This window comes from Tenacibaculum aquaeponti (genome assembly GCF_057221555.1).
In genome coordinates this window covers 1113185-1170855 of record NZ_CM170147.1, presented here as the reverse complement: position 1 = coordinate 1170855, position 57671 = coordinate 1113185, and the positions used below count along the sequence as shown (strand labels likewise).

Below are 57671 nucleotides of genomic sequence, written 5' to 3'. Positions count from 1 at the left end.
TAGAGAAAGTAATACGAAAAAAAGAGCCAGATTTTCCGTTCTATTTATACATGCTAATTTTGCTAATTATTGTTGTTTATATGTTGAATCTAATTTTAGGTTTCCCAAAACGACAATATGTAGTAAGAGACAAAGATCTTACTTATAAAAGTGGTTTTTTAACTAGAAAAATGGTTACAGTTCCTTTTTCAAGAATTCAACATGTAGAGATAGATGAAGGAATGTTTTCTCGTTTATTTAAGTTAGCTACACTAAGTGTTTATACTGCAGGTGATAGTAGTGATGATCTTGAAATAAAAGGTTTAACAAAAGAAAAAGCAATTCAAATCAAAGAGTTTATTAGTAGTAAGATTAATGAGTAATGAAATAAACTTTTCGGAATTCAGCAGACAATCTCTTAAAGGAGTTTTAATAATCTCAGGAAAATTTCTTTTTCAATTACTAAAAGGAACTTGGGTTGTTTTTCTTGTTTTTATAACAAAAGCCTCAAAAATATCATCTATCGACGCTATTTATTTTTATGCAATGATAGTTCTTCTGTTACTTTTTGTTGTAATAAGGTCTTATTTAGTTTACAGAAATTTTAAATTTAAAATCGATGGAGATTATTTTGTTTTAAAAAACGGAATAATTGCAAAAAAGAATACAGCTATTGCTTTTGATAGAATTCAGAATGTAAATTTTTCTCAAAACTTAATTCATCAGTTAATTAATGTTTATCAAGTTGATTTAGAAACAGCAGGATCAGATAAAACTGAAATTTCAATTAAAGCGTTATCATTGTCTGATGCGAAAGCATTACGACAAAAGATTACTTCAGGAAGAAGTATAGGAAACGAAGAAATTGTTGTAGAAGAAACAGAGAAAGAAAAACCATTATTAACTATTGATGTTAAAAGTTTATTGAAAGTTAGTATCTCTGAAAATCATTTTCAAAGTTTATTATTACTCATTGCTTTTTTGTTTGGTTTTTATCAGCAAGTCGAAGATGTTTTCAAGAACTTTATAGGTGAAGAAATTTTAAAAAACTATTTAAGTAAAGGAAAAGATATTTTATTAGGTAGTTTCTTATTATTAATTATAGTCTTAATTCTTTTATCTATAGTTGCTGTAATTACTTCTTTTATTCGTGTGTTTTTACGTCATTTTAACTTGAGTTTTTCTATAAAAAATCAGGCTTTTGAAATTAAACAAGGATTGGTTAATAAAAAAGCGATCATTCTAAAAAGAGATAAAGTTCAACACATAAAAATTACAACAAACCCATTAAAAAGAATGATGGGTATTTCTTATGTGGTTTTTAAACAAGCGATTAGTGGTAAAGTAAAAAAAACAGATAAGCAAATTAAGATTGTTGGCTGTAAAGAGGAACATTTAGACAAAATAAAAACGACTCTTTTTTCATCTTTTGATTTTAATGATGTTCTTAAAGAGAAACCACATTGGTATTTTACATATCGAATTATATTAAGAAACTTTCTTTTTTTAGCGTTTTTTAATACGTTTCATTACTTTATTTTCGACGGTATAAATCAAATATATTTGAATCTGTTATTAATCCCAATTTTAGGATTAATGATATTTAAAAGAGTAAAAAAGACATTTTTCAAGGCAACAGACAAATTAATTTTAGTAGGAGGAGGAATAATAGAAACTAGCGAAACATATTTAGAATTATTTAAGGTTCAAAATGTGAAAATGAAACAAACAATTTTTCAAAGAAGAAGAAAAATAACCGATATAATTTTACAAACTGCTTCTGGAAAAATAAAGATTCCAAGCATTACTATGGAAAGAGCAAATGAATTGTATAATCATATTTTATATAAAGTAGAAACGAGTACAAAAGAATGGATGTAAAAAGTTATATAAAAGCAGCAAGATTACGAACATTACCACTTTCAATCTCAGGAATTATAGTTGGAAGTTTTTTAGGAATTTGGCAACCTTTGCATACTAAAGTTAGTCTGTTGAGTAGCTCAGATGAGACTACATTTGTAGTGCGTCATATCGATATTTATTCTTCTTTAAGTATTTTTCTTTTAGCTATTCTAACCACAATAGGTTTTCAAGTATTATCCAATTTTGCAAACGATTATGGAGATGGAATAAAAGGAACTGATAAAAATAGAGAAGGAGAAGCACGTATGGTTGCATCTGGAGCAATAACACCAGAACAAATGAAAAGAGCTATGATCGTAACTGCTATTATTACTTTAATTGTTGCTGTTACCTTAATTTATGTAGCATTTGGAAAAGATAATTTTATGTATTCTTTGCTGTTTTTCGGTTTAGGAATTACATCAATTGTAGCGGCTATTAAATACACAGTAGGTAAATCTGCGTATGGTTACAGTGGGTTTGGTGATATATTCGTTTTTCTTTTCTTTGGTTTGCTAGCGGTTGTTGGAACCTATTTTTTATATACCAAAGAAATCAATTTTACCATTTTTCTCCCAGCGTTTTCTGTTGGGTTATTAAGTACAGCTGTACTTAATTTAAATAATATGAGAGATCGTATTAATGATGAAAAATCAGGGAAAAATACTATTGTAGTAAAAATAGGAGCAGAGTTCGCTAAATATTATCATTACTACCTTATAGTTTCATCGTTTTTATTCTCTTTCTTATATATAGGAATTCACTATAGAACACCATGGCAGTTCTTATTTTTAGTAGCTTACATTCCTTTAACTAAGCATTTACTATTTGTGTATAAGAACGAGAATGAACCTTTATTAGACGGAGAGTTAAAGAAAGTAGCATTAAGTACTTTTTTATTTGCGATTCTTTTTGGTCTAGGTAACGTTTTGTAATTTTACTTACGCTACAAAAACAAACAACAATTTAAAAAATATGAAGATTACATTTTACGGTCATGCTTGTTTCGGAATAGAAATTAACGGGACTAACATTATAGTTGACCCGTTTATTACCGGAAATCCTTTAGCAAAAGACATCGATATAAATTCAATTAAAGCAGATTATATTTTAGTAACACATGCTCATCAAGATCATGTTTTAGATGTAGAGGTTTTAGCAGAGAGAACTGGAGCTACTATTGTTTCTAATTACGAAATCGTAATGTATTATGGAGCAAAAGAGTTAAAAGGACATCCAGTAAATCATGGAGGAACTTTTAAAACAGAGCATTTTTCAGCTAAATATGTAAATGCTATTCATACATCTTCATTTGCAGATGGTTCTTACGGTGGTCAGCCAGGTGGTTTTGTAATTACTGCAGGAGATAAATCGTTATATATTGCTGGTGATACAGCGGTAACAATGGACATGAAATTAATTCCGATGACGACTAAATTAACAGCTTCAGTTTTTCCAATCGGAGATAATTTTACAATGGGAATTACAGATGCGATTATAGCAAGTGATTTAGTTGAGTGTAATTCAGTAATTGGATGTCATTTCAATACTTTTCCACCAATTGAAATTGATGTAGATAATGCTAAACAACAATTTTCAGATGCAGGAAAAGAATTAAGTATTATAGAAATCGGAGCTTCAATAACAATCTAATATGAAAAGAATTAAAATAATTTTAGGAGTAATTGTAGCTTTAACCATTGTATTTTTTGCAACAGGACTTTTCTTTAAAGAAACAACTTACACAACTCAGATCACAGTAAATAAACCAATAGATGAAGTTTTTTCATTGTTTAATGATACTTCTAAAATAAAAAACTGGATTCCAGATGTACAATCAATAGAAGCTATTGATGAAAAACCTGAGAAAACAGGAAGTACTTATAAAATGGTTGTAAAGAATAATAATGGTGAAGAAATTGCTTTAGAAGAAAAAGTAATTGCTTTTGTACCTAACGAGAAAGTGACTTTACGATTTAAATCGCCAACAATGTTAAAAACGGATGATTACGTTTTTAGTTTTACTGATGGAAATACTACAATTCAAAATAGTTCGAGATGTATCGGTGGTTCTTATATTTTAAGTTGTCTGTTTCCTTATTTTAAAGGAAAATTACAAAGTATCGATCAAGAATACTTAAATAATTTTAAAGCTTTCATAGAAAAAAACTAAGAGATTGATTCAAGCTAAATTTCAAAAATATACTTTAGAGTTTAAACGTCCGAGTGGTACTTCAAGAGGTGTTTTAAGAGTAAAAGAAACGTATTTACTTCTTTTAAATGAAGGTGAGAAGCAAGGAATTGGAGAATGTGGAGTGTTTAAAGGTTTAAGTGCTGATGATAGACCAGATTATGAAGACAAGTTAATTTGGACTTGTAATAATATTAATTTAGGTTTAGAGAAATTATTAGAAGAACTTATCGAATTTCCTTCCATTCAAATTGGTGTTGAACAAGCTTTTTTATCACTAAATTCTCAAGATAAGTTTGAATTATTTCCTTCTGATTTCACACAAAAGAAAGATCCAATTTCAATTAATGGATTAATTTGGATGGGTGATGCAGATTTTATGAAATCTCAAATTCAAGACAAATTAAATGAAGGCTTTTCTTGTATAAAAATGAAAATTGGTGCAATTAATTTTGAAGAAGAATTAGCATTATTAAAAAGTATTAGAAAAGAATTTTCTTCGAAAGAAATTGAATTGCGCGTAGATGCGAATGGAGCTTTTGCACCAAATGAAGCATTAGGGAAATTAAGGCGTTTGTCTGAGTTAGAATTACATTCTATAGAACAACCGATAAAACAAGGTCAATATGAAGAAATGGCAAAACTGTGTGAGAAAACTCCTTTACCAATTGCCTTAGATGAAGAATTGATTGGTGTTTTTTCTACTGAAGAAAAGAAAAAGCTTATTCAAAATATTAATCCGCAATACATTATTTTAAAACCTACTTTAGTTGGTGGATTTAAAGGAAGTCAAGAATGGATTGATATTGCAGAACATAATAATATCGACTGGTGGATTACTTCTGCTTTAGAAAGTAATATTGGTTTAAATGCCATTGCACAGTGGACATATACTTTAAAAAATAAAATGCCTCAAGGCTTAGGAACTGGAAGCTTATTTACAAATAATTTCGATAGTCCATTAGAGGTGAAAAATGGGAAATTACAATACAATACAACTTTGGATTGGAATTTTAATTTAAAATAAAATACAATGAATTACATTCAGCAAGCATTTAAAGGAAGAAACGAATGGTATTTATACCTAATTAGTATTTTCTTAGTTTTATTCGGTTGGCAAATTATAGGTGGAATTCCATTATTAATTTCAGCCGCAATTTTCTCTGATGATATGGGAGATTTTGCTAAAGCTGCTGAAAATAATTTTTTAGGAATAGGTATCGATAGTAATTTATACCTCTTCCTAATGATTTTAATGTTTATTTTTGGATTACTCGCATTAATTGTTTGTATAAAATATATACACAAAAGAAAGTTCACAACCTTAGTTACTTCAAGAAAAAAAATAGATTGGAAACGCTTTTGGTTCGCATTTGTAATTTGGGCAGTTGTAGCAATTGTTATTACCGCTGTAGGAATTTTAATCTCTCCAGAAAATTATACATGGAATTTTAAACCAGTACCTTTTTTTACATTAGTATTAGTTTCTTTTCTGTTTTTACCTTTTCAAACTAGTTTCGAAGAGTTACTGTTTAGAGGATATTTATTACAAGGATTTGGAGTTCTTTTTAAAAATAGATGGGTGCCGCTTATCATAACATCTGTGGTTTTTGGATTATTACATGGAGCTAACCCAGAAGTTGAAAAACTAGGATACATCAGTATGGTTTTTTATATCGGAACAGGTTTGTTTTTTGGAATGTTAACACTTTTAGATGAAGGAACAGAGCTTGCTCTAGGATTTCATGCAGCGAATAATATTATAGCTGCAGTATTTGTAACAGCGAATTGGACTGTTTTTCAAACAGAAGCCTTGTATGTAGATCATTCAGAACCTTCTGTTGGTATAGAAATGTTTTTACCAGTATTTGTAATATATCCAGCTGTAATTTTCTTTTTGTCGAAAAAATATGGTTGGACAAATATGAAAGATAAACTATTCGGAAATATTACTGTTCCTGTTGCACAAGAAAATATTATTGACATAAAAGGTGTAGAGGAAAATGCATCTTAATTTTAAATTGAATGGAATTTCTTTTCAGTCTGAAGAGGAATTAATAGCATATTCAAAAACAATTTCAAAGAGTATATATTCTTTCTTTGTAGATTGGTTCAATCAAGAAGATTATTTAGTAGTAACAACTTCTGGTTCTACAGGAAAACCTAAACCAATTTCTTTGAAGAAAGAGTTTATGAAAAACTCTGCAATAGCTACTGGAAACTTTTTCAATGTAAAAGAAGGTACAAAAGCATTATTATGTCTTTCTGCAGATTATATTGCTGGCAAAATGATGTTGGTTAGAGCATTAACATTAGGTTGGTCGCTTGATGTTGTAAGTGTAGATTCTAATCCACTTTCAAAGACAAAAGAAGATTATGATTTTTCAGCAATGGTTCCAATGCAATTGCAAAATTCTTTACAGCATTTACATCGTATAAAAAAAATAATTGTTGGTGGTGGAGTAGTTTCTAATGCATTAATAAATAAAATTCAGGATAATCAAACTCAGATTTTTGCAACTTATGGAATGACAGAAACCATTACACATATTGCTGTAAAAAAATTGAATGATTTTAATGAAAAACCAGTTTTTTACCAAAGTTTACCTAATGTAGAAATCGGTATAGATCATCGAAATTGTTTGGTTATTAAGGCTCCAAAAGTATCAGATGAATTGGTGGTGACAAATGATGTGGTTCGGTTAATTTCAGATAATCAATTTGAATGGTTGGGTAGGTTTGATAATATTATTAATTCTGGAGGAGTAAAGCTAAGCCCAGAAAAAATAGAAGAAAAATTATCACAAATAATTCATGGTAGATTCTTTGTAATTGGTCTTCCAGATGAAACTTTAGGAGAAAAGTTAATTCTTATTGTAGAAGGAGAAAAATATGATCTTTCGCTATCTAGTGTAAAAGGTTTATCAAAATATGAAATTCCAAAAGAAGTACATTTTTTACCTAATTTTATAGAAACAGAAACTCAAAAAATTCAGCGTAAAAAAACGCTCGAAAAACTCAAATTATAATTCAAATTAATCTTTTCGAGAGCTTAAAATAGGAAATTACCGCTAACTTTCTAAAAATACATTTTCACTAACCAAAAATAGGTTGTAACTCATTCATCACTTTTTTATAGTGTAAATTCTCATACATTTATCGAAAATCAAATTGTATGAAATTAAAATTTACCCTTTTTATACTTGCACTTACTTTCATGAGTCAGCTTAATGCTCAGGAAGTTCCTGTGATAAAAATAGATGAAAAAGAAATCTCTGTAAAGAAATTGAAAATAGAAACTTCAATTATTGGAGATATAGCGTTTACTACTTATGATATGTCTTTTTATAACCCGAATGATAGAGTTTTAGAAGGAGAGTTATTGTTCCCTTTAGGAGAAAATCAGTCTGTAATTCGATATGCTTTAGATATTAATGGGAGTTTAAGAGAAGCAGTTATTGTAGAAAAAGAAAAAGCAAGAGTTGCTTTTGAAAGTACGATACGACAAAAAATAGATCCAGCCTTATTAGAGAAAACAAAAGGAAATAACTACAAAAGTAGAATTTATCCAATTCCGGCTAAAGGTTATAAAAGAATTGTAATAGGCGTTCAGCAACAATTGATTTTAAACAATAAGAATTATTACTATGAACTTCCTTTTCAGTTTAAAAATAAAATGGAGGAATATACTTTAGATATCAAGGTTTTAAATCAAAAAGGAAACCCTAAAGTTAAAAAAGGATTATTATCAAGTTTTAAATATAATACTGAAAAAGACGAGTTTCAAAGTAAATATCATGGAAAAAGTATTAAAGTGAAAGAACCAGTATTGGTTAAAATTCCTTTGAATACTTCAAAAGAAAAAGTAATTGTAACAAATGAATATTTTTACTGCGCTAAGGTTTTAGAAAATGTATCAACAAATAATAAGTTAGAAAACAGCATTACTATTTTTTGGGATACATCTTTATCTCAAGAAAGCAAAAAGCTAGATGCTGAATTAGAATTATTAGAAACGTATTTTCAAAAAGTAAAAAATGTATCAGTAAAATTAGTCAAGTTTAATCTGAAGAAACATACCGAATTAACATATTCAGTTTCGAATGGAGTTTGGAAATCATTAAAAGAAGAATTAAAAGCAACTGCTTTTGATGGAGGAACGTCTTTTGATTTTTTAAAGTCATACCAAGACAGTAATAACTTACATATCTTTTTTACCAACGGATTAAATACGTTAGATGAAAGTAAAATAAATTTTAATAAAAAGACATTTGTAGTCAATAGTCTACGAAGTGCAGATCATAATGTATTAAAGTATTCAGCTGTAAAATCAGGTGGAGATTATATCAATTTAAAGAATGAATCTATAAAAAAAGCATTTCAAAAGTTTCAACAGAATAAATTACAATTTTTAGGAACTGATTTAAATGAAAATATAGAGACTTACCCAGAGATAGGTAGTAGAATAGGAACAAACTTCGCCTTATTAGGAAAAGGATTTAGAAAAAAAGATATTATAAATGTCTATTTAGGAAAAGGAAAAGACACTTTAAAAATATTACGTTTTAAGCTAAAGAAAAGCAAGAGAAAAAATAATTACATCTCTAAAATTTGGGCACAAAAAAAACTTGATTATTTAAGTGTGCAAAAAGAAGAAAATAGAAGAGCTATAGTAAAACTAAGTAAAGAGTATCAAATTATAAGTCCATTTACCTCTCTGCTAGTTTTAGACAGAATAGAGGATTATGTAACTCATGAAATTACACCACCCAATGAATTACTTGAAGAATACAATAAGTTATTAAGCATAAAAGTAAATGATAAAAAAGAAAGAATTGCGCGTTTACAAAATGATTTATTCGATGATTATGATGAAATTTTAGAATGGTATAGCAAAGACTATAAAGAAATACCAAGAAATGATGTAGCTCTAAAATTTGTAGCACAAACAGATATGACTGTGAATGCTACGGTAGAAAGAGTTGAAACAAACAACACAACTGTTGAAAGTGATCGAAATAATACTTCAAACGAAGAGAATTCTCAAACAAATCAAGCTAATGTAAGAACAGGAGAAGGTGAGACATTTTTAGTAAAAGGAACAGTAAGTGATGAAACAGCGCCTTTACCAGGAGTACAAGTTTATATAAAAGGAACTAGAACAGGAACAGAAACAGATTTTGATGGGAATTTTTCTATTTCAGTTCAAACAGGAGATGTGTTAGTATATAGTTTTGTAGGAATGAAAACAGAAGAAAGAGTAATAGCAAATAGTTCTGTTCATAATATAAGGTTAGAAGAAGACAACGTATTAGAGGAAGTAGTGGTTATTGCATATGGGATAGAAAGACAAAACACGCATTCAGCAAGTGTTTCTGCTGTTTTGAAAGGAGAAGTCTCAGGAATAAATGTACAAGAAAATGAAAATTCAAATATATCAATCAGAGGTGTAAGTTCAATTTCATCAAGTACAAAACCATTGTATGTTGTTAATGGAAAATTAGTAGCTGGAAACCCGAAATTAAGTCCAAGTGAAATTGCTTCGATGTATGTGATTAAAGATGAAGATGGACAAAAAATTTATGGAAATAGAGCGGCTAATGGAGTGATTGTTATTACAACACATGAGGCTAAAAGTGAAGATGAAAAAAATATAGAAGCTTTTGAAGCTATGGTAGAAGGTAAAATAGAATTAAAAGGTTGGAATCCTGATACACCATATTTAAAAGAGCTTAAAAAAATCCAGAATAATGATGAAGCTTATAGTAAGTATTTAGAGTTACAAATTAATTATAGTAATGCTCCATCTTTTTATATAGATGTAGCAGACTTCTTCAAAGAAAGAAATCAAGAAGAAAAAGCGATTCAAGTATTGTCTAATGTAGCAGAAATAGAATTAGATAATTATGAGTTACTACGATCATTAGCTTATAAATTTGAAGAGTATAAAATGTATAGTTCAGCTATTCATATGTATAAACAGATTGTAGAGTTAAGGCCAGAAGATATTCAGTCATATCGTGATTTAGCTTTAGTTTACGAAGATATAGGAGAATATCAAAAAGCTATAGATCTATTATATCAAATTGTAAATGGTGAGTTTGTTGATAAAGATGAAGATAGAAGATATGAAGGGATTGAAACTGTAGCGTTATTTGAATTGAATAAAATTAGAAGAAAGTATAAAGAGAAACTTAAAACCAATCATTTCGATAAAAGATTCGTAAAAGATGTAGCCTTAGATTTAGTTGTTACTATAGATTGGAATCATAATGATACAGATATCGATTTATGGGTTACAGATCCAAATGGTGAAAAATGTTCGTATAAACATAGGAAAACTAAAATAGGAGGTTACATAACCAATGATATGTTAGAAGGTTTCGGTCCTGAAGCTTTTATGCTTAAAAAAGTGATAAAAGGAAAGTATACTTTTGAAGTTGATTATTATTCAAGTTCTGAACAAAAAATATCAGGTCCCACTACTTTAAAAGTAACAATATATAAGAACTACGGAAAAGTAAATGAGGTAAAAGAAGTGAAAGTTATTCGTTTAAGTAATAAAGATGATGAAATTGAAATTGGAAACATAACTTTCTAATTTTAGTGTTTAGTTAGTTGAAGAAAAGGTCAGTATTACATAGCTACTGGCCTTTTTATTTTTTATAAAATCTAAAAAATAAAAATCTGTTTACTCATTCAAATAAGCATTTCGCTAATTCTATGTTTTAAAAACTCATAACTATAAATAGCTTTGATGCTATAAATTTTGTAGTTATGAAAAAAATAATTCAATTACTTGTTTTAATACTATACATTCCTTGTTCATTCGCGCAAGAGAAAACAATCACAGGTGTAGTATCCGATGAACAGAATAATGTACTGCCTTTTGTAAATGTTTTAATAAAAAACACGAAGAAAGGAACTACGACAGACATTAATGGAAAGTATGTTATAAAAGCATCTAAAGGAGATATTTTGGTTTTTTCACTAATAGGATTTAAAAAAGAAGAAAGAAAGGTGAAAACTTCTTCCGTAATTTCTGTTTCTATGAAAGCTGAAAAAGTTGAATTAGAAGAAATTGTTATAATAAACGAAGTAATTGAAGCTGTAGAAGATGATGCAGAAGAGTCAGTTCAATATAATAAAGTGATTCCAGCGCCTAAAAAAGAAAAAACTAAAAGAGGAAGAGTAAGGCGAAATAACATGTCTGCAAATTTATATTACAGAGGTTTTATTTCTTCACCAACTAAAGAGTTAAAAATTAGAGGGACTTCTAGTTTAGAAGGTACAAAAGATCCTCTTTTCATAATTGATGGAATTCCTGTTAAAAAGAATTTAAATAAGACACTTCAGAATATTGATCCAGAAAAAATAAAAAGTGTTAATGTTATAAAACCTAAAAATGCAACAGCTATATATGGAACTTCAGGTAGAAATGGTTGTGTAATTATAACAACCAAAAAAGGAGATTATCAAATAGAAAATGAAGAAAGTTATAAAGAGATAAACGAGAATCATTTTGAAAGGGTAACATTATCTCCTTTATCTACATTTTCAATTGATGTAGATAAAGCATCGTATAGTAATATTAGAAGAATGATTAATAAAGGAAATTCAATTCCTGCAGATGCTGTTAAAATAGAAGAAATGATTAATTATTTCGAATATCAATATCCGCAACCAAAAGATAAACATCCATTTTCAATTACTACAGAGGTTACTAATACACCATGGAATGATGTTACAAAATTAGTTCGTATAGGTTTGCAAGGGAAAAAATATGAGCAAGATGAATTACCAGCTTCTAATCTTACTTTTTTAATAGATGTTTCTGGCTCTATGCGAGGATTTAATAAATTGCCATTATTAAAAAAAGCATTTAAATTATTAGTAAATCAATTACGAGCGAAAGATAAAGTTTCCATAGTTGTTTATGCAGGAGCGGCTGGAGTTGTGTTAGAGCCTACATCAGGAAATAATAAAGAAAAGATTTTAAAAGCATTAAATAACCTTAGAGCTGGAGGTTCAACAGCAGGAGGAGAGGGAATTAATTTAGCATACAAACTTGCAGAGAAAAACTTTAAGAGAAATGGAAATAATAGAGTGATTCTAGCAACTGATGGAGATTTTAATGTTGGTGCATCATCAGATAAAGCAATGAAAACATTAATAGAAGAGAAAAGAAAATCAGGAGTATTTTTATCGGTTTTAGGTTTTGGTTATGGAAATTATAAAGACAGTAAGTTGGAAACTTTAGCAGATAAAGGAAATGGAAATCATGCTTATATAGATACGATGCAAGAAGCTCAAAAAGTGTTTGGAAAAGAATTTGGAGGTACTTTGTATACAATTGCTAAAGATGTAAAGATTCAGGTTGAATTTAATCCTAAAAAAGTTCAAGCATATCGTTTAATAGGTTATGAAAATAGATTGTTAAATGACGAAGACTTCGTAGATGATACTAAAGATGCAGGTGAATTAGGAAGTAATCATAGTGTAACAGCTTTGTATGAAGTTATTCCTGTTGATGTAAATAGCGAATATTTAAAAACAATTCCAGATTTAAAGTATACAAAAGCTATAGTGAATGATTATAATGATGAGTTGTTAACGGTAAAGTTTAGATATAAAAAACCAAAAGGAGAAAAAAGTATAGAGTTAATAAAAACGGTAAAAGATAAAACTACTGTAGCTACAGATGATATGAACTTTACATCAGCAGTTGCTTTATTCGGAATGCATTTAAGAGGTTCTAAATATAAAGGAGATTCGAAAATAGAAGATGTTATTCAACTTGCTAAGAAAGGAAAAGGTAAGGATGAAGAAGGTTTTAGGGGTGAATTTGTTCGATTGGTTAAAGCTCATATAAGTGCCAATTAACAAAGAAAAACACCGCATTAAGCGGTGTTTTTTTAATATTGATAATTTACTTCTTTTCTACTGTTGTTGTTGTTTAAAAAGGTAATGTTAACGGGTTGGTTAAAATCATTTTTTTCAACATGAACCAGTGTTTCATCATCTCTATATCTTATGAATTGAGGAGAATTCTGTATTCTTTTATATGCAATAGCTGTGTGGTTGTAAAAAGGATTTTTAATGTCTGAATATAAGTATTTCATTGTTCTCGACAATCTAACTGTTCCATCAGGATAATGTATGGTGAAAGTTCGCTCAATTAATTGATCTTGATCATCATACTCAAATCTGTAAGTGACGTTGTTTCTTTTAGATTCAACAACTAAATCTCTTGTATTATATGTATAAAACTGATCTACTTGTTCATTATTATCATAAGTTGAAGTTGTTGAGGTAACTAGATTACCTTCATAGTTATAATCTATTTGTTCAATATTATTAATATTTTCTCTTTTTAAAACATAATTGTAAGTATCATAATCACTATTATTATCTTTTAAATTGATACGAATTGTGTATTCTGAACTTCTTTCAGGATTTTGAAAATCATCTACTTTAATGTTTATTTTACTAACCATATTATTAGAGTTGTAAAAATAATCAGAAACTTTTCTAGAGATTAATACATCATTGCTGTCATAACTTGTAGATATAACTCTATTTACTAGAGGGGTTCTGTCGATATTTCCATTTTCAGATGGCCCGCAAGCAGATAGAATTATAAGGCAAATGGCTAAGTATAAAAACTTTTTCATAGTGTGTAATATATAATTATTGAATTTCCATGCTGTGATACACTTGGTTTACATCATCATCTTCTTCCAAGCGTTCTAATAATTTTTCTACATCTTCTTGTTGTTCTGTGGTAAGTTGAGTAGTTGTAGTTGGGATTCTTTCAAACTCAGAAGAAACAATTTCAATGTTATTTTCTTCTAAATATCCTTGAATAGCACCAAATTGTCCAAATGGAGCATATAGCATTACGCTATTATCTTCTTCGTCAGTAAAAACTTCTTCAACTTCAAAATCGATCATTTCCATTTCAAATTCTTCAAGATCCATACCTAAAGATTCTTCTTTTACTTTAAAGTTTACTACATGATCAAACATAAAAACAACTGATCCTGAAGTTCCTAAGTTACCATTATACTTATTAAAAGCAGCTCTTACATTGGCAACAGTTCTGTTATTGTTGTTTGTAGCTGTTTCAACTATAATAGCAATACCGTGAGGTGCATACCCTTCAAATAAAACCTCCTTATAGTTTGCAGTATCTTTGTCTGAGGCTTTTTTTATAGCACGTGCTACATTGTCTTTAGGCATATTAGCTGCCTTTGCATTTTGAATAACAACACGTAAACGAGAATTGGTTTCTGGATTAGGTCCACCTTCTTTAACAGCCATTACGATATCTTTACCAATTCTAGTAAAAGTTTTCGCCATTGCTGACCAACGTTTCATTTTTCGTGCTTTTCTAAATTCAAATGCTCTTCCCATTTTTTACTATGATTAATTTAATGTTAGCAAATGTAAAAAAATCAAAGTATTTATAAAAAATAAACACCATTAACAATTAATGGTGTTTAATTAAATTTTTATGTCTTGGTGATTATAATTTAAGTAAACTTACACCTGAATTACACCTAAGTTAAAAGGTTTTTCAATTGGAGCATGATTAGCTGCTTCTATTCCCATTGAAACCCATTTTCTTGTGTCTAATGGGTTAATAACTCCATCTGTCCAAATTCTTGCTGCTGCATAATATGGAGAGATTTGCTCGTCGTATCTAGATTTTATTTTATTGAATAATTCTGCTTCTTTTTCTTTTGTGATTTCTTCACCTTTTTTCTTTAAAGCAGCTGTTTCTATTTGTAATAAAACTTTTGCAGCTGAAGCTCCACTCATCACAGCTAACTCAGCACTTGGCCAAGCTGCAATTAATCTTGGATCGTAAGCTTTTCCACACATGGCATAGTTTCCAGCACCATAAGAGTTTCCTATTACAATAGTAAATTTAGGAACTACCGAATTACTTACAGCATTTACCATTTTTGCTCCGTCTTTAATAATTCCTCCATGTTCAGATTTACTTCCTACCATAAATCCAGTTACATCTTGTAAGAAAACTAAAGGAATTTTCTTTTGATTACAGTTGGCTATAAAACGAGTAGCTTTATCCGCAGAATCAGAGTAAATAACTCCTCCAAATTGCATTTCACTAGGTTTAGTTTTAGCGCCTTTTGACTTTACAATCTTTCGTTGATTCGCTACAATTCCAACAGCCCAACCATCAATTCTTGCGTAACCCGTAATTATCGTTTGTCCGTAACCAGCTTTATATTCATCAAATTCAGAATCATCAACTAAACGTTCAATAATTTCCATCATATCATATTGTTCATGACGAGCTTTTGGTAAAATTCCGAAGATTTCATTTTCATCTTTTGCAGGTGCTTTGCTTTCAATTCTATTGTATCCAGCTTTGTCAAAGTCACCGATTTTGTCCATCACATTTTTGATCCTATCTAAAGCATCTTTATCATCTTTAGCTTTATAATCAGTAACTCCAGAAATCTCACAATGCGTAGTTGCTCCACCTAAAGTTTCGTTATCAATAGCTTCACCAATAGCGGCTTTCACTAAATAACTTCCTGCTAAGAAAATACTTCCTGTTTTATCTACGATTAAAGCTTCATCACTCATAATTGGTAAATAAGCGCCACCAGCAACACAGCTTCCCATAACTGCAGCAATTTGAGTAATTCCCATGCTACTCATTACGGCATTATTTCTAAAAATTCTTCCGAAATGTTCTTTGTCTGGAAAAATCTCATCTTGCATTGGTAAATACACACCAGCAGAATCCACTAAGTAAATAATTGGTAATCTATTTTCTATTGCAATTTCTTGAGCTCTTAAATTTTTCTTCCCTGTAATAGGGAACCAAGCTCCTGCCTTTACAGTCGCATCGTTTGCTACAACGATACATTGTTTACCTTTTACATAACCAATTTTGATAACTACACCTCCAGAAGGACATCCACCGTGTTCGGTATACATACCTTCTCCAGCAAAAGCACCGATTTCTATGCTGTCTGTATCGTTGTCTAATAAATATTCAATTCGTTCACGGGCAGTTAACTTTCCTTTTTCGTGGTGTTTTTGAATTCTTTTTTCACCACCACCTAATTTAACTTTAGCTAATCGTTGTCTTAAATCCGATGCTAATAGTTTATTATGATCTTCGTTTTTATTGAAGTTAATATCCATAAAGTAGTTTGTTTGTTTTGTGATTGCTAAAATAACAAAATCAATGCAGATTTTTTTAGCTCTTAAGTATAGGATTTTATAATATTATTAACTGTATTCTCTATTTCTTTGTATCGTGCTCTTTTCTCTAAAATCCATGGTTCAGATACGCGTTCTTCACAGTTTTTTACAGAACAAGATTCACAGGTGACACCTACCAATTGTTTCTCAAAAGTGTCTTCTTTTAAAAAGTTTACTTTTCTTTTTAAATGTGGAGATAGAAGCATGCCTATACTGATACTTCTATATATATCTTTTTTGAAAGGGTCTTTATTTGCTGATGATAGCACTAAGTATTCGTTGTTTGAATTTTGATATGAAGAAATTTGAATTCCTGATGCTGATTTTTTTTGATCAGAAGCAATAAAATTTTGTATTGTTTTTAATGAAACCCATCTTCTACAATAGTGCTCTTGATTTCTATTTGCGTGTGGCGATTGTTGTTGTGTGATATGTAACTCTTTGCTTAATCGATATTTTGGTGCATCTTTTTTATAAGTGAATCGTAAAAAGAACAGGTTTTTAATGTTAAAAGCTTTTGGTAAAATATTAGTTAAACGCTGATAAAAAGTCTCGTCTGAACAATTATAACTTTTAATGATTTTATGTAGTCGTAGCGGATTCCAATCTTCTTTATCGAATAGTTCTTTCAACTGCTGGATTAATTTTTTCTTTGGAATAATTAATGCTCCAGCGAAATAAGAAGCAATAAAATTATTTAAAACCTGATCGAAACTTTCAAACTTTATCCAAGGAAAAGTATACAAACGATCTTCTATTTTTAAAAAGTTGTAGGCAATTTCTTTGGCAAGAATAAAAGTTTTTTGAGCTTCAGAAATTTCATTAGTTAATAAAAGTGTATTCTTTTTTGGGATATATATATTTCGTAAATCTGTTAAGTTTTTATGTTTAGATAATTCTTCGGTATCTATTTTATAATTGAATTCTTCTTTTAAAACTTCTTCTAAATCTGCAGAAGTAATTTCTTTAGTTAAATCTATATGATACGACTTTGCAAACTTTTCAACATTATCTTCAATGTCTTCAAAATAATTGTTGTGTGCTTCCTGGTAAGAACGTAAAGATGCTAAGAAGAAACTTTCTCGAGTTAAATTATAATTCTGTGATATTTTAATTATTGTACTAATAAAAGCATTCACTTTAGCAGGAGCATTAGCAACAATATCTATCAAGTTATTTTCTTGAATACCGAATAAGTCTAACGGAATTTCCTTTAGAATTTTAGATTGTAAAATTTCTCCAATAGGAGCTAGGTTTTTATCAAGCTTTAAAGAAACCAAATGATCATAAGGAACTTCTAAACTATCCGAAAGAATTGCAATCTTATCTGTTTTAGGATATTTTTTTCCTTTCTCTATTTCATTTAAATACGATTTAGATAAACCAGTAAGTTTAGCCAAGCCAAATAATGAAAGGTTTTTCTCTGTTCGTATTTGCTTCAGTTTTAGCCCAAAAATTAGGCGAATATATTCGTCTTCTATGATCATAAAATCAAATGTAAAGAATAAAGCGAACTTATAAAAATTAATTTTTTTTAAAATTTAGCGAACGTTCGCTTGTGGAGACCGAAAATATTTTATATCATTGTGGTGTAGTTTTTTAAAAAGAAGAAAAATGGAAACAAAAGCAATGTTAAATGAGATTCAATTCAAGGGATTTGAAGAACAGTCTTATCAATCAATTTTAACTCCAGAAGCTAAAGTTTTTTTAGTCGAGTTACACAATAGGTTTAATGCTAAAAGATTGGAGTTGCTAAAGGAAAGAGTCAAGATGCAAGTGTATTTTGATGAAGGGAATTTTCCTTCGTTTCCAGAAGAAACAGTTTCAATAAGAAATTCAGATTGGGTTTGTAAACCTTTGCCTCAAGATTTATTAGATAGAAGGGTTGAGATTACAGGTCCGGTTGATAGAAAAATGATGATTAATGCTTTAAATTCTGGTGCTAAAACTTTTATGGCAGATTTTGAAGATAGTAATGCTCCAACAATTTCTAATATACTAAATGGTCAACAAAATTTATTTGACGCAAATACGAAAACGATTTCGTTTTACAATGAAAAGAAAGATAAAACGTATCAGTTGAATGAAGAAACAGCTTTATTATTGGTAAGACCAAGAGGTTTACATTTAAATGAAAGACATTTTGTAGTGGATGGAGAAGAAATGTCGGGTTCTTTAGTAGATTTCGGATTGTACTTCTTTCATAATATTAAAGTATTACAAGAACAAGGTTCAGCAACATATTTTTATTTACCAAAATTAGAACATTACTTAGAAGCTCGTTGGTGGAATGAAGTATTTGTTTTTGCGCAAGATTATTTAGGTATTGCTCAAGATACTATTAAAGCTACAGTTCTTGTTGAAACAATTACAGCAAGTTTTCAATTAGATGAAATTATATACGAATTAAAAGATCATATGGCTGGGCTTAATTGTGGTCGATGGGATTACATCTTCTCTTATATAAAGAAGTTTAGAAATCATGAAGGGTTTTTAGTTCCAGATCGTGCTCAGGTAACAATGAGCTCGCCATTTATGAAAGCATATTCTCAACGCGTAGTTCAACGTTGTCATGTAAGAAGAGTTCATGCAATGGGTGGAATGGCAGCGCAAATTCCTGTTAAAAATAATGAGGAAGCAAACAAAGCAGCTTATGCAAAAGTAGAACGTGATAAACTTCAAGAAGTAAAAAATGGTCACGATGGAACTTGGGTTGCTCATCCAGCTTTAGTTAAAGTAGCAATGGATGTTTTTAATGAGCACATGCCAACTCCAAATCAAGTTGATAACAAACGTGAAGATTTAGTGGTTACAGAAGAGGAGTTAGTGGAATTGCCAACAGGAACTGTAACTGAAAAAGGAATTCGTGAAAATATCAATGTGGGTATTTTATATATCGAAAGTTGGTTGTCAGGAAATGGAGCAGCAGCATTATATAACTTAATGGAAGATGCAGCAACGGCAGAAATTTCTAGAACACAAATCTGGCAATGGCTACACAAAGGAGTTCGATTAGAAGATGAAAGAATTTTTGATATAGAAATGTACAATGAGTTTAAAGCTCAAGAGATAGAAAAAATTAAAGAATTAGTTGGTGAAGCAGCTTTTGAGTCTAGAAGATTTGAATTAGCGATTCAATTGTTTGATGACTTAGTGTTATCTGAAGACTTTGAAGAGTTTTTAACCTTACCAGCGTATCAATACATATAATTAAAAATAAAAAAAGCCCTAAAAATGCGGCAACATTTAAAGGGCGAGTCATTAATAAATAAAATAACTCAATAGCGGATACAATATTATGAAAAATTTAGCACAAGGAAGTTATAGTTCAGCTTTAGAAACTGTAAGAACTTTAAAGGAAAAATTCGGGAATTCATGGAGTGCTATTAGTCCTGAAAATGCAGCAAGAATGGCAACTCAAAATCGTTTTAAAACTGGTTTAGATATTGCTAAGTACACTGCTTCTATCATGAGAGAAGATATGGAAGCTTATGATGCTGATCCTGCTAATTACACACAATCGTTAGGGTGCTGGCATGGATTTGTAGCTCAGCAAAAAATGATTTCAGTAAAGAAACATTACAAAACTACAAGTAAAAGATATTTATACTTATCTGGTTGGATGGTCGCTGCATTACGTTCTGAATTCGGACCGTTACCTGATCAGTCAATGCACGAAAAAACAGCTGTACCTGGATTAATCGAAGAGATTTATGATTTCTTACGTCAGGCAGATGCAATCGAATTAAACGATTTATTCAGAAGATTAGAAGCTGGAGAAGATGTACAAAATCAAATCGATAATTTTGAAACTCATGTAGTGCCAATTATTGCTGATATTGATGCTGGTTTCGGAAACGAAGAAGCTACTTACTTATTAGCTAAGAAAATGATTCAGGCTGGTGCATGTGCTATTCAGATCGAAAACCAAGTTTCTGACGCAAAACAATGTGGTCACCAAGATGGAAAAGTAACTGTACCTCATGAAGATTTCGTAGCGAAATTAAATGCTGTTCGTTATGCGTTTTTAGAATTAGGAGTTGAAGATGGAGTTATCGTAGCAAGAACAGATTCTGAAGGAGCTGGTTTAACTCAAAAATTACCAGTAAGTCAAGAGCCAGGAGATTTAGCTTCTCAATATTTAGATTTCGTAGAATGTGAAGAGGTTTCTATCGATGAGGTTTCTAACAACGAAGTATTATTAAAAAGAGATGGAAAATTAGTTCGTCCTGTAAGATTAGCGAACGGATTATATAAGTTCAGAGAAGGAACTAACATTGATAGAGTTGTTTTAGATTGTATTACAAGTTTACAAAATGGAGCAGATTTATTATGGATTGAAACTCCAACTCCACATGTAGGTCAGATTGCTGCAATGGTAAATAGAGTTAGAGAAGTAATTCCAAATGCAAAATTAGTATATAACAATTCACCTTCATTTAACTGGACATTAAACTTCCGTACGCAAGTTTACGATGCTATGGTTGAAGCTGGAGAAGATGTTTCTGCTTACGATAGAGCTAATTTAATGGATGTGGCTTATGATGGAACAGAGTTGTCTAATCGTGCAGATGAAAAAATTAGAACTTTCCAACAAGATAGTTCTAGAGAAGCTGGAATCTTCCATCATTTAATTACGTTGCCAACATATCATACAACCGCTTTACATATGAATGATTTAACTGAAGGTTACTTCGGTGAAGAAGGAATGTTAGCATATGTAAAAGGAGTACAAAGACAAGAAATTAGAAAAGGAGTTTCTTGTGTGAAGCACCAAAGAATGGCAGGTTCTGATTTAGGTGACGACCATAAAACATTCTTCTCAGGAGATAATGCGCTTAAAGCAGGAGGAGAAAAGAATACATCAAATCAATTTGAAGTGAAAAGTACTGAAGCAGTTTTGGAAGAAACTTCAGTAAATATTTAAAATTAATACTGAAACTTTTTGTGAGTTTTAGAGAGTTGTTTGTTTACATAAATTTCTAGTTTGAAGTGAAAAGCTGCCTGATTTCTAGGTGGCTTTTCTTTTTTAAATAATTTATTGTAACATTTTAGGTAAAAAGGATACTTATAATTGTTGAATATTTATTTTTTGAAATAATATTTTTTAACGAAATTGCTAACTTTAAAAATTGTACAACTAAAAAACTTACACGAAATGTCTGATGATTTTGATTTACTAGAAACAAATTCTAATGAGAGAACTGAAAAAGTAGATGTGAACTGGGGTAAGGCTATAGATACTATGAAATCTAAGCTTGCTCAAGAAGACGATCCACAAACACGTCAAAAAATATTAAATGCAACATTAGATGATGTTGTGAATATGGCGGAAAAAGATAGAACTACTTTATTAGATGCGATTAAGGATTTAACAGATTATCAAGACGAAGTAGGTATTATTTTTGAAAAATTTTCTTCATTAAATGCAGAAGAACAAAAAATTATAGATGATGCTCAAAAAGCATTAGAAAGAGCTAGAATTGAATTAGAAGATGCTCAAAATAAACCAGATACTTGGTGGAATAACCTTTGGGGAAGAAAGAGTAAAATTCAAAAAGCTGAAGAAGCTTTGAAGCAGGCTGAGAAAACTAGAAGTAGCGCAGATAATAAAGCTAAAGCTAAGTTTCAAGAACGTATTGAAAGTGCAGATGTTCAAACATTATTAAGTGAATTATCATATAAATCTCAAGCGGCAGTTACACGTTTGAAAAATCGTGAAATTGAAATCAAAGAGGTTGAAGAAAAATTACAAACAGCGATAGTAGAAGCTTCTAAAAACCATACAAAAGCTTTAGAGAAGAAAAAAGAAGTAGAAGCTCAGTTAGAAGAGCAGTATGCTTTATTAAAACAAGCGCGTCAAGAATTAGAAGAGATTGCAGATAAACAATCAACTGAATATTCTGAAGCTATTGGTAAAGTAACATCTTTAGAGCAAAAAGTAGAAGAATTAGAAGGGTTAAAAAGTGCTTATACTACTTTAGCAGCAAGTAAAGATAGTTTTGTGCACAAGCATAACTTAACAATTAAAGTATTAACATCTTTACGCAGTAATTTACAAACTCATAGAGCAAAATTAAAATCAGATACTGAAGAGCGTTTAAAATATTATGATGGTTATATCGTAGCTTTAAAGGCAAGAACAGATCAAGAGTTTGCTGCTATTTTAGAGCATTTAGGTGTAAAAACAGATGAGCATATTGGTGAAACTTTAGCAGCTATGCATACAGCAAGTGCTAAAGCTCGTCAAGAAATGATGGATAATATTCCGGTACATGAAAAAGTAATGCAAGGTGTATATAGTTCTTATGCAGAAGCATTACAAGAAATTAGAGAGAAAGATTCTGAGATTCAAAAGAACTTTGCAGATCGTTACGGAATTGACATGAAAGAATTATTTGAAGATTATTATAAAGCTGACGGAACTGCTCCAACTGGAGGAGGAGATGAGCCTTCAAATGATCCAGAACCAGAAACAAGTGATGACGATTTATTATCGTAACATATATATAAGCGGTAATCTTTTACCGCTTTTTTTATCAAAATTTTTATAAGATTTTTTAGAAATATATAATAAAATATGATTGTAACTCCTTTAGATTCTGCAACACTAGATTCGAAAGAACAATATGTTTTTTACCATAAAATGTTGGACTTTATTCTAAAAGAATTATTGGTGAATATTCAGAGGCAGAATTTATGTAGTCATCAAGAATTAACCATATTTAAACAATATTCAGATTTATTCTTGTATTCCATTGAAGCCATGCGTATTAAATATATGTATGATGAAGAAGAGAATATGAAAATAGATCTTACAGAATCTGGTTTTCCTAATTATTTAGAATTTAGGTATCTCTACAATGATTTAGATTTAAGAAATGAATACATTAGTAAACTTGAGAATGTAGATGATATTAAAGAAGAATTTTTAGATACACTATTGCGTAAAAAAGAGCCAATTAAAAGAAGAAGATTGTTTCAAGCTGCATCTATAGTGTATTATAATTCTGTTAATCCAAAGTATATTTTTAAGAAGTTTGTACAGGGAAAGGTAATTAATGCACCAGAAAATAGTCCTGCTAAATATATTACTAGTTGGAGTTTTTATGATGTTTCTGACAATAGACCTTATATCTGTTTTATGTATTTTGATTATGGAGGAAGAAAATCTAACGACTTTAAAGAGCCTTTATATAAAGTATTAAAAGAAACTGCAGATAGAAAAATGGCGTTAGATATGATGGCGCATAATATCGATAGAAAACTTGGTGATATTCATCCGAAATATATCAAGCGATTAGATTTAGGTCCACTTCATAATGTGTTTGCTAAAGATGAAAATAAGATAACACATGCAATATTAGAAGGAATTGCTAAAAAACAGATTCCATTAGAATCGTACGCTTTATCATTTAAAACTGATGAGGTTTTTTCTGGTAGTACATTTACTGAAGGCGGTTTTTTCTCAAAACAAACCTATCAAAAATGGAATGAAGTTGATCGTAGAAAATACGTCTTTGCACCACACAGAATCATTCAATTATTACATAGTAAAACACCAGAGGTCTTAAATAAGTTGGCAAAAGAACCGATTCAAACTTCAGATTTAAAAATAAGTATGTAATTATAATCTACTTGAAAAAGATTTAAAAATGAATAAAGAAGATCTTACAGATAAACCTACTGAAGAATTAGGTTCTCTTTTAAAAAATAGAAAAATGACTTATAAAATTCAATTAGGTCTTTTAATAATCTCTTATATAGGTTTTGGTTATGTCTATTTCTATTTAAAAGGAAATGTGTTTTTACCCTTGTTTGTAATTACTATGCTATACATTTCAATGATTTACAAAGATTCCAAAAATATAAAGGAAATAAAGAAAGAATTAAATTCTAGAGAAAAAGAAAATAAAATAATCAACTAAAGAAAAATGGAACACAACTCAACTTTCCCTATAAAACAAAATGAATTAGATGTGCTTCGCGATGAAGCAAGTGGATATTTAAAAAGTATTCAATGGGAACAAAGTCAACGAGCAAAAAATAAAGATAAAGATGCTAAAGATGAATCAATTTTATTGTTTTTATCTAAGGCAAAAGGAGGAAGTGGAAGTTCAGAAATTACATCTGTTTCTAAAACTATATTAGCATTAAAGAAAAGATTATTGCCAGATTCAATTGCTATTCCTGTGTATTTAAATCAAACTTTATTTGCAGTTCAAGAAGGATTAACTTTAGGAATTTGGATTAAAGATAGTTTTACAGATGCATCAGGTTTATCAAGTTTATCTGAAAGAAAATCTGCATTAGATGCAAATGGAAGAAGAGAGTTTGAAAGTAAAATGCAAACCGCTACAGCTTTTCAGTTATTTGCTACATCATATAAAATACTGCACGACTTAAAAGAACACGCTTCAGATGATTTGTCTGTGATGAAGCAGAAGTTTGCTGGAATTCCAGAGGTGTCTTTTTTAACACCATTAAAAGGAATTTCATGTTGTTTGTTTTATTATGAAAAATATTTATCACATCCAGACATCATTAAGTCAGATAAAGATGTAATAGATTTCACTGTTGTGTATTTTGAAGCTTTAATTGATGAAATCAATTTAAGAAAAAGTAGTTTAGAATATACAGAAACGATTACGGATAGAACCTATAAATTAGAAAATTCAGACTTTGCAGTTTCAGGATGGGAAAATACATTTAGCGAAACAGCAAAGAGTGTTGAGTTTAATAAAATTCAGTTTGAGCAAATCGTAGGAAATAAAGATGCAAAGCATTTTGCACGTCGTTTAACAGAACGTATGTTAAGTTACGATTTTGATGCTCAGAAAAATCCATTTCAAGAGTTGGGTGGTTTTATGCCTGTATTTATGGGATACGGAATTCCTGGTACCGGAAAAAGTATGTTAATTGCAGCAATTGCTACTCGATTAAAAGAACATTCAGATAATTTAGAAATTCCATTTCTATTCCATCCAATGCCAGATACACTGATTTCTACTTTTCAAGGAGGGTCAGCAGAGAAAATGGTAGAATGGATGAAACCAATGCAAGATCCAACGAAATTAATTTTTGCACCTATTGATGATGCTGAAAATAATTTACAAGAGCGAACTGCACAAGGTGTTTCAGCTGGTGTAAAAGAAGTTATCGGGGTTTTCTTACGTTACACAGAAGGAGCTTATGCAGTAAATTACGGGAATAGTTCAATCGGATTGTTTACGAATTTACCAGAAATGTTAGATAAAGCTGTAATTTCTCGTGTACAAGGTCGATTTAAAATTGATGGTGCAAGAACAGAAAATGATTTTTTAGATCAAGATCATATTTGGTGGAGAAAATTCGAGAAAACAATGCCAGAGTTTGTAAACATGACTGATCCTTCTGGTTATGAATATTTGAGAGATCAAGGATTTGTAAAAACTATGGGAGATGTTTTAAATAGTATAGAAAAACCTACAGAGGAGCGTGTTCATGAGGTTTATGATCGTGTTGAAAAACAGTATGGTACAAATCAACATATGTTTTTTGCAAGTTTATATAAAGAAATTCAAAAAGTATTTCCATTTTTCTCTTCAAGAGATGTAAGAAATATACAATCAGCAATTTCATTACGTTTAACAGATTTTGATTTAGAACAAGATTGGTTCGATAATCCAGAAGTATATTTTAGAAAGGATTATGAAACGAAATTCAATATGTTAAAAGAGTTAATGAAAACGAATATGAAAGGTTTAGATTTTTCTGAAATTAGACGTCAAGAAGTGGTACGTTATTTAGACAATGTGGCAACTATTGCAGATACTGACTTCAAGAGAAAAGTAGATGCTCGTATTAGTCAGATGAATATTGAACTGGAAGCTAGAGAACAGTTTGAAAGAAGCTAATTTTTTTAGATGATATTATTATTAGAACTATTTATAGGATTTGTAAGAACTGTTTTTATTGAAGTTGTTTTTGAGATTATTATTTATGGTTTTTTTAAATTGATTTATAAAATACTAAAAAGAATTAAAGCTTTTTTAATTAATTTATATAATAGAACATTGAAAGTAAAAGATAAAAAATGAAGGAAGTTTTAAAAAGACATTATTTACCAGCATTTTTTCTTGTTTTACCTTTAGTAGTAATTCCATCTAGTATTAGTTTATTTAATAACTATAATCCTAATGAAGTTGCACCTTTTGTAATAATGTTATTTTTTGTAACAATTTTTTTTACGTTTATAATTGGCTTGATAAGTTACAAATACGGAGATAGATTAAAAAATAAAAATTCTAAGATTTTATTAAAAAAAAAGGTTTTTCAAGAATTTATATTTAAAAACAAATTTAGTAATAATCAAACTTTTATAGAAGGGAATTATAAAGGTTATCATATTATAATTTTCCCTGTGAAAGATCATCCACAGCAATGGGTTGAAATACAAATAGTGTTTAATCCTAAACAAAAAAATAGCTTCATTCCAGGCTATGTTTTTGAAAGATTGAACCAAATAAATAGAAAAGAATATACATGGAATAGTAATATGTTAACAATTAAAAAGTATAAACGATTGCACTTTCCAAATTACGAGAAAATTAAAACAGCGATTGATAGTGCCGTACAACTTCTAATTGAAAGTAATATAGAGGCTATTACTATTAAAAAATGGAATGAATTAATTGAAGAAACTCAGAAACATTATCATCAAGTTTCAAGTTTAAATATTTAATAATGCAGAAATTAAAAGAAGCAGATTTATATAAAGGAGAATTAATTCCTATTAGTGGTAAATTAGTAGAACGTTATAATAAGTGTTTAATAAAATTAGGTTTTACAGCTACTAAACTAGAATCTTTTTTTATTGATGGAATAGGGTGGAGTCCTGAAGTTGCTGAAGAAAAAGGAGAAATTCATTACTTAAACAATGGAGAAGCCAACCCTCATTGTATTATTATTACACCGCTTCAAAAAGGATTACCAGTGTATAATCCATTTCATTCATTCGATAGAGAGTTAATGAAATATGTTTTTAAAACACATCAAGCGAATATAGAAAACATAACTAGAGATTCGGCAATTTGTGTTGATTTTGACCAAAAAATAGATGTGTTTTATGAACCTTTAGACGTATTGAAATATAAAGATATTATCATACGTTTTCATCTGGTAGATAATTTAGATAAAGCACAAAAAGAACAATTAGAATTAATCGAGTTGTTTAATAAAGATAATAATTTTGTAGATGAAGAAATTCATCAAAAACTATTAAACTCTGCAAATACCTATGGCGATTTAAGAGAAAGAATTATTGATATTAAAGATATTACATTTAATGTAGATTCGTTTTTTACAGAAGCATTTGGAGGAATCTTCGTAATTAAAAGTTTTTTATCTCCAATTTTAGTATTTCAAGATATTGATGCTTATAAAGAAGCAATTAAAGATACAAGTCACGACGTATTAATGTATCATATTGGTCACAATGAGTTGATTGAAAAATTACAATCACATTTAATTATTGAATTCGATCTTAATTCTGAAATTACCAAAAGAAGACACGAACGAGTGAAAAAGTTTTTACTTTCTAAACATCTAGAAAATACAACTCACGAAATAAAAGATATTTTAGAAGATCCAATGTTATTTAAAAGTTACTTAAATAAGATAGATATTAGTGCTCGAAAAAAAGTAATGAGTGTGGATCGATATTTAGAGAAAAAAAATACAGGAACTTTTGTGAAGATTAAAGATATTGTAGATGAGGAAGTTTACATAGCTTTACATAGTCCACATTCTTCATTAAAACCTAATGAACAGGATTTAATTTGGAAATTATTAGTAAGTATTTCTCCAAAAGATATTTTATTTTTATACTGGTACGATAAAGAAGAATTTTACAAACGATATAAAAACTGGAGTGATTCAATGAAAGATTGGGTTATACATACAATTAAAAATAATATTTAATTCAAGAAAAGAAAAAGCAAAATTGGTATGGGATTATTTGATTTTTTAAACAATAAAAAAAACGATTCATCGAAAAAAGAATCAAAAGAAAATAAGGTTGAGAAAAGTGATTTTTTTCTTTCAATGCAAAAGTATAGCGAGTATATAAAGTTATTTATGAATATGCAACTTCAAGGAAACTACGCGCCCATATCTGCTTATGAAAATAATGATGGAGAAATTGTAGGTTTCTTATATACTGTTGGAGATGATAGCTCTTATGTATTGTCTGCTGATATGGCAATACTAAAAATGGAAGAACGTTTTGAACAGTTGTTAAAACAAAACAAAATTGTTTCATATACCATTTTTTATCATTCTCAATTTAACAACGATAAGAATCATAAAATAGCAAATATAGACGAAGAGTTAAAAGCAATTTCTATCACATACAACTTTAGTAATCATCATAAAGGAACAATTGGCTTACCTTATGTTTTTGATAAGGATAAAATTAATTATGGAGAATTTGTAGAATTTACTTCAAATGAGAATAATGATATTTTAAAGGCGAATCTATTTGAAGGTAAAAATTATTTTGAAGATAAAATAGAAATCACAGCACCAAGTTTTGAAAATGAATCAGGAATAATTGTTAAAAAAGCAAATACATTAAGTTTAAGTAATACATGGGGAGGTGTTTTTGGTTTTGAAACATATAGAACAGAAGAAGGAAGTAAAATATTACATGAATATTTCGCTTTTGCATTAACCAAAGAACCTAAATTAAAAAGAGATAATTTATCAATATCTGAAGTAGAATTTGATGATGTTAATTTTAAAGCAATAACTCATCAAGGTGAACCTAAAACGATTTTACCAGTAGTAAAAACAGAATATCAATTAGATTTTGAAACAAAAGAAATTGTTGAATGGGAAAATATAGATAATCTTGAAGCTATTGTTTCAGGAAGAGGTAGAGATACTTTTGGACTATGGTATTTCGCTACAGATTATGCAGAAAACAGAGCAATATATTTAACTCAAAAGAAGCTCAATATTAATTTAAGTGGAATTGTGTTCGTCCTAGATATTCATAATAATGATACTTCAAACAGTGAAGTAAAATATAGTAAAGATTTTACGATGTATATGCCTAGTAATGATCTACCAAACTATGGGTGTTTCGATTTTATAGGAGAATTAGAGAGTTTTAAAGAGAGTTATCTCTTGAATGATAAAAGTAGTAAAGGCTATTTATTGAATGTTAGGTTAATTACAAATCATGATGTGAAAGACTTTTTTACTATTGATATGTACGTGGCAAAAGAAAATATGCGATTCTCTGAATTACATGTAGGAATGAAACTAACAGGAATGTTTCAATTACAAGGAAGCATTGCATCATAAAAACAAATAATTAACTAAGTTTGATGATAAGAGTTTTTTAAATAATAACTTATTTCAAACACTAAACTTGTAACAGCATATGCTAACACTAGAAATTATACTTTTTGTAGCTGCAATTTTATTCGGAATTGTATGGTATTGGAAAGAATCAAAAGGAAATGGAATTTATCGATTTTTTAATAAATTAATGAATTCAAAAGAATTACAAATGAAAGCAACTGAAACAAAAGGATTTGTTTATAGACAGCCTTTTTTACTGCGTTTAGTGTTTGTTTCTGTACTTTTCCTAATAGGAATTCTAGTAGTAAGATTTTTAATACCAATTGACATTGCTACAATATCTGCTTTTGCTTCTATGATTGTTGGAACTTTAATAGGAACTTATGTTGCAGGTGGAGTATTTAAATCAGCTGAAGTGATAGATGAACATTCAGATTCGTTAGAAGATTTAGTTCAAAATACTATAGAAAAAGGAAAAGATTTTATCGAAGATTTAAAGTCAGACTCTAAAGAAGAAGTTAAAGAAGAGGTAAAAAAAGAAGAAGAACCTAAAGAAGAAAAGAAAAGCGCTAGAGAGCGTTTAAAAGACAAAGGTTATTTATAATTTAAACAGAATAAGTTTAAAATTTAGTACTACATAATATAATTTGAGATCGACTTCAATCGAAATCAAAATCAAATACATCTAACAAAATGATCAAAAGATATTGGAATAAAGGAAGCAAACAAAAGTTCGTTGTCATATTTTGGACTTTAGTTATTTTATTAGCTTTATTTATATTAAGAGACGATTTTCAGCCAGCTTTACTTTTTCTTAGGAAATATATTTTTATAATTCTATTATCATTTACTGTATTGTTTTTAGGAATCAGAAAATTCCGAAGAACAGCAGGAGCTGGAGGTAGAATAGTTTCTTTATTCGGAATGATTGTGTTTTTTGGAATATTATATTTCGTTGGATGGCAATACAAAATGTACGATTATATTAAAACATATAATGTATTCAACGATTTAAATAAATATGAAATCAGTGAATTACCTTTAACTCAGAATGAACGTATACAGCCTTTAATGAATATTTTTTCTATGGCAAATGAGTCTGTAGGAGAAACAAAAGATGTATCATTACCTCATTTAGTTCGTATAGATTCTGTAAATAAATGGACGATGGCAATTCAGCCTACAGAGAAATACGCTTGGCAAGGAATGACGGATAACACTGAAGAAGTTTTTGCAGTATCTAGTACAACACCTTTTCCAAGGTTTTCTAGTGAAAACAGAATTCCAGTTACTTTTTCAATTGGTGAATCTTTAAAATTTAGTAGAAACACATACAATGCTGTTGTTCAACGTTTCAATATTTTTCAGTTATTCACGATGGAACCAAGTGATACCTATTATATGAAAAACGATAAAGGAGCTTGGGTTCAAGTAGTAAGTTTAATAAAATGGAAAGGTTTCTTTTTTCCATATCCTACTTTTGGTGGTGTAATGATTATTGATAATGGAGCACATGATTTTAATGATTATGTAGAACGTATTTTCTTTGGAAAAGGAACTTTTATAGCACCAAAAGACATGAAGAAATATCCATTTTTAACACGTCAAAACACTTTAGCAGAAAAAGTTTCTCGTTTACAAGCAGAATCTTTAAAATTTTTAGGCGGATTTAGCGATCCTTTACCATGGAATATGAAAACAGCAGTTAAAATTCCAGATTTAGAAGATGATCAAAATCAACAACCATTTGTAACAGATTTTGATTTTTCTGATACTAGTTTAGATGCGTATAGTGGATTATATCATTGGTTTGGATTAGAACCTGTTGGTGATGAGCGAACAAGTTTAAGTTTTAGTGTGTTCATTCCTGCCGATGGAACAGATAAATTATATTACTACGATCATGCAGCAAAAAAACAAGGATATGCAGGAGTTTCAGCAATGCCTTTAAAAGTTATTGAGTCGAGAAAAGAGTTTGATTGGTCTGTAAATAAACCTGTGGAATTTAGACCATATATTAAAAATATTGCAGGAAGAAAGCGTATGTTTTTCTTAGGAACAATTTCTGCAATTCGTGATAAATCTAGTAATTTTGATGGTTCAGCAACTCCAGATTTAGCGTTAATTGATAGTGAATACAGAGATGTAGTTTGGATTGATGCTAAACACCCAAGTAAATGGGACGAAAATGTTTTCGAACAATTAGGAGAAGCATGGAAAGAGAGTGAAACATCTAACGATTATTTTAAGATTAACTCAGCACTTTTCGAAAAAGAAAAGTCAGTAGTATTAGACTCTATGAGTACAAAACTAAATGAATTAGAAAATAAACTACAAATACAAAAATTACAAAAGCAAATTGATTCTATAAAAGCTTTAGGAAAAGAATCGAAAACGGAGTAATAAACTTTTTGTTTATAGTGTATTTAATTTCTCCTATAAAAAAATAAAATAGCGAGTTAAAGGTGTAGAATACATACAATAATATTATGTAATAAGTTTTTTATTGTGAAAAAGTAATCTCATTCAATATATAAGATATTGTTTTTTATAAATTTATGAAGTCAAAAAATAAATATTAAGTTTACAGGCTTATAAAACTTTGTCATATTGTTATACTTGTATTTACTAATTTTAATTATTATTTTTTTTGAAGATGTAAAAGAAAGAAAAGTACATGTTCTATTGTTGTTTGTGTTTATAATTTTAGGAAGTGTATTATTCTACCAAAAAACTTTTAAAGAAATTTACCTATTATCAATTGTAATTAACCTTTCATTCCTGTTATTTTTAAATTTATGTTTATGGATTTACATAAAGTTTAAATTAAAATCATCTTTCTTTTTAGCGATAGGTTTAGGAGATTTATTATTTTTTCTTGGTTTAGCAGTTTCGTTTCCTACTTCTAACTTTCTAATTTTGTTCGTGAGTTCACAATTATTTTCTTTGCTTTTGTTTTTGATTATGAAATCTAAAATGAAATACAAAACTGTGCCTTTAGCAGGATTTCAATCTTTATTTTTATTTTTAATTTTATTGTTAAATTTGGCATTTAATATAGTGAACCTATATACTATTTAAATGAAAGAGAAAAAATTCGATTTGTCTACCGATTTAGTACAGTTAATCTCATCTGAATTGGCTTATGAGTATAGAATTATACCAAAAATAAAAACAGATTTAAAAATAACTTTTTTAACAGATAAAGAAGATTTAGTTGATCTTAAAAACGAGTTAGAAGTTATATTAGGTAGCGTAGTAAGTTTAGAAAAAGAAGAAAAAGAAATAATTAATAAATTTTTACTGAACAATTACAGAAAGAGAAATAAAGGAACATCTACTTTAAATTATACAGATGATTTTTTATTAAATATAATTCATGAAGCTAAAGAAATAGGAAGTAGCGATATTCATTTTGAGGCATTTGAAGAACAAAATAAAGTCCGTTTTAGAATTGATGGTAAACTAATAGAGAAATATTTAATCTCGCTTGATGAATATCCAAAAATAGTGAACCGATTAAAGATTATGTCAGGAATGGATATTTCTGAAAAACGTTTGCCACAAGACGGTAGAATAAACATTACAACTGCATATGAAGATTTTGATATTCGTGTTTCATCATTACCAACTTTACATGGAGAAAAGTTAGTACTTCGTATTTTATCTAAGAATAACGTAGCAATTCAATTAGATAAATTAGGATTCACAAAAGAAGAGTTACACTCGTACAAAAAGGCAGTAAAAAAACCTAATGGAATTATATTAATATCTGGACCAACAGGTTCGGGGAAAACGACTACACTGTACGCTACTTTAAAAGAATTAAATAAGGAAGATACTAATATTTTAACAATTGAAGATCCTATAGAATACACATTAGAAGGTGTTAATCAAGTACAGTTAAAAGAAGATATTGGTTTAGATTTTGCAAGTACATTAAAAACTTTTTTACGTCAAGATCCTGATGTTATTATGGTTGGAGAAATAAGAGATGTAGCCACAGCAAATATGGCAATTAGAGCAGCTTTAACTGGTCATTTAGTATTGTCTACTATACATACGAATTCTGCATGGGGAACAATTTCAAGATTAATAGATATGGGAGTTCCTTCATTTCTAATAGCAAGTACATTGAATGTAAGTATAGCACAACGATTAGTAAGGAAATTATGTGATAACTGTAAAGAGAGAATTGATGTAAACGAAGAAGATGTTCCAGAAGAAATAGTAGAAAGCGAACTTTTAAAAACGCATTTTAAAGCGGTTGGATGTGAGCATTGTTATCAAACTGGATATAAAGGTAGGAAAGCAATTTATGAAATTATTCCAGTAACAAAACCTATTGAAAAAGCCATTAAAAAAGAACAGTCTGAAATAGAAGATTATTTGATAGATAATAACATTAGCACGTTAAAAGTGAATGCCTTAAATTTAGTTAAAGAAGGTGTGACATCTATAGATGAAGTATATTCGTTGTTAATATCTTAGCTTATGAAAAAAAAACAAAAAACATATATATTATTAGTTATAGTTGTTGTTGTATGGAGTGTTGTAGGTATTCAGTTTTTTAAGTATTCACAACAGCAAGAAGAAGAAATACCAGTAATTAGTTATAAAAAATTTAAAACTAAAACTGTTGCTAAAAGAGAGGTTTATAAAGTATCAGTTCATGAAAGAGACCCATTTTTAGGAACTTTGCATAAAACTTCTAAAAATAATATAGTAAAAAAGAAAAAAATAAGTAAAAATGAACCTTTTGTATTTCCAATTATAAAATACAAAGGAATGATTGCTAGTGAAGAAAACACTTCGTTTATTCTTGTTGTAAATGGGAATCAATATATCATGCGTTTAAGATCAAAAAAAGAAGATGTACAATTGATTTCAGGAACTAAAAAAGAAATCAAAGTTTTATATAAAGGAAAATATAAAACATTCAAAAAATAATGACTAAATATTTAAATAAAAAAGTAAAGGCAGGAGCATTACAGTATGTATTGGTCATAGCAATTATTATTTTTATTATTTTATTTGCTTTTATACAGTTGGTAAGTTTACAACAGAAATTAAGTGTTAAAAAAAGTTTGTATCAAAAAGCTATACTTCAGGCTGATAATGGATTTCGTTATTTAAGTATAAAAAATATAAAAGAAAATACTGTTGAAAAAGTTAAGTTTTCAGAAAATGAACAAGAAGAGGTTGTTATAGAACAAAAATATTGGGGGATTTTCGATAGAGTTATTGTTACTTCTAAAGTAAACAAAGAGATAATTAAAAAAGTAGCTTTATTAGGGAATGAAGTGAAGAACAGAAAAGCAATTTATCTGGTTGATAATAATACATCTTTGGTTTTAGTAGGGAATTCTAAAATAGTAGGAACCTCTTATTTATCTCATCGAGGAGTTAAGTCAGGTAATATCGCAGGGCATTCTTTTTATGGTACAAGTTTAATTCAAGGAGAAACAAGAAGAAGTAGCACAAACTTGCCCAAAAATGAACGATTGAAAAAAATATCTGAAAGATTTTTTATCAATAAAGAAATAGAACCAAATTTAGAGTTGAATAGTGAATTGAAAATAGTGCAATCATTTTATAATGAAACATTATATTATAGGGATTATCAAACAATTCAACTTGAAGAAATTTCATTAAAAGGAAATATAGTAATTACTTCAGATACAAAAATTATTGTAAAAAAAACAGCAGTTTTAGAAGATGTTATTTTAATAGCTCCAGAAATAGAAATACAGTCTGGTTTTAAAGGAAATGTTCAGGCTTTTTCAACAAAACGTATTCATATTGAAGAGAGTGTTAAGCTTAAATATCCTTCAGCTTTAATTATGACATATAAAAATCAAAAAATAGAAAATGAAGATGGGATTTTTATTGATACTAAAAGTGATGTAAAAGGTGTAATTGTGTTTTTAAAAAGTGATTTGAAGGAAAAGAGTTTTTGGCCTCAAATAAAGATTAAAGATAAAGTTCAAATAATAGGAGAAATATATTGTGAAGGAAATATTGAGCTCTTAGGAAATGTAACTGGAGAGGTGTATACAGATAATTTCGTAGCATTACAATCAGGAAGTAAGTATATCAATCATATATATAATGGTAATATAAATACTAATAATTTAGTAGATCAATATGTTGGTTTAGGTGTTCAAACAAAGGAAAAATCGATTGCTAAATGGTTATACTAAAAAAAATAAAAGCATCATCGTTAAATGAAGTACTTGTTGCAACAGTAATTATAATTCTAGTTTTTGGTATTGCTATGATGATACTAACCAATTTAATGAAAAACTTAGCAACAAAAGAAACTCATGAGCATAATGCTTTATTGAATGAACTAATTTATCAGTATCAGAATGAAAAAATTATTGTTCCTTATAATATAAATGATAGTAAATTTACTTACGTTGTTTTTTCAGAGGAAGAAGATGGTGTAAACTGGATGAATTTTGAAATAACATCGAAAAGAAATAATAAAATTTTAGTAAAAAAAATTATAGTAAATGAAGAAGATTAATGCTTTTACACTTACTGAATTAATTGTAGTTATGGTGATATCTACTATTGTGGTTTCACTAGCTTTTATGGCTTTGTCAATGGTGAAGAGGCAAATTAGAAATATAGAAAAACGGATTTATATTAAAGAAGAATTAACACGTCTAGAAAAAGTGCTTATGAAAGATTTTAATACTTTCAGAAATATAGAAAAACAAAACTCATATTTAAAATTTAAAAATGCTTTAGATTCTGTGACTTATGAAATAGAGCAAACTTTTGTTTTAAGAAATAAAGATTCATTTCAGTTAAGTTTAAAGAACACTACGTTGTTTTTAGACGGAAATAAAGTAAAGCAAGGTGCTGTAGATGGAATGCGTTTTGAAATAAAAGAGTTAAAAAATAGACCTACTTTTGTTTTTTTACAAAAGGATGCAACTTTTTACTTAAATAAGTAGTATTATGGGATTTGAAATAAAAAAAGCTAAACAAGAAAAAGAAGATAAAAGTTTTGATATTGATAGCCTATTAAAAAAAGAGATTACTTTATTTGGAAGTGCGTTTTCTAATAAAAAAAGAGAAGCATTTTATACTGAACTGTATGTTTTATTACAAGCAGGTTTAGAGCTAAAAGATGCGTTAGATTTAATTTTAAAAGAACAAAAGAAAGAATTTGATGTCAATTTATTTCAAAATATTATTAATGATTTAATTTTAGGGAAGAATTTTTCTGAAGCATTAAGAGCAAGAAATGTATTTTCAGATTATGAATATTATTCAGTACAGATAGGTGAGAAAACAGGAACCTTAAATAGAGTAATAGAAGAGTTAAGTATATTTTATAAACAGAGAAATGAACAAAGACGTAATGTAATTAATGCTCTTTCATACCCTTTAATTATATTAATAACTGCTTTTTTTGCAGTGCTATTTATGATGCAATTTGTAGTGCCTATGTTTGCTGATATTTTTAAACAGAATAAAGTAGAATTACCTTGGATTACAAGTCAAATTATAAACGCATCAAATTTCTTTAGAGATTATTATTGGGTGATACTAGTCCTCCTTATTGGTCTTTTAATTTTTAGAAGAATCTTTTCTGGCAAAATATGGTACAGGAAATTTTCAGCACTTTTTATTTTAAAAACACCTTTTGTAGGAGAATTTTTCAGAAAAGTGAAAATTGCTCAATTTACACAAGCAATAACGTTATTAATAGGAGCAAAAGTACCTTTGTTAAATGGAATTCAATTAACTCAAAAAATGATTGTTTTTTACCCATTACAAGAGGCTTTAAAAAAAATTGAAAAAGACATTCTATTGGGTAAATCCTTGTCTGAAAGTATTAATAAACATAGTATATTCGATAGTAAAATGGGAGCTCTAATAAAGGTGGCAGAAGAAACTAATCAGAATCATGTGATTTTTCAACGACTTACGGAGCAGTACACAAAAGATATAGAATACCGATCTAAAATGTTAAGTTCTGTTTTAGAGCCGGTAATTATCTTGTTTTTAGGAGCAGTAATAGCAACGATATTAGTAGCCATGTACATTCCAATGTTTAATCTAAGTACTGTTATAAGTTAATCTTTAATAACTTCTTTTAAGTTTTTGTCTTGATCTATTTCCCAAACATTTTTAATACCATCACCGTCAAAATCATCAATAGCAGTAGCTCTTGCTTTAAATGAATTTTTAGAAGCTTCAATGATTTCATAGTTATAGTATACATTATTTCCAGAACTATTTGCTGTAGGTGGCTCAAAATCAATATCATTGAAATTATTAGAATATTTAGAGTTTATATAGTAATAATCTCTTTGTAAACCATATAAGTGAGATAATTGCATTTTGGCTTCTGTACTTTTAGCTCTGTTAACTTGTATCATTAAGTTAGGCATAGCTATTAATACTAAAATACCAATAATTACCATTACAACTAATAACTCTTGCAAGTTAAAAGCATCAGTTTTTTTGTTTAAAAAAATCAATTTCATATCAATACTATTTTTTAATAAAGACAAAATTATAAAAAAGAAATTATTTTATACTTTTACATCCGATTTTAATAAAAAAAACTTATGAAAAAGATATTAGTAATTATCATAATTTCAGCGATATTGTTTAGTTGCGAAGCAATTTTTGTTGAAAATATTAGCAATAAAACAGTTGAAGTTTTAGCTCCCAAAACAGGAGTAACAATAGATACAGGTTCAATAACATTTTCTTGGAACGAACTAGAAGGAGCCGATGAATATCACTTAAAAATCGCAAAACCTAATTTTTTAAATGCTAATCAAATAGTGTTAGATACAATTATTACCCAAAGATCATTTGCCGAAAATTTAATACAAGGAAGCTATGAATGGTCTGTAATAGGAAGAAATTCAGAGTATGAAAGTTTAGAGAAAATTAATTTTTTAACAATAAGATAATTGAAATTGAAAAAGAGTACAATTTTTATTCTAATAACTTTAATTAGTATTTCATTTTTTGCTCAGGTTAAAAATGATAGAATTAAAATATTAGAAAATAAGTTAGATAGTTTAGCTAAAGTTATACCGGCATTAGCTGAAACAGTAGAGTACAATGTAAATGATGTTGATTTGCCAACATTATTAAATACAATTGCAGAGAAAAAGAAAATAAATTTTAGTATTAGTACAAGTTTAAATAATTATAGTGTTTCTAACAATTTTGTTAATGTAACAATAAAAAATGTTTTGCTGCATTTATGTAGAGAATATGCGCTCACTATAGATACAATTGGGAATATTATATCAATAAGAGAATATAAGAAAAAAATTGTAGTGTCAGAACGCATAATTCCTATTGAATACAATGCTAATGAAGATTTATTTTCTATAGACTTAAAAAAAGATAGTTTACCTCTTGCGTTAAGAAGAATTACAGAAGTTACTGGGAAAAACATGTTATATGGAATTGGTTCTGAATCAAGTTTAATTACAGCTTATATTAAGAATAAACCATTGGAAGGAGCCATAGATAAAATTGCTTACACAAATAATTTAAGTGTAACAAAAACAAAAGATGGTTATTATTTATTTGAATCTTTAAATATTCCTCAAGCGGGAAACTTAAGTGGAGGGAGAGGAAAAAATCAACAGCAAATTCAAAGACCAAGAAAATATAGAAGTTCTAACTTTTATTTCCAAGTAAAAGATTCTATTAAACAAGTTTTAGAAGTTGATTTTGAAAATATTGATATCGGATCTATCATAAAAGATATCGGACATCAATTAAATATAGATATGTATACAGATACAACTTTAACAGGTTTGTCTAAAGTTACATTTAAAGCAAAAGAAATTACTTACGATCAGTTATTAACAAGAATTCTTGAAGATAATACTAGTTTGACTTTTAAGAAAGATGATAATATTTATTACTTTTCTGGAAGTAAGAAAGAATCAGTAAAAAGCTATGTTACGATTCCATTAATGCATCGTTCCATAGAAATAATGTCAACTCTGTTAACTAGTAGAAATAACTATAATTCATTTTCGGGGAATCAAGGAAGTTATGGGAATCAAGGAGGAATAATAAATGGAAATAACTCTTTTAATTCTCCAAATTCGTTTGGAAACCCTAATACTAGATCTCAAGGTTTTAATCAAAATAGAAGACAGATAAATCAAAGAAATCAAGAGTCTTCTAGTAATTATAATAATAAAGTAGATGCGTTATTAAATATCGTACCTAAAGGATTATTAACAGATTTAGATGTTAAAATTGATAAAGAGTTAAATAGTTTTATTGTAGCTGGTGATACTCAAAAGATTGATAAGTTTAGACGTTTTATAAAGAAGATAGATAAACCTATTCCAGTGATTCTTATTGAAGTTATGATTTTAGAAGTGAATAAATCATCTACTGTTAATGCAGGTGTAGAACTTGGTTTAGCAGATACTCCTGTAAATGATAGTGGTCAATTATTTCCTTCTTCTGAAGTAACTTTAGGAGCTAAGACTTTAAATAAAATTATAGGAGGGTTTAATGGTTTTGGTTCTTTAAATGTAGGAAGAGTAGTGCCAAATTTTTACGCTAAAATACAAGCTATGGAAAGTAATGGTAACATTAAAGTAAGATCCACACCAAAACTAGCAACTTTAAATGGACATGAAGCTGTTTTGTCTAATGGGGCAAGATCTTATTATGCAGTTGTAAGAAGAGATATCATTGGAACTCAAAATCCACAAACTACAGAAATTAGAAATTATGTTCCAATTGATGCTGATTTATCAATTTCTATTAAACCAATGGTTGCAGGAGATAATCAAATTACATTAAGTATTAATGTATTACAATCTAGTTTTAACGAAAGTAATAGAATTGATGCAGAAGCACCTCCAGGAATTAACTCAAGAGAATTCACTTCTATCATTAGAGTAAAAGACCAAGATATTGTTATTTTAGGAGGATTAGAAGAAAATTTAAAAAATGATTCTGGTTCTGGTGTTCCTCTTTTAGCTAGAATTCCTGTAATAAAATGGCTTTTTAGTAAAAAAACGAGAATTGACTCCAAGAAAAAACTATCTGTATTAATTAAACCAACTATAATCAAATAACGATGAAAGATCGTTTATTTTTTGGAAATACATTATCTGCTGTTGAGTATTCTTTTGATCAAGAGGGTAATGAAGTTTTTCTTTATTTGCAATTAGAAAGAAAAAAGCTAGAATTAGAGGTAAAAGAATCTAAAAAATTCGTTGAAAAAAATGAATTATTTGATTTTATAAATAAAACAAGCCAAGAACATGTTGTACTAGTTATAAATAACAAACATGTTTTATCTAAATCAATAGATATTAAAAATGATAACGATGCTGTTGTTTTTAAAAGAGCTTTTTCTTCTTTAAATATAAATGATTTTTACCAAGAATCTTTACCATTAAATGAAGGCACATTTTTATCTGTAGTAAGAGAAAATTATGTGAAATCATTAATAAAAGAATTTACTAGCAAAAAAATAACAGTTTTAGATGTTTTATTAGGAACTACTTCAATTTCTTCGTTACTTTCCATTATTAGTTATGAAAATATTTTCACTTCAAATACTGAGTTACTAATAGATAGCGGAAAAATGGTTTCTATTAACAGTAAAAGATTTGTTGATTGTGATTATGAAATTAATGGATTGCGTATTAGTAATCAACATGTGTTAAGTTTAAGTGCTATTGTAAATTGTTACTTGAATAAAACTGTTAATTATAAGAGTGATCAATACAAGGAATATATTGAGAAAAAGAAATTTAATTTAGGTTATAAATTAGTTCTAGGAATACTTTTTTTATTGGTTTTAATGAATTTTATTTATTTTAATTCCTATAGTTCAGAAGTAAATAAATTTACTGAGCAATTAGAGTTAAAAAAAAATGATAAACGAAAATTACTAAACCTAAAAGAAAAGGTAAAAAAGAAAAGAAAATTACTTTCAGAATTACAGAGTTCCACCTCTTTCTCTATTGCTAAGTATCCAGATCAAATTGTATATGGAATTCCAAAGTCTGTTGTTTTAAAAGTGTTGTCATATCAATCTTTAAATAAAGTGCTTAAAAAAGATAAAGAAACTAATTTTAATCTAAAAGAAATTGAGGTTAAAGGGACTTTTAATAATTATATAGAATTTACAAGTTGGATAGATAATCTTGAAAGGAAAGCTTGGGTAAAAGAACTTTTAGAGTTAACTACGGAAAAAGATAAAAGAAAAAATAACTCTAATTTTCATATTCTAATTTTAATTGAGTAATGAATTTTAAAAAGAAAAATTTACTATTATTAATTGGTTTTGTATTATCACTGCCGTTATTATATTTTATTAGTTTTAGCAATACTTTTGAATTAAAAGAAAAATATAAAAACTTAATAAAAGAGAAAGAATCCGCAGATAATATTAGTACAAATTTAATGATGCTAAAACAAGAAGAAAAATATATAGATTCTATCTTGAAAAGTGAAAATATTTTACTTAATAATTCTTTTCAGCAAATTCTCCTAAAAAAAATTAATTCTTATAAACAAAAAAATAAAGTTGAAATCGTAGAATTTAATAACTATGTTCAAGTATCAGATAATGGTATCAAATGTCAAATTTATCCGATTACAATTCGAGGAGATTATAATTCTCTATTACAATTTTTAAACTTTTTCGAAAAAGAAGGATTAGGAGAAATTAAATCTTACAGCTTTATAAAGAAAAAAGATTATTCGAGAAGAAAAGAGTATCTAAATTTAGAAATTCTATTTAAGAGAGTTCTTTCAGATTAAATTTTTAAAACTTTATTCAATTTTTTGGGTAACATTTTTTTGATTATGTAACATGTTAAAAACAAAAAAATGTATAAATTTGCAAAGTTAATTTTAAAAATTGTTAGGATTAATTAATTGCTAAAAATCATTTATTTATGAGAAAAATTTCAATCAGCATTATAATGCTGCTATTGTCCTTATTTGGTTATGGACAAGAACCAAGTTCAAGTTTATTGAGTAGTTTAGAGTTACCAGATGTAGCTCCAGTTTCACCTGAAGCAGCGAGTTTAGGTAAATATGGTGATTTACCAGTAAATTTAGCTTCAGGTAGGATAAATTACACTATTCCGATATTTACAATTAATGTAGATGGCTATAAATTACCTATATCTTTAAGTTATAATAACGGAGGGTTATTGGCTGAAGAAGAGGCAAGTATGGTTGGGTTTGGTTGGACTTTAAATGCAGGTGGAATGTTAATTCGTCAAATGAGAGGTAGACCAGATGAAGATCTTTGGGGATATGTTTCAGGAAACATTGGAAAAGATTATGTCGTACCTTTTGTAAATCATGGTTTTAGTAATATGACTACAGAAGAAAGAGAGGTGCATTTAAATAATTTCTTTAGAAAAGTATCAGACAAAAGGATGGATACTCAGCCAGATAAATTCATAATTAAAGCAGGAAGCCTTTCAGGTAACTTTTTTCACAATGAGAGAGGAGATGTTGTATTTAATCCTCATAAAAATTATTTAGTTAATAAACCTAATATTGATAGTTATGAAATTATAGATGACAATGGAATTATTTATGACTTTGGTTATCCAGAAACAACTATTTCTGAACCAATTACTAATAATGAGCAAGTAGCTCCTATAATGACATATAAATCAGCTTGGGGCTTATCAAAGATTAGTTTTCCAACAAATCAAAAAAGTATAAATTTTGAGTATGATAAAGGAAATGATTATCATAAACTTGGACGTTCAAAATCTTATCGTGAATTATTAGTAGGTAGTGCCTCTAATTCAGGAGTTTCTACTACTTGTTCAAGTAATCAGCCAGTGAAAACTAGTTACATAAAAACAACTGTTTTTTCAAAAAATCAAATTTCTAAAATTACTTTTCCAAACGGAGAGTTGCATTTTGATATTCGTAATGCCCAAGCACCTATAGGATCACTGAATTCAACGAATACTTATTTGAATAGTATTAGTTTATATGATAATAATAAGAAGAAAATCAAATCTTATGTATTTGTTTATGATAATGTAAAATCAAATCTCAAGTTATTAAAAAAAATTGAGATTTATGGAAATAATGATTCACAATATAAAGAATATAAATTAGATTATTATGGTACACCTCCAATTATTATAGACCCTGATAATCAGGATGTTTGGGGGTATTACAGTACAGCTTCTTTAAATAGTAATTTAGGAAACAGATTATTAAAAAGAAAAGCTGTAAACTTTAATACATCACAATTAGGAGCTTTAAAACGTATTACATATCCTACAGGAGGTTATTCCGAGATAAATTATGAACAAAATAAAGTATATGAAGTTCCAAAAGAATGGGGAGATATTGGTATTGAATATTCCTTTGACACTACTGTTGAAATTTTAGCTACAAAATCAAATCCAAATCCTCCATCAAAAGATATATATTTACCTTTTGAACAAACAGTAAGTGTTATAGCAAGTGCGCAAACAGGAGTATCAGGAATCTGCGAAGCAAGAGCTTCTTTTAGTTATTATAACCCAATTAAAGAACCTTATAATTTTGGATTAAATGTAGCAGCAAGTAATGAATATGATCAACAAAGTAATACTACACCAAACCCAAATAATTTTGGTTACTTTAAAGAAGTTCCAATTAATACTCCTTTGCATCTTGAGGCATTTTTGGATATCTGTACATCAAATGCTTCCGGATCTGCAAATGTGATCTTAAAGTATAATAAAATTAGACAGAGTATCCCTGTTGGGGGAATAAGAGTAGTTTCTACAAAAGATTGTGATGGAGAAGGGAATTGTATTTCTAAGGATTATAATTATGTAGAAGATACTGGTTTTTCTAGTGGTAAACTTTTATCAAAACCAGTTTATTATAATGATATTCATATAAATGGAGGTAGTGGTGCTAAATGTTTTTATCGAGTACATGGTTCTAAAAGTAAAATACCATTGGCTAGTTTTGAAGGTGCACCTGTCCTTTATCCACGTGTAGAAATTTATCAAAACGGAACTACAAATAATGGAAAAATAGTTAAATATTTTACTTTTGAAGAGAATCCAGAAATTAAAGATCCTTTTCCACCGAAAAATTTAAAAGACTGGAAGAAAGGATTATTAAAAAGAGAAGAAGTTTACTCTAAAGTTAGTAATGATTCTTTAGAACCAATAAAAACTATTGAAAATAATTATAGGAGTGTACCCATACCATCAACAACACCTTATGTAGATTCACAAGGTTTAGCAATATCACAATTTTCTTTTGGAAGTAACGACACTACAACTTCATGGTTTATATTTTCTGACTATAAAAACTACCCAGAGTTTTACCAATTAGCATCAACAAAAAATATTTCACAAGGAGTTACTACTACTACAAATTACAACTATGATACTCACACAGGTAATTTAAAAGAATCTTATACGGTTAATAGTAAGGGTGATATTTTAACTACTAATATAAAGTATGCAAATGATGTAGGTAACTCTGATTTAATTTTAGATAATCGAGTTAATGAACCTGTAGAAACAGAAACAAAGAAGACAATAGAAGGAAATATCATTCCTTTAAGCAAACAAAATACGATTTATAAAGACTTTGGAAGCGGATTGTATTTACCAGAAAAAGTACAAACAAGTAAAGGAACTCAAGCTTTAGAGGATCGAATAGTTTATCACAGTTATGATAACAAAGGAAATCCGACAGAGGTTAGTAAAGCAGAGGGAACTTCAGTGGTTTATATTTGGGGATATAACCAAACCAAGCCAATAGCTAAGATAGAAGGCGCTACTGAAGCAGAAGTGACTACAGCAATAACTTCATTATCTGATATCAATTTTAATTCTTTATTAAAAATTCAAAATTTATCAAATCAAGATGATGATAGAACTTTAGGGTTTAATGGAAAAGAAGGGTATTTAAGAAATGCGTTACAAAGATTAAGAGAATCATCAGTATTGGCTAAAGCTCAAGTAACAACATTTACTTACGATCCATTAGTTGGGGTTACGAGTATTACTGATCCAAGAGGCGAAACGGTTTATTACGAATATGATGAGTTTAATCGTTTAAAATTGATTAAAAATTCAGATGGTCATATCGTTACAGAACACCAATACAACTACAAAAACTAAAAAGAAGATGAAAAAGTTATTATATATACTAGGTTTGGTAGTGCCTATGTTTGTATTCTCCCAGAGTGCAAATGAGAACTATGTTGTTACTAAAACATACAAGGAAGCAAGAACAACGCCATTAGAAGGACATGATAAGAATAAAGTAATGACCAATATTCAGTATTTTGACGGTTTAGGTCGTTTAAAACAAAGTATTGGATTAGAAGCGGGAGGGAATACAATTTCTAGTAATGCGATTCCTTTAGATTGGACATCAGGAAACACAGGTCCTACTAATTTTTATACAGCAGGTACTACTTCAGAGAATAGAATTATTTCAGGAGCCACGCCATTTGGCGGAACAGATTTATTATGGGAGTGTATACCAGATGCTGCATATAACTTTGATGGTGGTTGGAACACAAGATATTTCACGATAGATAATACGAAAACCTATCGTTACAGTGTTTGGGTAAAGAAGAATAAAGTAGGATCGGGAACAGGTAGAACTTATCATGGAGCAAACAATGTAAATAACTTAAGTGGAACGCCTAATACTAATCCTTACTTTTGGAATGGATTTTTACCCGAAGCTAATAAATGGTATTTAATGGTTGGAGTAATCCATCCAGATACATATACTGGAGGAGATACAGGAGAAAGTGGTTTATATGATACTAATGGAAATAAAGTTTTAGACGGAGTTGAGTTTAAGTGGAGTAAGACAGAAACAAGTATACGCTTACGCAATTATTTATATTACAGCACAGATACCAGTGTTCGTCAATACTTTTGGAGTCCATTATTTCAAGAGATCGATGGAAGCGAAGCTTCTTTAAATGATATTGTAAACCGATCATCAACCTTAGTAGGCGAAGAGAAAATAAAGGATATTGTTACTCATGTTACTTATGATAGTTTAGGTAGACAGAAAAAAGAATATTTACCCTTTACAAATGATTCGAATAATGCGAATATTCGTACAGGAGATGTTGGATTAGCTACACAAACATATTATGGTCAGAAATACGCTAAAGATTTTGCAGGTGTTAATGTTCCGGGAGAAATCAATTCGTATTCAAATAAGAGTTTTGATGGTTCTCCATTAAACAGAGTTATAAAACAAGCGGCACCGGGAACGGATTGGAAATTAGGGAATAATCATGAAATACGATTTGATTACCAAACTAATGGAAATAGAGATGTAAGATTGTATTACGTTACCACTACTTTTGCCAATAATACTTATACGCCTACAATTCAATTAAACACATCCAATAACAGTGGTTATTATAATGCAGGAGAGTTGTACAAAACAATTACTAAAGATGAGAATTGGACATCAGGTCAAGTACACGCAAAAGATCATACTACCGAAGAGTTTAAGAACAAGCAAGGTCAGGTTGTATTAAAGCGTACTTACAATAATAATCAGTCACATGACACATATTATGTATATGATGATTATGGAAATTTAACTTATGTAATTCCACCAAAAGCAGAAGGAACAGTTGCAAAACCAACAGCAATACAGTTAAGTGAATTATGTTATCAATACAAATATGATAATAGAAACCGCTTAGTAGAGAAGAAAATACCAGGTAAAGGTTGGGAGTATATTGTTTATGATAAGTTAGATCGTCCTGTACTAACTCAAGATGCGAATTTAAAGGCACAAAATAAATGGTTATTTACAAAGTATGACAAGTTAGGAAGAGTTGTTTTCACAGGTATTCATACAACAGAGAGTTTGTCAAGAATTCAAATGCAATCAAGAGTAAATACAATAAATGACACAAAAAAAGAACAATATGTAAGTAGAGTTTCTTCTGAAACAGATTATTATGGGTCTTATTATGATAATATAAATTATCCTAATGTTGGTCTTGAAACACATACTGTAAACTACTATGATGACTATGTTGCTTTACCATCAGGATTTACAGTACCAACAAGTGTATATGAACAAAGTGTAACAGTAAATGTCAAAGGATTAGCTACAATTACCAAAACAAGAGTATTAGGTGTTAATATCTGGATTACTACAATAAGTTATTATGATGAAAAAGCACGTCCGATTTATGTGTATAGTAAGAATGATTATTTAAACACCATTGATATTGTAGAAAGTAAATTAGATGATTTTACGGGTAAAGTTTTAGAAACGAAAACAACACATATCAAAACAGGAAAAGATCCAATTGTAACTATCGATCGTTTTGAATACGATCATATGGATCGTTTAGTGAGTCAAAACCAACAGATAAACAATCAAACTTCAGAACGTATTGTAAAGAATAATTACGATGATTTAGGACAGTTAGAAAGTAAGCTTGTAGGAAACGGAACTAAAACTGGTTATAAAGATGTTACAAGTGGATTATCTATTGTAGATAATACAATTACAAAAACAGGTTCAGGAGGATGGTATCATGGACTTGCAACTCAAGGAAGTATAAATGGAGATGGTTATGTTGAGTTTCAATCTTTAACCATAGACAAAAACCAGATGATAGGTTTATCATCGTCAAATCCTAATGCAAGTTATTCGTCTATTGAATATGCTATCTATTTAAGAAGTAATAGTGTTATATCAGTCTATGAATCTAAAGCCCATAGAGGATATTTTGGAAATTACTCTGTTAATGATATTTTCAGAATCGAACGTATAGGTAATAGAATTCACTATAAGAAAAATGGAGTAACATTTTATATTTCAGAAAAAACATCATCAGGTTCTTTATTAGGAGATATTTCTATGTTTCATACTGGTGCAAAAATCAAAGATTTTAAAATAGTTGATAACAGCAAAGGATTACAAAAGGTTGATTATAAATACAATGTACGCGGATGGTTAACAAATATTAACGAAGACGTGCATAATGACAATGATTTGTTTAACTTTAGCATAAAGTATAACGATTCAGATGTGGAGCTAAGCAAACGTTTATATAATGGAAATATCGCCCAAACTCGTTGGCAAACAGAGAATGTAGATAAAACCACAAAAACTTATGGTTACTCTTATGACGCGTTGAATAGAATTACAGCAGCAGTTTACACTCCAGATCAAAAATATAATCTTTCTGAAGTTGAATATGATAAAAATGGAAATATTACATTTTTAATAAGAGAAGGGTATATAAATGATAGTGCTACAGTTTTTAGTACTATGGATGAATTAATATATCAATATGAAGGTAACCAATTAATAAATATCTTAGATGACGGAGACAAAGATCATGGGTTTAAGTATGTAGAGAATGCTGACGATTATGGTTACGATGCTAATGGAAATATGATTTTTGATGGACATAAAGGTATTACAAATATTACCTATAATCACTTAAACTTACCAACTAAAGTAACTATTGGAGGTAAAGACATAGATTATACTTATGATGCAGCAGGTATGAAGTTAAAAAAAGTTGTAGAAAATATTACTACAGATTATGCTGGCAACCACATTTACGAAAACGGAGTATTACAATTCTTTAACCACCCAGAGGGTTATGTAAAAGCTGATGTCACATCGAGCGGAGTCGAGATGAATTATGTATACCAATATAAGGATCACTTAGGAAATGTAAGACTATCATACACTGACAATAATAACGATGGTGTAATCAGTAGACCAAGTACCACTCTTTTCTTCGATGATCTTGAAAATACACAAGGATGGGATAGCCAAGGAGCATTATATGGTGGTTCAGCTACTATAGATACAAGTAAATCTATTTCTGGCACAAAATCAGCAAGGTTAGAAGGAAATGGAGATGTTTTTGCGCATAGTAATGTATGGATTCCCATTAATAATAGTTCTGCTACACAATATCATTTTTCAGGTTGGGTATATATGGATGCTCCAGCCGAAGGCGGTTATGCACGCCTCATTCTTTATATGCATAAAAATGGAGAAACCAATTATTTTACCCAAATAGCAGATGCTGGAAAAGTAAGAACATCAGGAAAATGGGTGTATGTAGAAAAAACGGTTAGTGTACCAGCAAATATCAAGAAGTTAAACTTACGCATAGGTACCTATACTAATGGTGCTAAAGTAACAAGTTGGTTTGATGATTTACGAATCTCTAAAGTAAATGCCAATAGTGAAATTATAGAAGAATCGAATTATTATCCATTTGGACTCAAACACAAAGGGTATAATAATGTAGTGTCAGCCCACGGAAATAGTACGGCACAGAAATACGATTATCAGGGACAAGAGAATAACCAAAGTCTTGGTTATAATATGCATGAATTTGAGTTGAGACATTATGATGCTGCTCTTGGTAGATTTGTGACAACAGATCCTTATGAACAATTTGATAGCCCTTATGTAGCTATGGGAAATAATCCAGTAGTATCGTTTGATCCAGATGGAGGATACTGTTTAGACGCAAACGGAAATCAAATAGCATGTCCTGATGATGATATTTTTAATGATTATAGAGATAGTGAAGATAACCATACTACTATATTAGATGATGTTGATTTAGATGCTGGAACAACAAGTGCACCAGAAGGAGCTACTGGAGAAGATGCAATGTATAATCAGTTTGGAGATAAATTATTATTAGATCAAATAGATTTTAGTCAAGTATATAAACAAGAAACTGATGAATTAATATTTAGTATGCATCAAGCTACAGGTCAAGCTGCAATGGTTATTACAGAAGTTGCTTTAGCTATAGCTCCAGTTCCTGGTTCAGGTTTAGCAACAAACTTATTAATAAGAGGGATTTCTAAAGTCGCTACTAGAAGTGCTTTAAGAATAGGGACTTCAAAAACTTTATTTCCTATAGTTAGAAGTATTGGAGCAAAAGGGAGTAAGATATATAATGAACTAGCAAAATTAGGCAATAAGGCTGCTGGATCAAAAGCAAAACAAGCATCTGCATTATTGCAAAAGATGGCAAAAAAAGCAAAATTAACAGTAACTAACGGTGGTAAGCATAAATTAGTTCATAATGAAAATGGTAAATTGGTAACTACGATACCTCATAGTCCACATTCAAAACATACTATAAAGCAAATAGCCAAAGATATTATGGAAGAAGCAGGTTTTTAAATAATAAAAAGATGGAAGAAAACAAAAATAAATCAGAAACTTGGTTGTTTCAATTTGTCCTAGAAAATGAAAAGGGAGAATTTATTGATGTAAAAAAAGCAAATGAATTGATGAGTCATATTATAGAGTGGGTTGAAAAAAATAATTGCCAAATAGGAGGAGCCTACAAAAAACCTAAATTAGAAGATTTAGATAATATATTTCCACTAGATAATTGATGTGGTGCGAGGCCCCCAGCTGGCGCGGGGTGTGCTATGAGAGAATCGAAAGATTCTCGTAACTAAAAATAAGATGGTAGTAGGTCTACCGATATCGGCTTACAGGAGCGGGTATCAAACTGCCGGGCAATCTCTACACCCGATCGCGCGGATTTACAATCCGTGCCGAGTAAGAGTAAGCAAGAACAGTAATTAAATATAATAACCACAACATTTTAAATGAGTGTTGTGGTTTTTTTATGTTATACGTTTTTGAAGGTCGTATTTAAGTAAAAAAGAATCTAATAGCTCTTTAACTATATTTTTTTTGTCTTCAGGTAGCTGTTCTACTCTTTTAAATTGTTTTAATAACTCACGATCATTTAAAAAAGCTTCTGCTTGTTCTTCATTAGAGCCACTTATTAAGAAGTCAGAAGTAACACCGAGTGTACTAGCTATCTTCGATAATACTTCACTAGAAGGTTTAGCGCCTTTGCTTTCATAACGTCCCCCGCTAGCGCCCGAATCCTTTCGGGTGCCAAGTATGAGAGTAAGCAAGAACTATAATTAAATATATTAACCACAACATTTTTAGAAGTGTTGTGGTTTTGTTATTGTGTTTATTAGATAAGTTTATAATCACTCGACAGAGTCGAGCGACAGCGAAACAAGTAAAAAACTTATATAAGGAGTTAATAATAGGAATATCAGGTTAGATAAGAAGTTCCAAAAGTTATATTTGATTTAGCTTAAAAAAGCTTTAAATTTTGAAGAATTTGAACACGGTATGCCCCGCTAGCGCCCGAATCCTTTCGGGTGCCAAACAAGGTAAGCAAGAACAGTAATTAAATATACTAACCACAACATTTTTAGAAGTGTTGTGGTTTTGTTATTGTATTTATTAGATAAGTTTATAATCACTCGACAGAGTCGAGCGACAGCGAAACAAGTAAAAAACTTATATAAGGAGTTAATAATAGGAATATCAGGTTAGATAAGAAGTTCTAAAGGTTATACTTGATTTAGCTTAAAAAAAACCGCTAGCGCTCGAATCCTTTCGGGTGCCAAGCAAGAGTAAGCAAGAAAAATAACTAAATATATAAAACCATAACAGTGAATGTTATGGTTTTTTGTTTAGTTCAATTTTTATATTTTAGTAAAGCTATGAGTAGAAAATATAAATTCCATAACGGATCAGGTATTTATTTTGTGTCTTTTGCTACTGTATATTGGATAGATGTATTTACAAGACAAATTTATTTCGATGTATTAGCAGATAGTATAAAGTATTGTAGAGAACACAAAGGTTTGGAGCTTTATTGCTATTGTTTTATGCCAAATCATGTACATTTTATATTCAGATCTACAAACGAACAACCTATGGAATTATTAAGAGATTTTAAGCGGTACACATCAAAAAAAATGATTGAAACGATTCAAGATCATTCACAAGAAAGTAGAAAAGAGTGGTTATTGTGGATGTTTAAAAGAGCTGGAAATAAACAAGGAAATGTAAATAAATATCAATTTTGGCAACATCATAATAAACCTATAGAATTGTGGAGTGCAAAAGTTATTCAGCAAAAAATAGATTATATTCATAATAATCCAGTAGAAAGCGGTTTGGTAGTACATCCAGAAGATTGGAAATATTCTAGTGCTAGAAATTTTCAAGAAGATCATACTGTTTTAGCAATAGACAGTATTGGATTTTTGTAACTAACAAGGTTTAGTCATTCGACAGAGTCGAGCGTTAGTAGCATTATTTCTCTATCACATTTTCTTACAGATAAATAGAAATAAACTGTATTTATTTCTGGAATGTTTTTTGTGGTGAAGATTTTTAAAATTTAGCCATGAAAAAAAGAAAGTGCCCTAGGCAAAAAATGAATCATTTTTTGCCAATTATAACTTTTGTATTTGTTTGTTCCATGTTTTCTTTTTCTATTTATTATACTCCAAAATGGAATTTTAAATGGAAAGGAATTAGAAATGAAATCAAAGATTCAATTATCGCTTTAGATACTTATGGAACAATTACAGGGAGTGCAGTAGGTTATGCAGGAAGAACACCGCAACAATTTTATAGACAAAAATGGATATTAAAAAATGCTACATCAAGTGAGTTGTATAGTTTATTAGATTATCCAGATGGAACTGCAAAAGCCATTGCTTATGAAGGATTAATGTACAATCCAAAAGTAAAAAAGTATCCTTTATTTAAACGATCATTAAACGACACGCTAACATTTGTGTTTTTTCAGTACGGCTGTGAAGGTTCTGGAGCTATGCTTTCAGATTATGTGATTAATTTTATAGCTAATGTCGATAAAGAAGTTCCTCCAAGATATAATCCACCAGAAATAAAACTTTCAGAAGATGAAAAGGATGAAATTTTAAAGCTCTTTTATAAAAGAAAAGCAAAAGAGAATTATTACAAGAAAGAGTTTTATAAAACCTTAAAGTAATTTTGAGAGCATACTATATTGATGTCGTTTTTTTACTATTGAACATTATTTTTTCGATTCATATTTGTGATATAAAAACAAAAACAATGAAAAAAGTAATTATAATTCATTTAGAAATTAAACAAGAAAGTAGAGAGACCTTCATAAAAGAAACTTTTTCATTAACATCAAAAAGTAGAGAAGAAAAAGGATGTTTAGAATATAATATTTTAGAAAATTGTTATTCAGAAAATAAATTTATGATTTATGAAGTTTATGAAAATAATAAAGCTTTTGATGATCATAAAGAAAGTGACCATTATAAAAAGTATATCAATTTTGTTATGCCTATTTTAGCTAAAGAACCTGTAATAGATATTTATTAATGTATTCTAATACATCTTATTTACCAGGAAAACCATTAGAAAAATATATAGATCGTTATTATCTTTTTGAAAAAGAGGATAACGATTTATTTCAGTTACCAAAGATTTTACCAGGTACAGGTTTAGAGTTGGTTTTTCATTTAGAAACAGCGTTATCTATAAACAATATTATATTACCTCAAGCTCATACGATCTGCCCAAGAGAAAGTTTTTCTTTCGATAAAACAGATAAAGCTTCTTTTTTATCAGTTCGTTTTAAAAGTGGAAGGTTTCGACATTTTACTAAATGGAGTTTTTTAGATTTAAATAATCAGTTTATTTCAGTAGAAAAACTCTGGGGAAATACTGGAAGTGAATTGGTCACAGAATTGAAAAACCTCAAATCTGTTGAAGATAAAATTAAATATATCAATATATTTTTATTGAAAATGTTCAATGAAAATTACAATTCAGATGATGAAAAATGGAATCCAATTATTGATGAATTGTATTATCAATCTAATGCTATTAACCTAGCAGATCTTTCTAATAAACTACAATTAAGTGTTCGTCAATTTCAAAGAAACTTTAAAAGTCAATTTGGAGTTACTCCTAAGAAATTTCAACAACTAGCAAGAATGCAAAACATTGTAAAAAAAGGATTATTGAATAATGATAAGAATTATTTAAATACGATATATGATAGCGGTTATTTTGATCAAAGTCATTTCATCAAAGATTTTAAAACTATGGTAAAAAGAAAACCCTTAGAATATTTTAATGAGCAGAACTTTAAAATAAATTTTTACCACAAGTCTATAAGTTCTAATTAGAATATAAAATTAAGGCAACACCAATCATAATTCCTGCCAATGGTAGTAATTTTTTACGTTTATTCTTTTCTTTAAATAAAATTCCACCCAAAACTACAGCTATAATTAATTGACTTCTTTTAATAGCCGATAACAACATAATTAAGGCTTCAGGATCTTGTAATGCTTTAAAGTAAAAATAATCGGCAGTTTGCAATAAAATTCCAACTGCAGGAATCGACCAACGCCATTTAAAAGCCTTACGTTTTTCAATTTTAGGAAACCAAATAATACTTAAAATAATGAAGAGAATAAGTATACAATAAAAACAGAACCAGAATTGTAAAGTTTGCGGATTCAAATGAATTTTTTGAATTAAAAACTTATCGTATAATCCACTAGAAGCTCCTAAAAAAGTGGCGCCGATTATAGCATAAATCCATTTGTTACTTTTAAAAATTATTCCTTCTTTTTTTCCTACTTGAGAATATAAATACACAGAAAAAATAATTAAGAAAAAACCAATCCATTGATATAAATTTGGGCGTTCTTGATATAAAAATATAGCTCCTAAAAAAGTAAAAAATGGTCCACCAGAGCGAATTGGAGCAACAATTGTTAAAGGTAAATGTTTAAGTGCTTGATAAGCTAAAATCCATGAAGAACACATAATCATAGATTTTATAAAAATGTAACCATGTTTTTCTAAAGGAATATCCTGGATTAGAAAACCAGCTTTTAATGTTGCTTCTGGAAAAAAATGAGTTCCAATATAAAAAGGTAGTAAAATTAAAAGTCCGCTAATTAAAGTCCCCAGTAATACAGGATAGACTTCATTATTTTTTACTGCGTGTTTTTTGCATAAGTTGTGTAAACCTAAAAATAAGGCAGCTAAAAGGCCTAAATACATCCACATAATTCCTGTAAATTTTGCTTTTCAGGCTGCAAAACTAGTTATAATGTATGATTTAGACCTTAATTTTTTAAAGTTTTAAAATTAAATCACACAAGCGTTATCGTAATTTAAAGTCCTTTATATACCATTTTTATATCGCTACGCTTGTAAGGTGAATTAGCCTCTAAAGGAACTTCTACAAAACCATATTTTCTGTAAATATATATAGCATTTTCTAACAAAGTATTTGAGTAGAGTAGGAGCTTATTGAATTGTTCTTGCTTAGCAAATTCTATACATTTAGTAATTAATTTTTGCCCAATTTTAAGACCTCTATGTTCAGGAGAAACAGCCATTTTAGTAAGTTCAAAAGTTCCGTTTTCATCAAGAGGCATTAATGCTACGGTTCCTACAATTTCGCCGTTTAATTTTGCAAAAAATATGTGTCCACCTTTATCAATAATATATTGTTTTGGTTTTCCTAAAACTTCTTCATCGAAAGGTTCTACATAAAAATAAGTCTGCAACCATTCAATATTTAAATCGTAAAAACTAGAGGCAAACTCCTCAGAGAAGTTTATAATTTCTAGTTGCTTTTTGTTGTTTGCAATGTAATGTTCCATAATAGCATCACTAAATTTTTTTTGAATAAATTTCTTTTCTAGTTTATTAATATGTTCAATTAAAGAGTCTGATGTAATTCTTGTATAGTCTTTAATAGTGTACTCTATACTTTTCCATAATGGTTGAATTTGCTCTGCTAATTTTTTTCCTTTCTCAGAAAGAGCAATTAACTTTTTACGTTTATCATTAGGATGTTCTTTAAGGACAATCAATCCTTTTTTATCAAGTTTATTAATAACTTGTGTAGTTGCTGGTTGAGAGGTTTTTAAACTCTGATTTATTTCTGTGTTTGTCACTTCTTCTTTATGAAGAATAATTTTAAATGTAGGAAACAAATACGGATCAAAGTCAAAACCAAAATGATCGTAAACTACTTGAGTATCTTTCATCATGTATTCACTTAATCTCTTTAGTCGAGAACCTATACCAATTTCACCAATTCCTTGTAAAGCATCCATATTAATATATTTAAATATATAAGTACTTATGCAAATATATAAATTTTTCATATTACAATATAAAAGAAATAAATATCAAAATTTATTTTCCATGGAAAATATTTTGTATCTTTGTAGTGTAAAATTTTTAAAATGAAAACAAATCAAATTATTTTTTATGCATCTACAGGATTATTAACATTGTTAATGTTGTTTTCTGCTGGGATGTATTTTTTTAATCATGAATATATTGTAAAAGCATTTGAGAGTATGGGATATCCTACTTATATTATTTATCCTTTAGCAATAGCTAAACTTTTAGGCTTAGTTACAATTTGGTTCATTAATAACAGATCGTTAAAAGAATGGGCCTATGCCGGTTTTTTCTTCAATACTTTATTAGCGTTTTTTGCACATATAATGATTAAAGATGGAGAACAAATGGCAGCAGCAATAGGTTTCGTTTTAGTATTAATTTCATATAATTTTAATAAAAAAAGATGGGAAAAGTAATAGCTTTTGCAGGAAGTAATAGTAAAAATTCAATAAACAAGAAGTTAGCAACATTTGCAGCAAGTTTATTAGAAAGTAATGAGTTTAAAGTTTTAGATCTTAATGATTATGAACTTCCATTATACAGTATTGATGTAGAAGTGGAAAATGAATTCCCTGAAGCAGCAATAAAATTTAATAATGAATTAGCAGAAAGTGATGCAGTTATAATTTCATTAGCAGAACATAATGGAAGTTATACGGCGGCATTTAAAAATCTTTTAGATTGGGTATCTAGAAAAGATAAAACTGTTTTTAAGAATAAGCCTGTTTTAGTTTTAGCAACTTCTCCAGGTGGTAGAGGAGGCGCAACTGTATTAAATACAGCTTTAAATAGTTTTCCTCATTTTGGAGCAGATATTAAAGGAAGCTTTAGTTTACCTTCTTTCAATGATAATTTCAAAGAAGATAAAATTGTAGATTCAGATTTATTAAATCAATTATCAGAAGCAGTTAAAAATTTA

49 protein-coding genes (2 of these 49 running past the window's edge) are annotated in these 57671 nt (G+C 29.0%); 40 read left to right on the top strand and 9 right to left on the bottom strand.

Features of this window, described 5'->3' with window-relative positions; genetic code table 11:
- From AC2TEO_RS05165 to AC2TEO_RS05120, 10 genes are all read left to right on the top strand, one after another.
- A protein-coding gene (locus AC2TEO_RS05165) for a PH domain-containing protein (protein WP_442267093.1) crosses the window boundary here: on the top strand, positions 1-362 show its 3' portion. 151 nt of this gene lie to the left of the window's left edge; 362 of the gene's 513 nt are visible here — the last part of the coding sequence; its start codon lies beyond the left edge, outside the window; the stop codon is at positions 360-362.
- Positions 355-1860, top strand: coding sequence for a PH domain-containing protein (locus tag AC2TEO_RS05160; protein WP_442267092.1), 1506 nt, complete (start codon positions 355-357; stop codon positions 1858-1860). Before AC2TEO_RS05165 ends, AC2TEO_RS05160 begins: the two co-directional genes overlap by 8 nt.
- On the top strand, positions 1851-2816 hold the full coding sequence (gene menA / locus AC2TEO_RS05155) for a 1,4-dihydroxy-2-naphthoate octaprenyltransferase (RefSeq protein ID WP_442267091.1): 966 nt from the start codon (positions 1851-1853) through the stop codon (positions 2814-2816). Before AC2TEO_RS05160 ends, menA begins: the two co-directional genes overlap by 10 nt.
- A 40-nt stretch (positions 2817-2856) precedes the next feature.
- Entirely contained in the window at positions 2857-3534 is a 678-nt protein-coding gene (locus tag AC2TEO_RS05150; RefSeq protein WP_442267090.1) for a metal-dependent hydrolase, read from the top strand.
- A gap of 1 nt (position 3535) precedes the next feature.
- Complete coding sequence (locus AC2TEO_RS05145) at positions 3536-4054, top strand: SRPBCC family protein (RefSeq protein ID WP_442267089.1); 519 nt, start codon at positions 3536-3538, stop codon at positions 4052-4054.
- 4 nt (positions 4055-4058) lie between these two features.
- Complete coding sequence (locus AC2TEO_RS05140) at positions 4059-5099, top strand: o-succinylbenzoate synthase (protein ID WP_442267088.1); 1041 nt, start codon at positions 4059-4061, stop codon at positions 5097-5099.
- Between the two features lie 6 nt (positions 5100-5105).
- A complete protein-coding gene (locus tag AC2TEO_RS05135) occupies positions 5106-6086 on the top strand; it encodes a CPBP family intramembrane glutamic endopeptidase (protein ID WP_442267087.1) in 981 nt (326 codons plus the stop codon).
- The gene (locus AC2TEO_RS05130; protein ID WP_442267086.1) at positions 6076-7101 is read left to right on the top strand and encodes an AMP-binding protein; all 1026 of its coding nucleotides are present in this window, start codon (positions 6076-6078) and stop codon (positions 7099-7101) included. Before AC2TEO_RS05135 ends, AC2TEO_RS05130 begins: the two co-directional genes overlap by 11 nt.
- Before the next feature lie 146 nt (positions 7102-7247).
- A complete protein-coding gene (locus AC2TEO_RS05125; RefSeq protein WP_442267085.1) occupies positions 7248-10673 on the top strand; it encodes a DUF2135 domain-containing protein in 3426 nt (1141 codons plus the stop codon).
- Between the two features lie 176 nt (positions 10674-10849).
- A complete protein-coding gene (locus AC2TEO_RS05120) occupies positions 10850-12955 on the top strand; it encodes a vWA domain-containing protein (RefSeq protein ID WP_442267084.1) in 2106 nt (701 codons plus the stop codon).
- Positions 12956-12987: 32 nt separating this feature from the next.
- Here AC2TEO_RS05120 and AC2TEO_RS05115 read toward each other — a convergent pair whose 3' ends face one another.
- The 4 genes from AC2TEO_RS05115 to AC2TEO_RS05100 all read right to left on the bottom strand — a co-directional run bounded on the left by AC2TEO_RS05115 (position 12988) and on the right by AC2TEO_RS05100 (position 17808).
- The gene (locus AC2TEO_RS05115) at positions 12988-13746 is read right to left on the bottom strand and encodes a hypothetical protein (RefSeq protein WP_442267083.1); all 759 of its coding nucleotides are present in this window, start codon (positions 13744-13746) and stop codon (positions 12988-12990) included.
- Between the two features lie 16 nt (positions 13747-13762).
- Positions 13763-14488 (bottom strand): YebC/PmpR family DNA-binding transcriptional regulator, encoded by a 726-nt coding sequence (locus AC2TEO_RS05110; RefSeq protein ID WP_442267082.1) that lies wholly within the window; start codon positions 14486-14488, stop codon positions 13763-13765.
- A 129-nt stretch (positions 14489-14617) separates the two neighbouring features.
- The gene (locus AC2TEO_RS05105) at positions 14618-16261 is read right to left on the bottom strand and encodes an acyl-CoA carboxylase subunit beta (protein WP_442267081.1); all 1644 of its coding nucleotides are present in this window, start codon (positions 16259-16261) and stop codon (positions 14618-14620) included.
- A gap of 62 nt (positions 16262-16323) precedes the next feature.
- Entirely contained in the window at positions 16324-17808 is a 1485-nt protein-coding gene (locus AC2TEO_RS05100; RefSeq protein ID WP_442267080.1) for a helix-turn-helix domain-containing protein, read from the bottom strand.
- Positions 17809-17935: 127 nt separating this feature from the next.
- Here AC2TEO_RS05100 and aceB point away from each other — a divergent pair, with 127 nt between their 5' ends.
- The 11 genes from aceB to AC2TEO_RS05045 all read left to right on the top strand — a co-directional run bounded on the left by aceB (position 17936) and on the right by AC2TEO_RS05045 (position 32074).
- Positions 17936-19531 carry a malate synthase A gene (gene aceB, locus AC2TEO_RS05095; RefSeq protein WP_442267079.1) on the top strand — a complete coding sequence of 532 codons (1596 nt, stop codon included), beginning with the start codon at positions 17936-17938 and terminating at the stop codon, positions 19529-19531.
- 88 nt (positions 19532-19619) lie between these two features.
- Entirely contained in the window at positions 19620-21248 is a 1629-nt protein-coding gene (locus tag AC2TEO_RS05090) for an isocitrate lyase (protein WP_442267078.1), read from the top strand.
- Between the two features lie 231 nt (positions 21249-21479).
- Positions 21480-22823, top strand: a complete 1344-nt coding sequence (locus AC2TEO_RS05085) for a microtubule-binding protein (protein ID WP_442267077.1) — start codon at positions 21480-21482, stop codon at positions 22821-22823.
- 78 nt (positions 22824-22901) lie between these two features.
- Positions 22902-23948 carry a hypothetical protein gene (locus AC2TEO_RS05080; RefSeq protein WP_442267076.1) on the top strand — a complete coding sequence of 349 codons (1047 nt, stop codon included), beginning with the start codon at positions 22902-22904 and terminating at the stop codon, positions 23946-23948.
- Positions 23949-23976: 28 nt separating this feature from the next.
- Positions 23977-24249, top strand: a complete 273-nt coding sequence (locus AC2TEO_RS05075) for a hypothetical protein (protein ID WP_442267075.1) — start codon at positions 23977-23979, stop codon at positions 24247-24249.
- Positions 24250-24255: 6 nt separating this feature from the next.
- Positions 24256-26217, top strand: coding sequence for an AAA family ATPase (locus AC2TEO_RS05070; RefSeq protein WP_442267074.1), 1962 nt, complete (start codon positions 24256-24258; stop codon positions 26215-26217).
- A 179-nt stretch (positions 26218-26396) separates the two neighbouring features.
- On the top strand, positions 26397-27044 hold the full coding sequence (locus AC2TEO_RS05065; protein ID WP_442267073.1) for a hypothetical protein: 648 nt from the start codon (positions 26397-26399) through the stop codon (positions 27042-27044).
- A gap of 2 nt (positions 27045-27046) precedes the next feature.
- Entirely contained in the window at positions 27047-28282 is a 1236-nt protein-coding gene (locus AC2TEO_RS05060; protein ID WP_442267072.1) for a DUF6638 family protein, read from the top strand.
- A gap of 27 nt (positions 28283-28309) precedes the next feature.
- Positions 28310-29671 (top strand): hypothetical protein, encoded by a 1362-nt coding sequence (locus AC2TEO_RS05055; RefSeq protein ID WP_442267071.1) that lies wholly within the window; start codon positions 28310-28312, stop codon positions 29669-29671.
- Positions 29672-29750: 79 nt separating this feature from the next.
- The gene (locus AC2TEO_RS05050) at positions 29751-30275 is read left to right on the top strand and encodes a hypothetical protein (protein WP_442267070.1); all 525 of its coding nucleotides are present in this window, start codon (positions 29751-29753) and stop codon (positions 30273-30275) included.
- An 89-nt stretch (positions 30276-30364) separates the two neighbouring features.
- Positions 30365-32074, top strand: a complete 1710-nt coding sequence (locus tag AC2TEO_RS05045) for a hypothetical protein (RefSeq protein WP_442267069.1) — start codon at positions 30365-30367, stop codon at positions 32072-32074.
- A gap of 407 nt (positions 32075-32481) precedes the next feature.
- On the opposite strand, the gene AC2TEO_RS05040 is transcribed toward AC2TEO_RS05045, so the two are convergent.
- Positions 32482-32658, bottom strand: coding sequence for a hypothetical protein (locus tag AC2TEO_RS05040; protein ID WP_442267068.1), 177 nt, complete (start codon positions 32656-32658; stop codon positions 32482-32484).
- Positions 32659-32752: 94 nt separating this feature from the next.
- Here AC2TEO_RS05040 and AC2TEO_RS05035 point away from each other — a divergent pair, with 94 nt between their 5' ends.
- From AC2TEO_RS05035 to AC2TEO_RS05010, 6 genes are read left to right on the top strand one after another with little or no spacing between them, the layout of a single operon-like run.
- Positions 32753-34162: a GspE/PulE family protein gene (locus tag AC2TEO_RS05035; protein ID WP_442267067.1), complete on the top strand. Its 1410-nt coding sequence runs from the start codon at positions 32753-32755 to the stop codon at positions 34160-34162.
- Between the two features lie 3 nt (positions 34163-34165).
- Positions 34166-34621 carry a hypothetical protein gene (locus AC2TEO_RS05030; RefSeq protein ID WP_442267066.1) on the top strand — a complete coding sequence of 152 codons (456 nt, stop codon included), beginning with the start codon at positions 34166-34168 and terminating at the stop codon, positions 34619-34621.
- Positions 34621-35874, top strand: coding sequence for a hypothetical protein (locus AC2TEO_RS05025; protein ID WP_442267065.1), 1254 nt, complete (start codon positions 34621-34623; stop codon positions 35872-35874). The genes AC2TEO_RS05030 and AC2TEO_RS05025 overlap by 1 nt, the downstream gene beginning before the upstream one ends.
- Positions 35862-36203, top strand: coding sequence for a hypothetical protein (locus tag AC2TEO_RS05020; RefSeq protein ID WP_442267064.1), 342 nt, complete (start codon positions 35862-35864; stop codon positions 36201-36203). Before AC2TEO_RS05025 ends, AC2TEO_RS05020 begins: the two co-directional genes overlap by 13 nt.
- Positions 36190-36639, top strand: coding sequence for a PulJ/GspJ family protein (locus tag AC2TEO_RS05015; RefSeq protein WP_442267063.1), 450 nt, complete (start codon positions 36190-36192; stop codon positions 36637-36639). Before AC2TEO_RS05020 ends, AC2TEO_RS05015 begins: the two co-directional genes overlap by 14 nt.
- A 4-nt stretch (positions 36640-36643) precedes the next feature.
- Positions 36644-37771 carry a type II secretion system F family protein gene (locus tag AC2TEO_RS05010; protein WP_442267062.1) on the top strand — a complete coding sequence of 376 codons (1128 nt, stop codon included), beginning with the start codon at positions 36644-36646 and terminating at the stop codon, positions 37769-37771.
- Here the strand turns inward: AC2TEO_RS05010 and AC2TEO_RS05005 are convergent.
- Entirely contained in the window at positions 37768-38181 is a 414-nt protein-coding gene (locus AC2TEO_RS05005; protein ID WP_442267061.1) for a type IV pilin protein, read from the bottom strand. The genes AC2TEO_RS05010 and AC2TEO_RS05005 overlap by 4 nt on opposite strands.
- 84 nt (positions 38182-38265) lie before the next feature.
- Between AC2TEO_RS05005 and AC2TEO_RS05000 the strand changes: the two genes are divergently transcribed.
- From AC2TEO_RS05000 to AC2TEO_RS04970, 7 genes are all read left to right on the top strand, one after another.
- Positions 38266-38619 (top strand): hypothetical protein, encoded by a 354-nt coding sequence (locus AC2TEO_RS05000; protein ID WP_442267060.1) that lies wholly within the window; start codon positions 38266-38268, stop codon positions 38617-38619.
- Between the two features lie 6 nt (positions 38620-38625).
- On the top strand, positions 38626-40773 hold the full coding sequence (locus AC2TEO_RS04995; protein WP_442267059.1) for a type II secretion system protein GspD: 2148 nt from the start codon (positions 38626-38628) through the stop codon (positions 40771-40773).
- Between the two features lie 2 nt (positions 40774-40775).
- A complete protein-coding gene (locus AC2TEO_RS04990; protein ID WP_442267058.1) occupies positions 40776-41954 on the top strand; it encodes a hypothetical protein in 1179 nt (392 codons plus the stop codon).
- The gene (locus tag AC2TEO_RS04985; protein WP_442267057.1) at positions 41954-42472 is read left to right on the top strand and encodes a hypothetical protein; all 519 of its coding nucleotides are present in this window, start codon (positions 41954-41956) and stop codon (positions 42470-42472) included. The genes AC2TEO_RS04990 and AC2TEO_RS04985 overlap by 1 nt, the downstream gene beginning before the upstream one ends.
- A gap of 137 nt (positions 42473-42609) precedes the next feature.
- Positions 42610-45825: a hypothetical protein gene (locus tag AC2TEO_RS04980; RefSeq protein ID WP_442267056.1), complete on the top strand. Its 3216-nt coding sequence runs from the start codon at positions 42610-42612 to the stop codon at positions 45823-45825.
- A 7-nt stretch (positions 45826-45832) separates the two neighbouring features.
- Positions 45833-50878 carry a DUF6443 domain-containing protein gene (locus tag AC2TEO_RS04975; protein WP_442267055.1) on the top strand — a complete coding sequence of 1682 codons (5046 nt, stop codon included), beginning with the start codon at positions 45833-45835 and terminating at the stop codon, positions 50876-50878.
- 11 nt (positions 50879-50889) lie between these two features.
- Positions 50890-51096, top strand: a complete 207-nt coding sequence (locus tag AC2TEO_RS04970; RefSeq protein WP_442267054.1) for a hypothetical protein — start codon at positions 50890-50892, stop codon at positions 51094-51096.
- 237 nt (positions 51097-51333) lie between these two features.
- Here AC2TEO_RS04970 and AC2TEO_RS04965 read toward each other — a convergent pair whose 3' ends face one another.
- Positions 51334-51633 (bottom strand): helix-turn-helix domain-containing protein, encoded by a 300-nt coding sequence (locus tag AC2TEO_RS04965; protein ID WP_442267053.1) that lies wholly within the window; start codon positions 51631-51633, stop codon positions 51334-51336.
- 606 nt (positions 51634-52239) lie between these two features.
- Between AC2TEO_RS04965 and AC2TEO_RS04960 the strand changes: the two genes are divergently transcribed.
- From AC2TEO_RS04960 to AC2TEO_RS04945, 4 genes are all read left to right on the top strand, one after another.
- Positions 52240-52794 carry an REP-associated tyrosine transposase gene (locus tag AC2TEO_RS04960; protein ID WP_442267052.1) on the top strand — a complete coding sequence of 185 codons (555 nt, stop codon included), beginning with the start codon at positions 52240-52242 and terminating at the stop codon, positions 52792-52794.
- Positions 52795-52931: 137 nt separating this feature from the next.
- A complete protein-coding gene (locus AC2TEO_RS04955; RefSeq protein ID WP_442267051.1) occupies positions 52932-53543 on the top strand; it encodes a hypothetical protein in 612 nt (203 codons plus the stop codon).
- A gap of 86 nt (positions 53544-53629) precedes the next feature.
- The gene (locus tag AC2TEO_RS04950; RefSeq protein WP_442267050.1) at positions 53630-53908 is read left to right on the top strand and encodes a putative quinol monooxygenase; all 279 of its coding nucleotides are present in this window, start codon (positions 53630-53632) and stop codon (positions 53906-53908) included.
- A complete protein-coding gene (locus tag AC2TEO_RS04945) occupies positions 53908-54720 on the top strand; it encodes a helix-turn-helix domain-containing protein (RefSeq protein WP_442267049.1) in 813 nt (270 codons plus the stop codon). The genes AC2TEO_RS04950 and AC2TEO_RS04945 overlap by 1 nt, the downstream gene beginning before the upstream one ends.
- Here AC2TEO_RS04945 and AC2TEO_RS04940 read toward each other — a convergent pair.
- Both AC2TEO_RS04940 and AC2TEO_RS04935 read right to left on the bottom strand, forming a co-directional pair.
- Positions 54713-55615 carry an EamA family transporter gene (locus tag AC2TEO_RS04940; RefSeq protein WP_442267048.1) on the bottom strand — a complete coding sequence of 301 codons (903 nt, stop codon included), beginning with the start codon at positions 55613-55615 and terminating at the stop codon, positions 54713-54715. The genes AC2TEO_RS04945 and AC2TEO_RS04940 overlap by 8 nt on opposite strands.
- Positions 55616-55722: 107 nt before the next feature.
- Positions 55723-56676 (bottom strand): bifunctional helix-turn-helix transcriptional regulator/GNAT family N-acetyltransferase, encoded by a 954-nt coding sequence (locus AC2TEO_RS04935; protein ID WP_442267047.1) that lies wholly within the window; start codon positions 56674-56676, stop codon positions 55723-55725.
- Positions 56677-56808: 132 nt separating this feature from the next.
- Here AC2TEO_RS04935 and AC2TEO_RS04930 point away from each other — a divergent pair, with 132 nt between their 5' ends.
- Together AC2TEO_RS04930 and AC2TEO_RS04925 are read left to right on the top strand one after the other, a co-directional pair.
- Entirely contained in the window at positions 56809-57168 is a 360-nt protein-coding gene (locus AC2TEO_RS04930; RefSeq protein ID WP_299681813.1) for a DoxX family protein, read from the top strand.
- Positions 57156-57671, top strand: partial view of an NADPH-dependent FMN reductase gene (locus AC2TEO_RS04925; protein WP_442267046.1) — the 5' portion only. It continues 15 nt past the right edge of the window; only the first 516 of its 531 coding nucleotides appear in the window; the start codon lies at positions 57156-57158; its stop codon lies off the right edge, out of view. Before AC2TEO_RS04930 ends, AC2TEO_RS04925 begins: the two co-directional genes overlap by 13 nt.

What these genes read in the sequence shown, in the direction of transcription:
- AC2TEO_RS05115 (WP_442267083.1), bottom strand. Translation starts at nt 13,746, where the DNA reads ATGAAAAAGTTTTTATACTTAGCCATTTGCCTTATAATTCTATCTGCT.
- AC2TEO_RS05125 (WP_442267085.1), top strand. Translation starts at nt 7,248, where the DNA reads ATGAAATTAAAATTTACCCTTTTTATACTTGCACTTACTTTCATGAGT.
- aceB (WP_442267079.1), top strand. Translation starts at nt 17,936, where the DNA reads ATGGAAACAAAAGCAATGTTAAATGAGATTCAATTCAAGGGATTTGAA.
- AC2TEO_RS05130 (WP_442267086.1), top strand. Translation starts at nt 6,076, where the DNA reads ATGCATCTTAATTTTAAATTGAATGGAATTTCTTTTCAGTCTGAAGAG.
- AC2TEO_RS05050 (WP_442267070.1), top strand. Translation starts at nt 29,751, where the DNA reads ATGCTAACACTAGAAATTATACTTTTTGTAGCTGCAATTTTATTCGGA.
- AC2TEO_RS04940 (WP_442267048.1), bottom strand. Translation starts at nt 55,615, where the DNA reads ATGTGGATGTATTTAGGCCTTTTAGCTGCCTTATTTTTAGGTTTACAC.
- AC2TEO_RS05110 (WP_442267082.1), bottom strand. Translation starts at nt 14,488, where the DNA reads ATGGGAAGAGCATTTGAATTTAGAAAAGCACGAAAAATGAAACGTTGG.
- AC2TEO_RS05090 (WP_442267078.1), top strand. Translation starts at nt 19,620, where the DNA reads ATGAAAAATTTAGCACAAGGAAGTTATAGTTCAGCTTTAGAAACTGTA.
- AC2TEO_RS05005 (WP_442267061.1), bottom strand. Translation starts at nt 38,181, where the DNA reads ATGAAATTGATTTTTTTAAACAAAAAAACTGATGCTTTTAACTTGCAA.
- AC2TEO_RS04975 (WP_442267055.1), top strand. Translation starts at nt 45,833, where the DNA reads ATGAAAAAGTTATTATATATACTAGGTTTGGTAGTGCCTATGTTTGTA.
- AC2TEO_RS05020 (WP_442267064.1), top strand. Translation starts at nt 35,862, where the DNA reads ATGGTTATACTAAAAAAAATAAAAGCATCATCGTTAAATGAAGTACTT.
- AC2TEO_RS04950 (WP_442267050.1), top strand. Translation starts at nt 53,630, where the DNA reads ATGAAAAAAGTAATTATAATTCATTTAGAAATTAAACAAGAAAGTAGA.
- AC2TEO_RS04930 (WP_299681813.1), top strand. Translation starts at nt 56,809, where the DNA reads ATGAAAACAAATCAAATTATTTTTTATGCATCTACAGGATTATTAACA.
- AC2TEO_RS05060 (WP_442267072.1), top strand. Translation starts at nt 27,047, where the DNA reads ATGCAGAAATTAAAAGAAGCAGATTTATATAAAGGAGAATTAATTCCT.
- AC2TEO_RS05070 (WP_442267074.1), top strand. Translation starts at nt 24,256, where the DNA reads ATGGAACACAACTCAACTTTCCCTATAAAACAAAATGAATTAGATGTG.
- AC2TEO_RS04980 (WP_442267056.1), top strand. Translation starts at nt 42,610, where the DNA reads ATGAGAAAAATTTCAATCAGCATTATAATGCTGCTATTGTCCTTATTT.
- AC2TEO_RS05015 (WP_442267063.1), top strand. Translation starts at nt 36,190, where the DNA reads ATGAAGAAGATTAATGCTTTTACACTTACTGAATTAATTGTAGTTATG.
- AC2TEO_RS05150 (WP_442267090.1), top strand. Translation starts at nt 2,857, where the DNA reads ATGAAGATTACATTTTACGGTCATGCTTGTTTCGGAATAGAAATTAAC.
- AC2TEO_RS04935 (WP_442267047.1), bottom strand. Translation starts at nt 56,676, where the DNA reads ATGGATGCTTTACAAGGAATTGGTGAAATTGGTATAGGTTCTCGACTA.
- AC2TEO_RS04990 (WP_442267058.1), top strand. Translation starts at nt 40,776, where the DNA reads ATGAAAGATCGTTTATTTTTTGGAAATACATTATCTGCTGTTGAGTAT.
- AC2TEO_RS05100 (WP_442267080.1), bottom strand. Translation starts at nt 17,808, where the DNA reads ATGATCATAGAAGACGAATATATTCGCCTAATTTTTGGGCTAAAACTG.
- AC2TEO_RS05120 (WP_442267084.1), top strand. Translation starts at nt 10,850, where the DNA reads ATGAAAAAAATAATTCAATTACTTGTTTTAATACTATACATTCCTTGT.
- AC2TEO_RS05080 (WP_442267076.1), top strand. Translation starts at nt 22,902, where the DNA reads ATGATTGTAACTCCTTTAGATTCTGCAACACTAGATTCGAAAGAACAA.
- AC2TEO_RS05145 (WP_442267089.1), top strand. Translation starts at nt 3,536, where the DNA reads ATGAAAAGAATTAAAATAATTTTAGGAGTAATTGTAGCTTTAACCATT.
- AC2TEO_RS05025 (WP_442267065.1), top strand. Translation starts at nt 34,621, where the DNA reads ATGACTAAATATTTAAATAAAAAAGTAAAGGCAGGAGCATTACAGTAT.
- AC2TEO_RS05065 (WP_442267073.1), top strand. Translation starts at nt 26,397, where the DNA reads ATGAAGGAAGTTTTAAAAAGACATTATTTACCAGCATTTTTTCTTGTT.
- AC2TEO_RS04985 (WP_442267057.1), top strand. Translation starts at nt 41,954, where the DNA reads ATGAATTTTAAAAAGAAAAATTTACTATTATTAATTGGTTTTGTATTA.
- menA (WP_442267091.1), top strand. Translation starts at nt 1,851, where the DNA reads ATGGATGTAAAAAGTTATATAAAAGCAGCAAGATTACGAACATTACCA.
- AC2TEO_RS04960 (WP_442267052.1), top strand. Translation starts at nt 52,240, where the DNA reads ATGAGTAGAAAATATAAATTCCATAACGGATCAGGTATTTATTTTGTG.
- AC2TEO_RS05135 (WP_442267087.1), top strand. Translation starts at nt 5,106, where the DNA reads ATGAATTACATTCAGCAAGCATTTAAAGGAAGAAACGAATGGTATTTA.
- AC2TEO_RS04945 (WP_442267049.1), top strand. Translation starts at nt 53,908, where the DNA reads ATGTATTCTAATACATCTTATTTACCAGGAAAACCATTAGAAAAATAT.
- AC2TEO_RS05055 (WP_442267071.1), top strand. Translation starts at nt 28,310, where the DNA reads ATGGGATTATTTGATTTTTTAAACAATAAAAAAAACGATTCATCGAAA.
- AC2TEO_RS04955 (WP_442267051.1), top strand. Translation starts at nt 52,932, where the DNA reads ATGAAAAAAAGAAAGTGCCCTAGGCAAAAAATGAATCATTTTTTGCCA.
- AC2TEO_RS05045 (WP_442267069.1), top strand. Translation starts at nt 30,365, where the DNA reads ATGATCAAAAGATATTGGAATAAAGGAAGCAAACAAAAGTTCGTTGTC.
- AC2TEO_RS05075 (WP_442267075.1), top strand. Translation starts at nt 23,977, where the DNA reads ATGAATAAAGAAGATCTTACAGATAAACCTACTGAAGAATTAGGTTCT.
- AC2TEO_RS05105 (WP_442267081.1), bottom strand. Translation starts at nt 16,261, where the DNA reads ATGGATATTAACTTCAATAAAAACGAAGATCATAATAAACTATTAGCA.
- AC2TEO_RS05085 (WP_442267077.1), top strand. Translation starts at nt 21,480, where the DNA reads ATGTCTGATGATTTTGATTTACTAGAAACAAATTCTAATGAGAGAACT.
- AC2TEO_RS05010 (WP_442267062.1), top strand. Translation starts at nt 36,644, where the DNA reads ATGGGATTTGAAATAAAAAAAGCTAAACAAGAAAAAGAAGATAAAAGT.
- AC2TEO_RS04970 (WP_442267054.1), top strand. Translation starts at nt 50,890, where the DNA reads ATGGAAGAAAACAAAAATAAATCAGAAACTTGGTTGTTTCAATTTGTC.
- AC2TEO_RS05000 (WP_442267060.1), top strand. Translation starts at nt 38,266, where the DNA reads ATGAAAAAGATATTAGTAATTATCATAATTTCAGCGATATTGTTTAGT.
- AC2TEO_RS05160 (WP_442267092.1), top strand. Translation starts at nt 355, where the DNA reads ATGAGTAATGAAATAAACTTTTCGGAATTCAGCAGACAATCTCTTAAA.
- AC2TEO_RS05030 (WP_442267066.1), top strand. Translation starts at nt 34,166, where the DNA reads ATGAAAAAAAAACAAAAAACATATATATTATTAGTTATAGTTGTTGTT.
- AC2TEO_RS05035 (WP_442267067.1), top strand. Translation starts at nt 32,753, where the DNA reads ATGAAAGAGAAAAAATTCGATTTGTCTACCGATTTAGTACAGTTAATC.